Source organism: Kitasatospora sp. NPDC048365 (genome assembly GCF_043200835.1).
In the GTDB taxonomy this organism is placed as follows: Bacteria; Actinomycetota; Actinomycetes; order Streptomycetales; family Streptomycetaceae; genus Kitasatospora; species Kitasatospora terrestris.
Genome location: NZ_JBICYJ010000002.1, coordinates 1 through 54,913, shown reverse-complemented (window position 1 = coordinate 54,913; position 54,913 = coordinate 1). Strand labels below are relative to the sequence as shown.

General features: G+C 75.6%; 52 protein-coding genes, 1 pseudogene and 1 riboswitch (1 of these 54 cut by a window edge). Of the genes and pseudogenes, 23 read left to right on the top strand and 30 right to left on the bottom strand.

What is annotated here, in order from left to right; translation table 11 throughout:
- Positions 1–773, top strand: partial view of a family 16 glycosylhydrolase gene (locus ACGFX4_RS02035; RefSeq protein ID WP_393069428.1) — the 3' portion only. Its footprint begins 88 nt before the window's first position; only the last 773 of its 861 coding nucleotides appear in the window; the start codon falls outside the window, past its left edge; its stop codon occupies positions 771–773.
- Positions 774–788: 15 nt separating this feature from the next.
- Here ACGFX4_RS02035 and ACGFX4_RS02030 read toward each other — a convergent pair whose 3' ends face one another.
- Positions 789–1,613 (bottom strand): hypothetical protein, encoded by an 825-nt coding sequence (locus ACGFX4_RS02030; protein WP_393069427.1) that lies wholly within the window; start codon positions 1,611–1,613, stop codon positions 789–791.
- 66 nt (positions 1,614–1,679) lie between these two features.
- Positions 1,680–2,351 (bottom strand): GTP cyclohydrolase II, encoded by a 672-nt coding sequence (ribA, locus tag ACGFX4_RS02025; RefSeq protein ID WP_393069425.1) that lies wholly within the window; start codon positions 2,349–2,351, stop codon positions 1,680–1,682.
- 185 nt (positions 2,352–2,536) lie between these two features.
- Here ribA and ACGFX4_RS02020 point away from each other — a divergent pair, with 185 nt between their 5' ends.
- Positions 2,537–3,445, top strand: coding sequence for an NADP-dependent oxidoreductase (locus tag ACGFX4_RS02020; RefSeq protein WP_393069423.1), 909 nt, complete (start codon positions 2,537–2,539; stop codon positions 3,443–3,445).
- Positions 3,446–3,448: 3 nt separating this feature from the next.
- The gene (locus tag ACGFX4_RS02015; RefSeq protein ID WP_393069422.1) at positions 3,449–4,213 is read left to right on the top strand and encodes a VOC family protein; all 765 of its coding nucleotides are present in this window, start codon (positions 3,449–3,451) and stop codon (positions 4,211–4,213) included.
- Positions 4,214–4,261: 48 nt separating this feature from the next.
- Here ACGFX4_RS02015 and lnt read toward each other — a convergent pair whose 3' ends face one another.
- Entirely contained in the window at positions 4,262–5,818 is a 1,557-nt protein-coding gene (lnt, locus tag ACGFX4_RS02010) for an apolipoprotein N-acyltransferase (RefSeq protein WP_393069420.1), read from the bottom strand.
- A 62-nt stretch (positions 5,819–5,880) separates the two neighbouring features.
- Positions 5,881–9,489, bottom strand: a complete 3,609-nt coding sequence (gene cobN / locus ACGFX4_RS02005) for a cobaltochelatase subunit CobN (RefSeq protein ID WP_393069418.1) — start codon at positions 9,487–9,489, stop codon at positions 5,881–5,883.
- A 161-nt stretch (positions 9,490–9,650) separates the two neighbouring features.
- Positions 9,651–9,724: riboswitch (cobalamin riboswitch) on the bottom strand.
- 131 nt (positions 9,725–9,855) lie between these two features.
- On the opposite strand from cobN, the gene ACGFX4_RS02000 reads away from it, so the two are divergent.
- The 4 genes from ACGFX4_RS02000 to ACGFX4_RS01985 all read left to right on the top strand — a co-directional run bounded on the left by ACGFX4_RS02000 (position 9,856) and on the right by ACGFX4_RS01985 (position 13,903).
- Entirely contained in the window at positions 9,856–11,073 is a 1,218-nt protein-coding gene (locus ACGFX4_RS02000; protein ID WP_393069416.1) for a hypothetical protein, read from the top strand.
- Entirely contained in the window at positions 11,070–11,696 is a 627-nt protein-coding gene (locus tag ACGFX4_RS01995; protein ID WP_345699989.1) for a precorrin-8X methylmutase, read from the top strand. The genes ACGFX4_RS02000 and ACGFX4_RS01995 overlap by 4 nt, the downstream gene beginning before the upstream one ends.
- Entirely contained in the window at positions 11,693–13,222 is a 1,530-nt protein-coding gene (locus ACGFX4_RS01990; protein ID WP_393069415.1) for a precorrin-2 C(20)-methyltransferase, read from the top strand. The genes ACGFX4_RS01995 and ACGFX4_RS01990 overlap by 4 nt, the downstream gene beginning before the upstream one ends.
- An 87-nt stretch (positions 13,223–13,309) precedes the next feature.
- Positions 13,310–13,903, top strand: a complete 594-nt coding sequence (locus ACGFX4_RS01985) for a hypothetical protein (RefSeq protein WP_393069413.1) — start codon at positions 13,310–13,312, stop codon at positions 13,901–13,903.
- Between the two features lie 7 nt (positions 13,904–13,910).
- On the opposite strand, the gene thrS is transcribed toward ACGFX4_RS01985, so the two are convergent.
- The 4 genes from thrS to ACGFX4_RS01965 form a co-directional block, all read right to left on the bottom strand.
- Positions 13,911–15,101, bottom strand: a complete 1,191-nt coding sequence (gene thrS / locus ACGFX4_RS01980; RefSeq protein WP_393069411.1) for a threonine--tRNA ligase — start codon at positions 15,099–15,101, stop codon at positions 13,911–13,913.
- 208 nt (positions 15,102–15,309) lie between these two features.
- The gene (locus ACGFX4_RS01975; RefSeq protein WP_393069409.1) at positions 15,310–15,711 is read right to left on the bottom strand and encodes a PPOX class F420-dependent oxidoreductase; all 402 of its coding nucleotides are present in this window, start codon (positions 15,709–15,711) and stop codon (positions 15,310–15,312) included.
- A 25-nt stretch (positions 15,712–15,736) separates the two neighbouring features.
- Positions 15,737–16,585, bottom strand: coding sequence for an SDR family NAD(P)-dependent oxidoreductase (locus ACGFX4_RS01970; RefSeq protein ID WP_393069407.1), 849 nt, complete (start codon positions 16,583–16,585; stop codon positions 15,737–15,739).
- Positions 16,582–17,181, bottom strand: a complete 600-nt coding sequence (locus ACGFX4_RS01965) for a TetR/AcrR family transcriptional regulator (RefSeq protein ID WP_393069405.1) — start codon at positions 17,179–17,181, stop codon at positions 16,582–16,584. The genes ACGFX4_RS01970 and ACGFX4_RS01965 overlap by 4 nt, the downstream gene beginning before the upstream one ends.
- Before the next feature lie 56 nt (positions 17,182–17,237).
- Between ACGFX4_RS01965 and polX the strand changes: the two genes are divergently transcribed.
- Complete coding sequence (gene polX, locus ACGFX4_RS01960) at positions 17,238–18,977, top strand: DNA polymerase/3'-5' exonuclease PolX (RefSeq protein ID WP_393069403.1); 1,740 nt, start codon at positions 17,238–17,240, stop codon at positions 18,975–18,977.
- Positions 18,978–19,002: 25 nt separating this feature from the next.
- Here polX and ACGFX4_RS01955 read toward each other — a convergent pair whose 3' ends face one another.
- Positions 19,003–19,749 (bottom strand): cobalt-precorrin-6A reductase, encoded by a 747-nt coding sequence (locus ACGFX4_RS01955; protein WP_393069401.1) that lies wholly within the window; start codon positions 19,747–19,749, stop codon positions 19,003–19,005.
- Between the two features lie 20 nt (positions 19,750–19,769).
- Between ACGFX4_RS01955 and ACGFX4_RS01950 the strand changes: the two genes are divergently transcribed.
- The gene (locus ACGFX4_RS01950) at positions 19,770–20,945 is read left to right on the top strand and encodes a cobalt-precorrin-5B (C(1))-methyltransferase (protein ID WP_393069399.1); all 1,176 of its coding nucleotides are present in this window, start codon (positions 19,770–19,772) and stop codon (positions 20,943–20,945) included.
- Between the two features lie 13 nt (positions 20,946–20,958).
- Here ACGFX4_RS01950 and ACGFX4_RS01945 read toward each other — a convergent pair whose 3' ends face one another.
- From ACGFX4_RS01945 to ACGFX4_RS01935, 3 genes are read right to left on the bottom strand one after another with little or no spacing between them, the layout of a single operon-like run.
- The gene (locus tag ACGFX4_RS01945; protein ID WP_393069397.1) at positions 20,959–21,369 is read right to left on the bottom strand and encodes a RidA family protein; all 411 of its coding nucleotides are present in this window, start codon (positions 21,367–21,369) and stop codon (positions 20,959–20,961) included.
- 11 nt (positions 21,370–21,380) lie between these two features.
- Positions 21,381–22,139, bottom strand: coding sequence for an IclR family transcriptional regulator (locus ACGFX4_RS01940; RefSeq protein WP_393069395.1), 759 nt, complete (start codon positions 22,137–22,139; stop codon positions 21,381–21,383).
- Complete coding sequence (locus ACGFX4_RS01935) at positions 22,136–23,221, bottom strand: sugar kinase (protein ID WP_393069393.1); 1,086 nt, start codon at positions 23,219–23,221, stop codon at positions 22,136–22,138. The genes ACGFX4_RS01940 and ACGFX4_RS01935 overlap by 4 nt, the downstream gene beginning before the upstream one ends.
- Before the next feature lie 153 nt (positions 23,222–23,374).
- Between ACGFX4_RS01935 and ACGFX4_RS01930 the strand changes: the two genes are divergently transcribed.
- The 3 genes from ACGFX4_RS01930 to ACGFX4_RS01920 are packed head-to-tail and all read left to right on the top strand — an operon-like array spanning position 23,375 to position 26,888.
- On the top strand, positions 23,375–24,640 hold the full coding sequence (locus tag ACGFX4_RS01930; RefSeq protein WP_393069392.1) for an amino acid deaminase: 1,266 nt from the start codon (positions 23,375–23,377) through the stop codon (positions 24,638–24,640).
- Positions 24,640–26,238 carry an amidohydrolase family protein gene (locus tag ACGFX4_RS01925; RefSeq protein WP_393069390.1) on the top strand — a complete coding sequence of 533 codons (1,599 nt, stop codon included), beginning with the start codon at positions 24,640–24,642 and terminating at the stop codon, positions 26,236–26,238. The genes ACGFX4_RS01930 and ACGFX4_RS01925 overlap by 1 nt, the downstream gene beginning before the upstream one ends.
- Positions 26,235–26,888: a bifunctional 4-hydroxy-2-oxoglutarate aldolase/2-dehydro-3-deoxy-phosphogluconate aldolase gene (locus ACGFX4_RS01920; protein ID WP_393069388.1), complete on the top strand. Its 654-nt coding sequence runs from the start codon at positions 26,235–26,237 to the stop codon at positions 26,886–26,888. The genes ACGFX4_RS01925 and ACGFX4_RS01920 overlap by 4 nt, the downstream gene beginning before the upstream one ends.
- Here ACGFX4_RS01920 and ACGFX4_RS01915 read toward each other — a convergent pair.
- The 3 genes from ACGFX4_RS01915 to cbiE are packed head-to-tail and all read right to left on the bottom strand — an operon-like array spanning position 26,860 to position 29,158.
- Positions 26,860–27,183 (bottom strand): DUF6980 family protein, encoded by a 324-nt coding sequence (locus ACGFX4_RS01915; RefSeq protein WP_393069386.1) that lies wholly within the window; start codon positions 27,181–27,183, stop codon positions 26,860–26,862. The genes ACGFX4_RS01920 and ACGFX4_RS01915 overlap by 29 nt on opposite strands.
- Complete coding sequence (gene cobM, locus ACGFX4_RS01910) at positions 27,180–27,932, bottom strand: precorrin-4 C(11)-methyltransferase (protein WP_393069384.1); 753 nt, start codon at positions 27,930–27,932, stop codon at positions 27,180–27,182. Before cobM ends, ACGFX4_RS01915 begins: the two co-directional genes overlap by 4 nt.
- The gene (gene cbiE, locus ACGFX4_RS01905) at positions 27,929–29,158 is read right to left on the bottom strand and encodes a precorrin-6y C5,15-methyltransferase (decarboxylating) subunit CbiE (protein ID WP_393069382.1); all 1,230 of its coding nucleotides are present in this window, start codon (positions 29,156–29,158) and stop codon (positions 27,929–27,931) included. Before cbiE ends, cobM begins: the two co-directional genes overlap by 4 nt.
- Before the next feature lie 142 nt (positions 29,159–29,300).
- Here cbiE and ACGFX4_RS01900 point away from each other — a divergent pair, with 142 nt between their 5' ends.
- Positions 29,301–29,696 (top strand): hypothetical protein, encoded by a 396-nt coding sequence (locus ACGFX4_RS01900; protein WP_393069380.1) that lies wholly within the window; start codon positions 29,301–29,303, stop codon positions 29,694–29,696.
- Here the strand turns inward: ACGFX4_RS01900 and ACGFX4_RS01895 are convergent.
- Positions 29,693–31,060 (bottom strand): ABC transporter substrate-binding protein, encoded by a 1,368-nt coding sequence (locus ACGFX4_RS01895; RefSeq protein WP_393069378.1) that lies wholly within the window; start codon positions 31,058–31,060, stop codon positions 29,693–29,695. The two genes, ACGFX4_RS01900 and ACGFX4_RS01895, sit on opposite strands and share 4 nt — an antisense overlap.
- Positions 31,057–31,680 carry a hypothetical protein gene (locus ACGFX4_RS01890; RefSeq protein WP_393069376.1) on the bottom strand — a complete coding sequence of 208 codons (624 nt, stop codon included), beginning with the start codon at positions 31,678–31,680 and terminating at the stop codon, positions 31,057–31,059. Before ACGFX4_RS01890 ends, ACGFX4_RS01895 begins: the two co-directional genes overlap by 4 nt.
- Before the next feature lie 200 nt (positions 31,681–31,880).
- Here ACGFX4_RS01890 and ACGFX4_RS01885 point away from each other — a divergent pair.
- The 4 genes and pseudogenes from ACGFX4_RS01885 to ACGFX4_RS01870 all read left to right on the top strand — a co-directional run.
- Positions 31,881–32,318, top strand: a pseudogene (locus tag ACGFX4_RS01885) (hypothetical protein); the annotation flags it as partial.
- Positions 32,319–32,480: 162 nt separating this feature from the next.
- Positions 32,481–34,451, top strand: coding sequence for an ABC transporter permease (locus tag ACGFX4_RS01880; RefSeq protein ID WP_393069375.1), 1,971 nt, complete (start codon positions 32,481–32,483; stop codon positions 34,449–34,451).
- Positions 34,448–35,209 (top strand): ABC transporter ATP-binding protein, encoded by a 762-nt coding sequence (locus tag ACGFX4_RS01875; protein WP_393069374.1) that lies wholly within the window; start codon positions 34,448–34,450, stop codon positions 35,207–35,209. The genes ACGFX4_RS01880 and ACGFX4_RS01875 overlap by 4 nt, the downstream gene beginning before the upstream one ends.
- Positions 35,210–35,252: 43 nt before the next feature.
- Positions 35,253–35,909 (top strand): ABC transporter ATP-binding protein, encoded by a 657-nt coding sequence (locus tag ACGFX4_RS01870; protein ID WP_393069373.1) that lies wholly within the window; start codon positions 35,253–35,255, stop codon positions 35,907–35,909.
- Positions 35,910–35,925: 16 nt separating this feature from the next.
- Here ACGFX4_RS01870 and ACGFX4_RS01865 read toward each other — a convergent pair whose 3' ends face one another.
- Positions 35,926–37,392 carry a carboxyl transferase domain-containing protein gene (locus ACGFX4_RS01865; protein WP_393069371.1) on the bottom strand — a complete coding sequence of 489 codons (1,467 nt, stop codon included), beginning with the start codon at positions 37,390–37,392 and terminating at the stop codon, positions 35,926–35,928.
- Between the two features lie 178 nt (positions 37,393–37,570).
- Between ACGFX4_RS01865 and ACGFX4_RS01860 the strand changes: the two genes are divergently transcribed.
- Together ACGFX4_RS01860 and ACGFX4_RS01855 are read left to right on the top strand one after the other, a co-directional pair.
- Positions 37,571–38,017, top strand: a complete 447-nt coding sequence (locus tag ACGFX4_RS01860) for an RrF2 family transcriptional regulator (protein WP_393069369.1) — start codon at positions 37,571–37,573, stop codon at positions 38,015–38,017.
- Between the two features lie 73 nt (positions 38,018–38,090).
- Positions 38,091–39,275 (top strand): globin domain-containing protein, encoded by a 1,185-nt coding sequence (locus ACGFX4_RS01855; protein WP_393069367.1) that lies wholly within the window; start codon positions 38,091–38,093, stop codon positions 39,273–39,275.
- Between the two features lie 17 nt (positions 39,276–39,292).
- Here ACGFX4_RS01855 and ACGFX4_RS01850 read toward each other — a convergent pair whose 3' ends face one another.
- From ACGFX4_RS01850 to ACGFX4_RS01795, 12 genes are all read right to left on the bottom strand, one after another.
- Positions 39,293–40,078, bottom strand: coding sequence for a DUF3050 domain-containing protein (locus ACGFX4_RS01850; protein WP_393069366.1), 786 nt, complete (start codon positions 40,076–40,078; stop codon positions 39,293–39,295).
- Between the two features lie 28 nt (positions 40,079–40,106).
- The gene (locus tag ACGFX4_RS01845) at positions 40,107–41,069 is read right to left on the bottom strand and encodes an alpha-ketoacid dehydrogenase subunit beta (RefSeq protein WP_393069364.1); all 963 of its coding nucleotides are present in this window, start codon (positions 41,067–41,069) and stop codon (positions 40,107–40,109) included.
- A complete protein-coding gene (locus ACGFX4_RS01840) occupies positions 41,066–42,034 on the bottom strand; it encodes a thiamine pyrophosphate-dependent dehydrogenase E1 component subunit alpha (protein WP_393069362.1) in 969 nt (322 codons plus the stop codon). Before ACGFX4_RS01840 ends, ACGFX4_RS01845 begins: the two co-directional genes overlap by 4 nt.
- Entirely contained in the window at positions 42,031–42,951 is a 921-nt protein-coding gene (locus tag ACGFX4_RS01835; protein ID WP_393069361.1) for a phytanoyl-CoA dioxygenase family protein, read from the bottom strand. Before ACGFX4_RS01835 ends, ACGFX4_RS01840 begins: the two co-directional genes overlap by 4 nt.
- A gap of 12 nt (positions 42,952–42,963) precedes the next feature.
- Positions 42,964–43,959, bottom strand: coding sequence for a VOC family protein (locus ACGFX4_RS01830; RefSeq protein ID WP_393069359.1), 996 nt, complete (start codon positions 43,957–43,959; stop codon positions 42,964–42,966).
- Positions 43,956–45,218, bottom strand: a complete 1,263-nt coding sequence (locus tag ACGFX4_RS01825) for a beta-ketoacyl-[acyl-carrier-protein] synthase family protein (protein WP_393069358.1) — start codon at positions 45,216–45,218, stop codon at positions 43,956–43,958. Before ACGFX4_RS01825 ends, ACGFX4_RS01830 begins: the two co-directional genes overlap by 4 nt.
- Positions 45,215–46,834, bottom strand: a complete 1,620-nt coding sequence (locus ACGFX4_RS01820; protein ID WP_393069357.1) for a class I adenylate-forming enzyme family protein — start codon at positions 46,832–46,834, stop codon at positions 45,215–45,217. The genes ACGFX4_RS01825 and ACGFX4_RS01820 overlap by 4 nt, the downstream gene beginning before the upstream one ends.
- Positions 46,835–46,875: 41 nt before the next feature.
- Positions 46,876–47,409, bottom strand: a complete 534-nt coding sequence (locus ACGFX4_RS01815; protein ID WP_393069355.1) for a hypothetical protein — start codon at positions 47,407–47,409, stop codon at positions 46,876–46,878.
- Positions 47,406–48,449 (bottom strand): beta-ketoacyl synthase N-terminal-like domain-containing protein, encoded by a 1,044-nt coding sequence (locus tag ACGFX4_RS01810; protein WP_393069353.1) that lies wholly within the window; start codon positions 48,447–48,449, stop codon positions 47,406–47,408. The genes ACGFX4_RS01815 and ACGFX4_RS01810 overlap by 4 nt, the downstream gene beginning before the upstream one ends.
- Positions 48,446–48,712, bottom strand: coding sequence for an acyl carrier protein (locus tag ACGFX4_RS01805; RefSeq protein ID WP_393069351.1), 267 nt, complete (start codon positions 48,710–48,712; stop codon positions 48,446–48,448). The genes ACGFX4_RS01810 and ACGFX4_RS01805 overlap by 4 nt, the downstream gene beginning before the upstream one ends.
- The gene (locus ACGFX4_RS01800; RefSeq protein WP_393069349.1) at positions 48,709–48,978 is read right to left on the bottom strand and encodes a phosphopantetheine-binding protein; all 270 of its coding nucleotides are present in this window, start codon (positions 48,976–48,978) and stop codon (positions 48,709–48,711) included. Before ACGFX4_RS01800 ends, ACGFX4_RS01805 begins: the two co-directional genes overlap by 4 nt.
- A gap of 104 nt (positions 48,979–49,082) precedes the next feature.
- Positions 49,083–50,471, bottom strand: a complete 1,389-nt coding sequence (locus tag ACGFX4_RS01795; RefSeq protein ID WP_393069347.1) for a class I adenylate-forming enzyme family protein — start codon at positions 50,469–50,471, stop codon at positions 49,083–49,085.
- Positions 50,472–50,679: 208 nt separating this feature from the next.
- On the opposite strand from ACGFX4_RS01795, the gene ACGFX4_RS01790 reads away from it, so the two are divergent.
- From ACGFX4_RS01790 to ACGFX4_RS01775, 4 genes are read left to right on the top strand one after another with little or no spacing between them, the layout of a single operon-like run.
- The gene (locus ACGFX4_RS01790; protein WP_393069346.1) at positions 50,680–51,795 is read left to right on the top strand and encodes an alpha-hydroxy acid oxidase; all 1,116 of its coding nucleotides are present in this window, start codon (positions 50,680–50,682) and stop codon (positions 51,793–51,795) included.
- A complete protein-coding gene (locus ACGFX4_RS01785) occupies positions 51,792–52,598 on the top strand; it encodes a class I SAM-dependent methyltransferase (RefSeq protein ID WP_393069345.1) in 807 nt (268 codons plus the stop codon). The genes ACGFX4_RS01790 and ACGFX4_RS01785 overlap by 4 nt, the downstream gene beginning before the upstream one ends.
- On the top strand, positions 52,598–53,533 hold the full coding sequence (locus tag ACGFX4_RS01780; RefSeq protein WP_393069343.1) for an alpha/beta hydrolase: 936 nt from the start codon (positions 52,598–52,600) through the stop codon (positions 53,531–53,533). The genes ACGFX4_RS01785 and ACGFX4_RS01780 overlap by 1 nt, the downstream gene beginning before the upstream one ends.
- A complete protein-coding gene (locus ACGFX4_RS01775) occupies positions 53,530–54,825 on the top strand; it encodes a PLP-dependent aminotransferase family protein (protein WP_393069341.1) in 1,296 nt (431 codons plus the stop codon). The genes ACGFX4_RS01780 and ACGFX4_RS01775 overlap by 4 nt, the downstream gene beginning before the upstream one ends.
- Positions 54,826–54,913: the final 88 nt, after the last annotated feature.

Genomic DNA, 54,913 nt, shown 5'->3' with positions numbered 1-54,913 from the left:
CCTGGGCGGCCCCGGTACAGGCCTCCCCGGCGGCCCACCGGCCGCTCGGCGTGGCCGGCCGCTGGCACCAGGTGTTCGGTGACGAGTTCACCGGCTCCACGCTGGACAGCTCCAAGTGGCTGGCCGGCTGGTACGGCAACGGCGGGCACGTCCCCGCCGACTGGGACGGCGTCTCCGGTCCCGTCAACGCCGACGAGGAGCAGTGCTACTCGACCGAGAACGCCACCGTGGCCCGCGGAAGCCTGCACCTGACCGCGGTCGCCCGGCCCCGCACCTGCACGTCCAAGGGTGTGACCGCCACCAGGCCGTACACCTCGGGGATGGTCACCACCAACCCGCACGACGGCCGCGGCTCCGGCGGCTTCGAGTTCTCGTACGGCATGGTGGAGGCCCGGATCCACCTGCCCGCCGCCGGCTCGGGCATCGCCAACTGGCCCGCCTTCTGGACGGACGGCCAGAACTGGCCGGCCGACGGCGAGCTGGACGTGGTGGAGGGCCTCAGTGGCCAGGCGTGCTACCACGTCCACGGCCCGGCGGGCGCCTCCGGCGGCTGCGCCCGCGGCAACTACACCGGCTGGCACATCTTCGGTGCCGACTGGGAGCCCGGCTCGGTGACCTACTACTACGACGGGGCGAAGATCGGCCGGATCACCACCGGCGTCACCGCCTCGCCGCAGTTCCTCATCCTCAACAACGCGGTCGGCGGCCCGGGCGGTACCACCTCGATCCCCGCGGACATGCGGGTCGCCTATGTCCGGGTCTGGCAGCACTGACCCGGACGGGGCGGTTCAGCCGCAGTGCGACCAGCCGCTGGTCCAGGAGGCGCCGCCGTAGGAGCCGCCCCACTGCACGCAGGTGTCGGGGGCGCGCTTGATGATCGGGCCCGCGTAGTAGGTGAAGCTGCCCGGGTTGCCGGTCGCGGCGCCGCCCTTGACCGCCAGGGTCGCGTTCATCGACACCGGGCCGCTCGGGCTGTTGGCGATCGTGGTGACGCAGTTGTCGCCGGTGGCGCCCTTGTACAGCAGGTACACGGTGGCGGCGCCGAGGGAGTGCGAGTCGATGACGGCGAAGCCGCTGCCGCAGACCTGGACCGGGGTGTACGGCTTGCCGGGCGGCGGGGTCGAGGTCTGCGACTTCTCCGGGGTGGGCGTCGCGCTGGGCGCCGGGGCCGGCGAGGACGCACCGCCCGGCGGGGCCTTCGTCGCGGGTGCGGTCGGACGTCCCGAGCCGGCGGACGCCTGGGCGGGCCCCGGCGCGGAAGCGGTCGCGGAGGCAGACGGCGAGGCCGGGTCGCCGGTGGAGGCGGGGGACGGCTCCGCGGAGCCGGAGGGCGGTGCCTCGGGCGGGGCCGGGGCGATCGCGGAGGGGCTTCCGCTCCCGGCCGCTGCCGCCGGGCGGGCCGGACCACCGTCCGAGCCGCCGGGGATCACCAGGACCGCCAGGCCGCCGATGGCCGCGGTCGCGACGACACCCGCCGCCGCGGCGCGCAGGTGCTTGCGGCGCCGCAGCTCCTCCTGGTGCCGCTCCGCCATGGCGGTCCAGTCGGGCTCGGCGGCCCTGGTCACCAGCGGTTCGCCGCTTCCGCCCGGCCATGATCCACGTTGTCCCGTCATGGGCCGAGATCATAGAACACCCGTCAGCTCCGCCCCGGGCGCGGGCCGTTCGGCGGCGGTAGGCGGTCAGGCGGTGCGGCTGTGCGGGAGGGGGGCGGAGAGGTCCAGCGCGATCGAGTGGCCGGTGTGCTCGACCTTGGCCCGCAGGTAGCGGACGTTGCTGGGGGAGAGGTGCACGCCGGTCGGGACGCGCTCGGTCACGGTGACGCCGAGGTCGGCGAGCTGGCCGGCCTTGTCCGGGTTGTTGCTGAGCAGCCGGATCGCCGGGGCGCCGAGGGTGGCCAGCATCTGGGCGGCGGCGGTGTAGTCGCGGCCGTCCTCGGGCAGGCCCAGCGCGGTGTTGGCCTGGTAGGTGTCCAGGCCCTGGTCCTGCAGGGCGTAGGCGTCGAGCTTGTTGTAGAGGCCGATGCCGCGGCCCTCCTGGCGCAGGTAGAGCAGGTACCCGCCGGCCTCGGCGATCCGCTCGACCGACTCGCGCAGCTGCGGGCCGCAGTCGCAGCGGTCGGAGCCGAAGACGTCGCCGGTGAGGCACTCGGAGTGCAGCCGGACCAGCGGGGTGTCGCCCGGCTTCGGCTCGCCGAGGGCCAGGGCGAGGTGCTCGGCGCCGTCGGCCAGGCCGTGGAAGGTGGTGACCTCGGCCTCCACCCGGTACCCGTCCGGGAAGGTGAGCGGGATGCGGACGCGCGCGCGGACGGTGGCGGCGCCGGGAATCGCCCGGGCGGTCTCGATGTTCGTCATTCCGTCCTCCGTGGTGCGCGGGTGTGGTCCGAAGTCTGTGGTTCAAATTCGAACCGGTCGTGCCGGACCGACGCTACACCGTTGTTCCAATTTGAACAACCTCTTTCGGCCCAGCGGCCCCGCGTTACCCACCGGTACCCCCGAGGCTGGGCAGGGACGGTGCAGGCGACCCCAGGTGAGGCGGCATGTCCAAGGCGTTCGGGTTCGTGGAGTACGGCGGACCGGAGACCCAGGAGTTCCTCGACCGGCCGGTGCCCGACCCCGGCCCCGGCATGCTGCTGGTCGCGGTCCGGGCGGCCGGGGTCAACCCGGCGGACTGGAAGAAGCGGCGCGGCCTGTTCGGCACCGGCGGCGAACTCCCCGTGGTGATGGGCACCGAGGCGTCCGGCGTGGTGCTGTCGGTCGGCGCCGGGGTGACCGGCTTCACGCCCGGCGACCAGGTGTTCGGCATCGCCCCGGCCGGCGCGTTCGCCGAGCACACCCTGCTGGCCGCGCGGACCACCGCCCGCAAGCCCGTCGGGGTGGGCTTCGCGCAGGCCGCCGCCCTGCCGGTGGCCGGCGCCGCCGCGTACGGCGGGCTGGAGCAGCTCGGCCTGCGGGCCGGGCAGACCCTCCTGGTCCTCGGCATCTCCGGCGGCGTCGGCACCGCCGCCGCGCAGATCGCCCGGGCCCGCGGGCTGCGGGTGATCGGCACGGCGAGCGCGAGCAGCGCGGCGTACGTGCGCACGCTCGGTGCCACCCCCGTCGACTACAAGGGCCCGGTCGCCGACCTGGTCGCGGCCGCCGCGCCCGAGGGCGTGGACGGGCTGCTCGACCTGGTCGGCGGCGACGCCCTGCGGGCCGCCGCCCCGGCGCTCCGGGACGGCGGCCGGCTGGTCTCCACCGTCGACCGGGACGGTGCCGCCGCGCTCGGCGGCGGCTACCTGGCCTGGGACCCGAGGGGCACCGTGCTGGCCGGGCTCGCGGACCTCGTCGCGGCCGGCGAGCTCGACCCGCACATCTCGGCGACCTACCCGCTGGCCCACGCCGCCGAGGCGATGGCCGAGATCGAATCGGGCCACGCCCGCGGAAAACTGATCCTGGAGATGAGCTGAGCCGTGAAGATCACCGAGCCGACCGAGGGCGCGCCCTGCTGGGTCGAACTGTCCACCAAGGACCCCGTCGCCGCGAAGGCCTTCTACCACGAGCTCTTCGGCTGGCGGGTCGAGGTGTCACCCGACGAGAAGGCCATGGGCTACACCATGCTGTACGTCGGCGACGCCGCGGTCGCCGGGCTGTCCGGGCTGATGCAGCCGGACCAGCCGACCGCCTGGACGGTGTCCTTCGCCGCCGCCGACACCGACGCCTGCGCGGAGCGGATCACGGCGGCCGGCGGCCGGCTGCTCGTCGAGCCGATGGAGGCCCTGGACTGGGGCCGCTTCCTGATCGCCACCGACCCCTCCGGCGCGGTCCTCTCCACCTGGCAGGGCCGCTCCTTCGGCGGGGCGCAGCTGATCGACGAGCCGGGCTCGCTCGGCTGGGTCGAGCTCGCCACCCGCGACACCCACGGCGCCAAGGAGTTCTACACCCGGGTGTTCGGCTGGAGCGTCACGGTCGGCGAGATGTACACCCAGTGGGGCATCGCCGGGCGGGACTTCGGCGGGATGCTCGACATGGCCGACCAGTTCCCGCCGGACGTTCCCCCGTACTGGATGCCGTACTTCGCGGTCGCCGACGTCGACCTGACGGCCGAGCGTGCCGCACTGCTGGGCGCCACCGTCACCCTGCCGCCGACCGACGTGCCGGACGGGCCGCGGCTGTCGGTGCTGCGCGACCCGCAGGGGGCGGTGTTCGGGATCCACGTGGCCGGCACCGCGGGCTGAAACCCCCGGCGCCGGTGGCAGGGCCCGGCGGCGGGCTCAGCGGCGGGCTCAGCGGCGGGCCGGTTCGGCGGCGGGACGGGACGCGGAGTCCGGGCCCGCCGCCCGGCGCGTGCGGGACCGGGAGCGCAGGGCGACGGCGGCCGCCCCGGCGGTCACCGCGACGGCGGTGTACGGCACCCAGTCGCCGAGCCGGACGTACCAGGTCCGCGCGCCCGGCGCCGCCAGCGGCACCCGGACGGTGACCGTGCCGCTCTCGCCGGTGGTCATCCGGACCAGCCGGCGGCCCTGCGGGTCGTACGCCACCGACTCGCCGGTCAGCGCCGCCTGGACCACCGGGCGGCCGGTCTCGGCGGCCCGGATCGCGCCCAGCGAGGCGTGCTGCTCCGGCGCCCAGGTGGACTGGAAGGTCGAGGTCGCCGACTGGTACACCAGCAGCCGCGCACCGTCCGCGGCCGCCGCCCGGGACATGTCCGGGAACGCCGACTCGAAGCAGATCAGCGCGCCCACCGGCAGCGGGCGGCCGGACCGGTCCACCGCCGGGAGCAGGTGGAAGGCGGCGCCCGGCGCCCGGTTCTCACCCGCGGCGGCGCTCACCCCGGCGATCCAGCCGAGCGCCGACCGCATCGGGATGTACTCGCCGAACGGCACCAGGCGGATCTTCCGGTAACGGGACTCGATGCCCTCCGGGCCGATCAGCACCGCGTCCTTGGAGATCCGGCCGTCCGCCTTCCGGGCGTCCTCCCCGGCCAGCAGCCGCGCACCGGTCGCGGCGGACAGCGCCCGCAGCCGGTCCAGCGTCGCGCCCTCCCGGTCCAGGTCGGCGGTGGTCGAGCTCTCCCCCCACACGATCAGGTCGACCGGGCGCCCGGCCAGCGAACGGGTCAGCCGCACGTTGGCCGCCAGCCGGGCGTCCTCGTCCGGCGTCTGACCGGCCTGGACCAGCGCCACCGTCGCCTCGCCGGACACCGCCGGAGCCGCCTGCACGGCGAACAGCAGCGGCCCGGTCAGCAGGCAGAGCGCGGCCGTCGTACCCGCCAGTACCCGGACCCGCAGCGCGGGCGCCGTGCACAGCAGCACCACCGCGGTGTTGGCCGCCACCAGCGCGGCGCTCACCAGCCACACCCCGCCGACCGACGCCAGCCCCAGCACGGCCGGATGCTCCCACTGGCTCGCCCCGAACAGCGCCCACGGCCCGCCCAGCGCGTGCCAGGACCGGGCGAACTCGGCGGTCAGCCAGAGCGCCGGCAGCACGACCAGCGCCGCCGCAGCCCGCCGGAGCGTCACCGGCGGGCCGAGCAGCCGGTGCGCCGCGTACCCGAACGGGGCCTGCAGCGCCCCGAAGACGACCGCGAGCAGCGGCAGCGCCGGGCCGATCGACGGGGTCAGCCAGTACATCGCCACCAGGATGAACCCGGCACCGAACCACCAGCCGCGGACCGCCGCCTCCCGCCCGCTCGGCGAGCGCCGCAGGAGCAGCAGCGCCGGCACCAGCGCCACCCACGCGAGCGTGCCGAGCCCCGCCCCCGGGAAGGCCAGCACCGGCACCGCCCCCGCGGCGAGCGAGGCGTACCGGGCGGGCCGACCGAGAGCGGAGCGCAACGTCATGTCCGTGATTGTCCGCCTTCCGGAGGTCGACGTCACTGGGACGCGCCCCCGGGCGGGGAACCTCAGGCGTTCTCCTCCAGGTCGCCCTCGGTCTCCAGGTAGGCCTGGCGGAGGGCGTCGAGGAGGGCCGGGTCGGGCTCGGCCCACAGGCCGCGGTCGGCGGCCTCCAGGAGGCGCTCGCTGATGCCGTGCAGCGCCCAGGGGTTGGCGGAGGTGAGGAACTCGCGGTTGGTCTCGTCCAGGACGTACTCCTGGGTGAGCCGCTCGTACATCCAGTCCGCGACCACGCCGGTGGTGGCGTCGTAGCCGAAGAGGTAGTCGACGGTGGCGGCCATCTCGAAGGCGCCCTTGTAGCCGTGCCGGCGCATCGCCTCCATCCAGCGCGGATTGACCACGCGGGCGCGGAAGACCCGGGCCGCCTCCTCGGTGAGGGTGCGGGTGCGCACCGTCTCCGGGCGGGTGGAGTCGCCGATGTACGCGGCCGGGTTCTTGCCGGTGAGCGCGCGCACGGTGGCCACCATGCCGCCGTGGTACTGGAAGTAGTCGTCCGAGTCGGCGATGTCGTGCTCGCGGGTGTCGGTGTTCTTCGCCGCGACGGTGATCCGCCGGTACGCGGTCTCCATCTCCTCGCGGGCCGGGCGGCCGCCCAGGTCGCGGCCGTAGGCGTAGCCGCCCCAGACGGTGTACACCTCGGCGAGGTCGGCGTCGGTGCGCCAGTCGCGGCTGTCGATCAGCTGCAGCAGGCCGGCGCCGTAGGTGCCCGGACGGGAGCCGAACACCCGGATGGTGGCCCGGCGTTCGTCGCCGTGCTCGGCGAGGTCGGCCTGCACGTGGGCGCGGACGAAGTTCTGCTCGTCCGCCTCCTCCTGGCGGGCGGCCAGGCGCACCGCGTCGTCGAGCAGGGCGACCACGTGCGGGAAGGCGTCCCGGAAGAAGCCGGAGATGCGCAGCGTGACGTCGATCCGGGGGCGGCCCAACTCCTCCAGCGGGATGGGCTCCAGGCCGGTGACCCGGCGGGAGGCGTCGTCCCAGACCGGCCGGACGCCGAGCAGGGCGAAGGCCTCGGCGATGTCGTCGCCGGCGGTGCGCATCGCGCTGGTGCCCCACAGCGAGAGGCCGACCGAGGGCGGGAACGCCCCGTCGTTGTCGGCCCGGTAGCGCTCGACGAGCGAGGCGGCCAGCGCCTGGCCGGTCTCCCAGGCGAGCTTGCTGGGCACCGCCTTGGGGTCGACGGAGTAGAAGTTGCGGCCGGTGGGCAGCACGTTGACCAGGCCGCGCAGCGGCGAGCCGGACGGGCCGGCCTCGACGAAGCCGCCGCCGAGCGCGTGCAGCACGGCGTCCAGCTCGTCGGTGGTGGCGGCGAGCCGCGGGACGACCTGGCGGGCGGCGAAGTCGAGGACGTCGGCGACCGCGGCGGGGTGGCCGGCGGCGACCTTCTCCACCGCCTCCGGCGCCCAGTCCTCCGCCTCCATGGCCTCGACCAGGGCGCGGGCCTGCGCCTCGGCGGCGTCGGTGGCACCCAGGGTGAGCGCGGCCTCGTCCAGGCCGAGCGCCTCGCGCAGGCCGGGGAGGGCGCTGACGCCGCCCCAGATCTGCCGGGCCCGCAGGATGGCGAGCACGATGTTGACCCGGTCGGTGCCGGCCGGGGCCTGGCCGAGGACGTGCAGGCCGTCGCGGATCTGCGCGTCCTTCACCTCGCACAGCCAGCCGTCGACGTGCAGCAGGAAGTCGTCGAAGCCGTCGTCCTCGGGCCGCTCGTCCAGGCCCAGGTCGTGGTCGAGGCGGGCGGCCTGGATCAGCGTCCAGATCTGGGCGCGGATCGCGGGCAGCTTCGCCGGGTCCATCGCGGCGATGTTGGAGTGCTCGTCGAGCAGCTGCTCCAGGCGCGCGATGTCGCCGTAGGAGTCGGCGCGGGCCATCGGCGGGACCAGGTGGTCGACCAGGGTGGCGTGGGCGCGGCGCTTGGCCTGGGTGCCCTCGCCGGGGTCGTTGACCAGGAACGGGTAGATGAGGGGGAGGTCGCCGAGGACGGCGTCCGGGCCGCAGGAGGCGGAGAGCGCGGCGGTCTTGCCGGGCAGCCACTCCAGGTTGCCGTGCTTGCCGAGGTGGATCACCGCGTGCGCGCCGAAGCCGCCGTCCTCCTGGGAGGCGGCGATCCAGCGGTAGGCGGCCAGGTAGTGGTGCGAGGGCGGCAGGTCCGGGTCGTGGTAGATCGCGACCGGCTTCTCGCCGAAGCCGCGCGGCGGCTGGATCAGCACCAGCAGGTTGCCGGAGCGGATCGCGGCCAGCACGATGTCGCCGTCCGGGTTCTGCGAGCGGTCCACGTACATCTCGCCGGGCGGCGGGCCCCACTGCCGCTCGACCTGCTCGCGCAGCTCCTCGGGCAGCTCGGCGTACCAGCGGCGGTAGTCGGCGGCGGGGATCCGGACCGGGTTGCGGGAGAGCTGGTCCTCGGTCAGCCAGGCCTGGTCGTAGCCGCCGGCCTCGATCAGGGCGTGGATCAGCTCGTCGCCCTCGTGCCGGTCGCCGTCGATGTCGAGACCGGGGACGTCGGTGCCGAGGTCCATGCCCTCCTCGCGCAGGCGGGCCAGCAGGCGGACCGCGGAGGCGGGGGTGTCCAGGCCGACCGCGTTGCCGACCCGGGCGTGCTTGGTCGGGTACGCGGAGAGCACCAGCGCCAGGCGGCGCTCGGCGGCCGGGGTGTGGCGCAGCCGGGCGTGCGCGACGGCGATGCCGGCGACCCGGGCGGCCCGCTCCTCGTCGGCGCGGTAGACGGTCAGGCCGTCCTCGTCCAGCTCCTTGAAGGAGAACGGGACGGTGATCAGCCGGCCGTCGAACTCGGGGACGGCGATCTGGGTGGCGGTGTCCAGCGGGGAGAGGCCGTCGTCGCTCTCCTCCCACTGCGAGCGCGACCAGGTCAGGCACAGCGCCTGCAGGATCGGGCGGTCCAGCGCGGCGAGCGCACCCGCGTCCCAGGCCTCCTCGTCGCCGCCGGCCTGCGCGTCGGCCGGGCGGGTGCCGCCCGCGGCGAGCACGGTGGTGACGATCGCGTCGGCCCGGCCCAGCTCGGCCAGCAGCTCCGGCTCCGCGCCGCGCAGCGAGGCGCAGTAGAACGCGCGGACATTGGCGCCCTGCGCCTCGACCGCCTCGCAGAGGGTCTCGACGAAACCGGTGTTGCCGCTCATGTGGTGGGCGCGGTAGTAGAGCACCGCGACGCTCGGACCTCGGTGTACGGCCGCCTCGCGCTCCAGCGGGCCCCAGGCCGGTGCGGAGGCCGGCGGGTCGAAGCCGTGGCCGGTCAGCAGCACCGTGTCGGAGAGGAAGGCGCCGAGCTCGGCGAGGTTCGCCGGGCCGCCGTGCGCCAGGTACGCGTGGGCCTCGGCGGCGATGCCGGCCGGCACCGTGGACAGCTCCATCAGCTGGGCGTCCGGCGCCTGCTCACCCGTCAGCACGATCACCGGGCGCGGGCCCGCGAGCAGCGCGTCCAGCCCCTCCGCCCAGGCCCGGCGGCCGCCGAGCAGCCGGACCACCACCAGGTCGGTGCCCTCGACCAGGGCCGGCAGCTCCTCGGCCGCCAGCCGGGCCGGGTTGCCGAGACGGAACGGGACCGGGCCCTGCGCGGCGCGGGCGCTCAGCAGGTCGGTGTCGGACGTCGACAGCAGCAGGATCATGCGGATGCCCTCCCGGGCTGGTCGGTGAGCACGGGCAGAGCGGTGAGCACGGGCAAGGCGGGGGCCGCGGGCACGGGGGAACCCCCGGGCGCGGGCATGCGGCGGCGCATGGCGTCAGGCCTTCCTCGGGGTCCGCGCCCCGGGCTGGTGGAGGACGGCAGGAGTTCCTGACTCCCACGGCGGTGAGCCGTGGTCACAGTGGCGGGACCGCGCCGGGTTTGCACCGGACTTCCTCCCTGCGCCGTCGCTGGCGGCGGGCGGACGCGCGCGACCACCCGGGCAGCATCGTACGGGGTGCGGCTGACCTGCGGCAGTGTGACCTACAGGACGGAGGCGCGCGGTCGGACCATCTGTATGCTCGCGGCCATGCCACCCACACCCGACGCCTCCGCGCCGGGCTCCGCCGTGCCCTCCCGGGAGCGGTCGGACGCCTGTCCCGGAGCCCTCCGCCTGCACCGGGCCGACGACGGGGCGCTCGCCCGCGTCCGGCTGCCCGGCGGGCTGCTGACGGTCGATCAGGTGCTCGCGCTGGCCGATGCCGCCGAGCGGCTGGGTGACGGCGCGTTGGAGACCACCTCGCGCGGCAACGTCCAGCTGCGCGGCCTGCGTTCGGACTGCGGCGCGGAACTGGCCCTGGCCCTGCGCCGCGCCGGGCTGCTGCCCTCCGACACCCACGAGCGGGTGCGCAACATCGTCGCCTCGCCGCTCGCCGGACTGGACGGACGCGGGCACGCCGACGTCCAGGCCTGGGTGCGGGAGCTGGACGCCCGGCTGTGCGCGAGCGGGTGGGCGGCCGGGCTGTCGGGCAAGTTCCTGTTCGCCCTGGACGACGGGCGCGGGGACGTCGCGGCCCTGGACGCCGATGTGACGTTGATCGCAAGGCCGGGCGGCGGCGCGCTGCTCCGGCTCGGACGGGCCACCACCGGCGAGCCCGTCGACGCGCCGGTGGACGCCGCGCTGGAGGCGGCCCGGCGGTTCCTGGAGGCGGTCGGCGGCAGCGCCTGGCACTTCCGGGAGCGGCCCGAACTGACCGGCGGGAGCGCGCCGCTGCCTGCGCCGGCCGGCGTGGTGCCCGAGCCGGGGGCGCACGCCGGCGGGCTGTCGGTGGGCGTGCGGTTCGGGCGGGCCACGGCCGCACAGTGGCGGCTGCTCGCCGCGGTGGCCGTGCAGGGCGTCCGGCTGACGCCGTGGCGCGGCGCGGTGCTGCCCGGCGCGGACGCCGGGCGGCTCGCCGAGCTGGCGGCGGGCGGGTTCACCGTCGCCGCGGGCGGCGCCTGGGACCGGGCGACCGCCTGCACCGGGCTGCCGGGCTGCGGCAAGTCGCTGGCCGACGTGCGGGCGGACGCGGCGCGGGCGCTGGACGGCGCGGCGGGCGGCGGGGCGCAGGTGTTGGGCGGTGCGGCGGGTGCGTTGCTGCCCGTGCACTGGTCCGGCTGCGAGCGGCGGTGCGGACACCCCGCCGGGCCATGGGTGGACGTGCTCGCCACCGGGCAGGGCTACCGGGTGACCGCGGCAGGAACTTCGACGGACGTGACGGACGAGCAGATGGCCGAGGCAGTCGCCGAGGCCCGGAGGAACCGATGATCGAGTACGAGAAGGACGGCGCGTCCATCTACCGCCAGTCCTTTGCCACCATCCGGGCCGAGGCCGACCTGGTGGCCCTGCCCGCCGACGTCTCGCAGGTCGCGGTCCGGATGATCCACGCCTGCGGCATGGTCGACCTGGTCGAGGACCTGGTGTACTCGCCGGGCGTGGTCGCCTCCGCCCGCAAGGCGCTGCACGCCGGTGCCCCGATCCTCTGCGACGTCAACATGGTCGCCAGCGGCGTCACGCGCAAGCGGCTGCCCGCCGACAACGAGGTGATCTGCACCCTCACCGACCCGTCCGTGCCCGAGCTGGCGCGGGCGATGGGCAACACCCGCAGCGCCGCCGCCATGGAGCTGTGGCTGCCCCGCCTGGAGGGCGCCGTGGTGGCCGTCGGCAACGCGCCGACCTCGCTGTTCCGGCTGCTGGAGATGATCGAGGCCGGCGCGCCGCGGCCGGCCGCCGTGATCGGCGTGCCGGTGGGCTTCATCGGCGCCGCCGAGTCCAAGCAGGCCCTGGCCGAACACCCGTCCGGCCTGGAGCACTTGGTGGTGCGGGGCCGCCGGGGCGGCAGCGCGATGGCCGCTGCCGCGATCAACGCGATTGCGAGTGAGGAAGAGTGACGGAGCGTCAGACCGGTCGACTGTACGGTGTCGGGTTGGGTCCGGGGGATCCGTCGCTGGTCACCGTCCGGGCCGCCGAACTCATCGGCAAGGCGGACGTCGTCGCATACCACAGCGCGCGGCACGGGCGCTCGATCGCCCGCTCGATCGCCGAGCGGTACCTGGCCGGCGGCCAGATCGAGGAGAAGCTGGTCTACCCGGTCACCGTCGAGACCACCGACCACCCCGGCGGGTACCGCGGCGCGCTGGACGAGTTCTACGAGGAGGCCGCCGCACGGCTCGCCGCCCACCTGGACGCCGGCCGCGACGTGGTGGTCCTCGCCGAGGGCGACCCGCTGTTCTACGGCTCCTACCAGCACATGCACAAGCGCCTCGCGCACCGCTACCCGACCGAGGTGGTGCCCGGCGTGACCTCCGTCAGCGCGGCCGCCGCCCGGCTCGGCGCCCCGCTGGTCGAGGCGGAGGAAGTGCTCACGATCATCCCCGGCACCCTGCCGGAGGAGGAGCTGACGGCGCGGATCGCCGCCACCGACTCCGCGGTGATCATGAAGCTCGGCCGCACCTTCCCCGCCGTCCGACGGGCCCTGGAGCGGGCCGGACGGCTGGAGGACGCGCAGTACGTCGAGCGCGCCACCATGGCCGGCGAGCGGACCGCGCCGCTCGCCGAGGTCGACCCGGAGAGCGTGCCGTACTTCTCGGTCGCCGTGCTGCCCAGCAAGGTCGCGCAGCTCAGCTGGACCGGGCAGCCGATCACCGAACCCGCCCCGGACGCCGACACGGAGGGCGACGTCGTCGTGGTCGGCACCGGCCCCGCCGGGCCGCTGTGGCTGACCCCCGAGGCGCGCGGCGCGCTCGCCCGCGCCACCGACCTCGTCGGGTACACCACGTACCTCGACCGCGTCCCGGCGCGGCCGGGCCAGGTCCGGCACGGCTCGGACAACAAGGTCGAGGCCGAGCGGGCCGAGTTCGCACTCGACCTCGCCCGGCGCGGCCGCCGCGTCGCCGTCGTCTCCTCCGGCGACCCCGGCGTCTTCGCGATGGCCACCGCCGTCCTGGAGGCCGCCTGCGCCGACCCGTACCGGTCGGTGCCGGTCCGGGTGCTGCCCGGCATGACCGCCGCGCACGCCGCCGCCTCCCGCGCCGGCGCGCCGCTCGGCCACGACTACGCCACCATCTCGCTCTCCGACCGGCTCAAGCCCTGGGACGTCATCGCGAAGCGACTGCGCGCCGCCGCCGAGGCCGACCTGGTGCTCGCCCTCTACAACCCGGGCTCCAAGTCCCGCACCACGCAGGTCGGCGCCGCCCGCGACCTGCTGCTCGAGTACCGCGCCGGGGACACTCCGGTGGTGATGGCCCGCGACGTCGGCGGCCCCACCGAGCGGATCCGCACCGTCCGCCTCGCCGACCTCGACCCCACCCAGGTCGACATGCGGACACTGCTGCTGATCGGCTCCTCGCAGACGCAGGCCGTCGCCCGCGACAACGGCACCGAGGTGGTCTGGACGCCGCGCCGCTACCCGGAGTAGACGGCCGGCGATCGGCCCGGGGCGCTGCCCCGGGCCGGCAGGCGCTTTCGGACGGTGCTTCCGGACGGGCTACTACGAGGGGGAACGATGACGGGACGTCGGACGGTGAGCCGGGCCTTCGGTGCCGCGGTGGCGGTGCCGCTCGCGCTGCTGGCGGTGGGGTGGTGGCACAGCCGGCCCGGTGGGCGGGTGCTGGTGGCGCAGACGCTGGACCGGCCGCTCGTGCTGCTGCCGGTGGCGCTCCTGCTGGCGGCGGTCGCGTGCTGCTTCGTCGAGGACCGGGGCAACCGGGCGGTGGGCCTGTTCCTGACCTGGGCGGTCGGGGCGGTGCTGGGGCTCGGGGCGTGGGGAGCTTCCGCGTTCGGCGAGCCGACCACGGTGACCCGGGAGGCGGCGCCCGACGGGGCCGACCGGACGCTGGTGGTGGTGCACCACGGGAGCCCGGGTGCCGAGGCGGAGGCGCAGTCCTGGGAGATCCAGGTCGAGAGCGGATCGGGATGGGCCGCGCGGCGGTGGACGGTCGTCGAGCTGCCCGAAAGGTTCCCCGGGGGCGGGCTGTTGGCCACGGCGCGGTGGACCGGCCCGGAGCAGTTCACGGTCACCACGGACCGCGGCGTCCGGCTGCTCTTCGGCGTGGACCCGCGGGACGGCAGGCCCACGCCGATGGGGAGCGCACCCTAGGGCACCGCTAGGGCACGTCCGCCAGGATGCGGCGGAGGGCGGCCTCGGCCGGCTCCGGGGGGAGCTGCTCGCCGGTGCGGGGGCGGAGGGCGAGGCGGCCGGTGGCCGATTCGGCGGGGCCGAGGACGGCCCGGTACGGGACGAGCCGCCCGGCGCGGACGCGGGAGCCGAGGGTGCCCTGGTCGGGCGCGGCGAGCTCGGCACGCAGGCCGAGGGCGAGGGCTTGGGACACCAGGGCTTCGGCGTCGGGGAGTTGGGCGTCGGAGAGCGGCAGCACCAGGAGCTGGACGGGGGCGAGCCAGGTGGGAAAGGCGCCGCCGTGGGTCTCGATGAGGTGGGCGACGGCGCGTTCGACGCTGCCGATCACCGCGCGGTGGACCATGACGGGCCGGTGGCGCTGCCCGTCCGGACCGATGTAGGAGAGGTCGAACCGCGCGGGCTGGTGGAAGTCGACCTGGACGGTGGAGAGGGTGGCCTCGCGGCCGGCACTGTCGACCACCTGCACGTCGATCTTCGGGCCGTAGAACGCGGCCTCGCCGTCGGCCTGTTCGTACCGGATGCCGGACTCCTCCAACACCTCGACCAGCAAGGCGTTGGCCCGGCGCCACAGTTCGGGGTCCTTGACGTACTTGCCGCCCTCGCCGGGCAGGGAGAGCCGGTAGCGGGCGGCGTCGATGCCGAGCGCCCGGTAGGCGTCCCGGATCATCCCCAGCGCGCCGCGGACCTCGTCGGCGACCTGGTCGAGCCGGCAGAAGATGTGCGCGTCGTTGAGCTGGATGGACCGGACCCGGGTCAACCCGCCGAGCACGCCGGAGAGTTCGGCTCGGAACATCGGCCCGAGCTCGGCCATCCGCAGGGGCAGCTCGCGGTAACTGCGGCCCCGGGAGCGGAAGATGACGGCGTGGTGCGGGCAGAGGCTGGGGCGCAGCACGACCTGTTCGGCGCCGAGGTCCATCGGCGGGAACATGTCCTCGCTGTAGTGCTCCCAGTGGCCGGAGATCTCGTACAGCTCGCGTTTGCCGAGCACCGGCGAGTACACGTGCCGGTAGCCGGCGCGGCGTTCGGCCTCGCGGACGTACTCCTCCAGGGCGTGCCGGACGGCGGCGCCGTCGGGCAGCCAGTAGGGCAGGCCGGCGCCGATCAGCGGGTCGGTGTCGAAGAGCCGGAGTTCGCGGCCGAGCTTGCGGTGGTCGTTCACGGTGGTCTCCCTCGGGTCGGGCGAGGGGCGGGCGACCACGGACAGCGCGAAGCCCCGGGGCCACTCGCCCCGGGGCTTCGGACAGACAGGTGTCAGCGCGCCGGGACAGTGTCCGGCGTCGTCGTCGCTGCAGCGCGCTGAAGGTTCATGCTGCCCAGGCTAGCGCCGGGGCCGGGGGGCGGCGAGGGAGTTTCGGCCGAGGGAGTTTTCAGGCGAGGGTGATCCGGATGCCGACCGTGCCGTCGTTGCCGCGGCGGACCCGGCTGCCGAGCAGGGTGAGGACGCCGAGCAGGCCGTACTTCTGGCGCAGCAGCGTGCGGTAGGCAGCGGTCCGCTCGCGGGTGCAGATCTCGGCGGTGGCGGGGACCTGGTCGCCGGTGGGGTTGCCGCGGACGTCGCAGGGACCGACGGTGACGTCGGCGCGGTTGCGGATCCGCTTGACCTTCCAGGAGTCGGCCACCGTCCACACACCGAGCGCCTCGCCGTCGCGGACCACCCACACCGGCGTGGGCACCGGGGTGCCGTCCTTGCGGAAGGTGGTGAGCAGCAGATAGCTGCCGGCGGAGAGCTGGACCAGCTGCGCGAGCCGGTCGTCGGGAGTGGCGTCCATGACGTGCAGTTTAGGCGGGGTGCGGTCAGGCCGGCTCGGGCAAGGGGAAGCTGCGGCGCATCAGGGCGTCGAAGGCGGCGTCCGGGAGCAGGCGCTTGGCGAGCATGGTGGAGCGGGCCAGCGCGCCGATCGCGTACCGGGCGCGCGGGCGGGCGGCGGTCGCGGCACGGACGATCACCTTGGTCGCGGCCTCCGCGGGGACGGCGCCGCTGCGGCGGGTGAACGCCTGGTGGGCGTACATGTCGGCGAGCCGGGTGCGGAAGGAGCCGTACGGGTCGGCGGGGTCGGCGGCCGGGTGCATGGTGCCGACCGCGGTGGCGCCGAACTCGGTGATGGTGGGCCCGGGTTGGACCACGACGACCTCGACGCCGAACGGCGCGACCTCCAGCCGCAGCGAGTCGCTGATCGCCTCCACCGCGTGCTTGCTGGCGTGGTAGAAGGCGCCGCCGGGCGGGGAGAAACGGCCCGCCATCGAGGAGATGTTGACGATCCGGCCGCGCCCCGCGCGGCGCATGCCGGGCAGCACCAGCTGGGCCATCCGGACCAGGCCGAAGACGTTGGTGTCGAACTGGGCGCGGACCTCGTCCGGGGTGGCCGACTCCACCGGCAGGTGCAGCCCGTACGCGGCGTTGTTGATCAGGACGTCGACGCTGCCGTGCGCGGCCTCGACCGCGGCGACCGCGTCGGTCATCGAGTGCTCGTCGGTGACGTCGAGCGGCAGGGTGGCGATGCCGAGCGCGGCCAGGTCGGCGAGGGTCTCGGGGCGGCGGGCGGTGGCGTACACCCGGTGGCCGAGGCCGTGCAGGGCCAGGGCGGCCTGGCGGCCCATGCCGGAGGAGCAGCCGGTGATCAGGACGGTCCGGGGCGGGGTCATCGGTCGGCCTTTCGGTGGAGGAGGTCCCAGACGGCGGCTTCGGCGCGGTCGAGGTCCTCGGCGGGGAGGGCGTCGAGGCCGCCGGCCGGGCGGGCGAGCTTCACCAGGCCGGTGAAGGCGCCGAGGGCGAGGCCGACCAGCTGCTCGGCGTCGCCGTCCCGGATCGCGCCGGCGTGCTGGCCGCGCTCGATGAAGTCGGCGGCCACCCGGTGCAGTTCGTCCGCCAGGGCGCGGCTCTCGGGGTCGAGGAAGGTGTCGTGCTGCTGGTGCTCCAGGAACACGAAGGCGTCCGGATGGGCGCTCGCGTAGCGGGTGAAGCCGCGCCAGAAGCGGGCGAACTCCTCCCGGGCGGAGCCGGTCGGGCCGCCGTCGGCGAGCGCCTCGGCGAGGGTGTCGAGCAGGGTGCGCTTGGCGTACCGGAACGCGGCGTTGCCCAGTGCCTCCTTGCTCGGGAAGTACCGGTAGATGCTGCCCACGCCGACGCCCGCGCGCTGCGCGACGGCGGGCATCTGGGTGCCCTCGTAGGTGCGCTCGGCGAACAGCGCGAGGGCGGAGTCGATCAGCAGCCGGTCCAGGTCCGGTCGTTTCGGTGCCACGGAATGAATGTTCATTCCGATGGCGGCCCGCTGTCAAGCGGCCCTAGGCTGGAGCCATGGCCCGGCTCAACGACGAGGTTGCCGCGCTGTTCCTGGAGTACGCCGACCTGCTGCTGCTGACCGGCGGCGATGCGTTCCGGGCCCGCTCGTACGAGAAGGCGGCCCGGGCGATCGGCGGGTACCCGGAGGACTTGGCGGAGCTCGACCCGGGGGGCGTGCAGGCCATCCCCGGTGTCGGGAAGTCCACCGCCGCGAAGATCGCCGAGTACGTGGCGACCGGGCACGTCGCCAAGCTGGACGCGCTGCGCGGCAAGGTCCCGCCCGGCGTCCGGGAGATCATGGCGATCCCCGGCGTCGGCCCCAAGACCGCCGCCCAGCTGCACCGCGAGCTCGGCATCGGGACGGTCGACCAGCTGCGCGAGGCCGCGGAGAAGGACGAGCTCGCGGGGCTGCCCGGCATCGGCCCGAAGACCGCCGAGAACATCCGGCACGGCATCGACCAGCTGCGCCGGTCCGCCGGCCGGGTGCTGACCGGCACCGCGCTGGAACTCGCCGAGGAGGTCGTCGCGGTGCTCTCCGCGGTGCCCGGCTGCCGCCGCTGCGGGTACGCCGGATCGTTGCGGCGGATGCGCGAGACCATCGGCGACGTGGACGTGCTGGCCACCGCCGAGGACTCCGGCCCGCTGACGGAGGCGCTGACCGGACTCGCCGGCGTGACCGAGGTGATCGCCTCGGGGCGGACCAAGACCTCCGTCCGCGCCCGGCAGGGCCTGCAGATCGACCTGCGGGTGGTGCCCGACGAGGACTGGGGTGCGGCGCTGGTCTACTTCACCGGCTCCAAGGCGCACAACATCGCGCTGCGGGCCCGCGCGGTCAAGGCCGGGCTGAAGCTCTCCGAGTACGGCCTCTTCGAGGTGGAGGGGGGCCGCAAGCTGGCCTCCGCGAGCGAGGAGGAGGTGTACGCGGCGCTCGGCCTGGACTGGGTGCCGCCGACGCTGCGCGAGGACCGCGGCGAGATCGACGCCGCGCTCGGCGGCCGCCTGCCGGCGCTGGTCCAGGAGTCGGACCTGCGCGGCGACCTGCACCTGCACACCGACCTGACCGACGGGCTCGCGCCGCTGGAGGAGATGCTCGCCGCCGCCGCGGCGCGCGGCCTGACGTACGTCGCCGTCACCGACCACGCGCCGAACCTCTCGATGCAGCGGATGACCGACGCCAAGATGCTCGCCCAGCGCGAGCGGGTCCGGGAGCTGGACCGCCACTACGGCGGGATGCGGGTGCTGCACGGCACCGAGCTGAACATCGACCGGGACGGCGGGGTCGACTGGCCGCCGGAGTTCCTGGCCGGCTTCGACCTGTGCGTCGCCTCGATCCACTCGCACTTCACCGCCGACCGCGCCACCCAGACCCGGCGCCTGGTCCGCGCCTGCGAGAACCCGTACGTGCACGTCGTCGGCCACCCCTCCACCCGGCTGCTGGGCCGGCGGCAGCCGATCGACGCCGACTGGGAGGAGGTGTACCGGGCCTGCGCCCGGACCGGCACCGTCCTGGAGGTCAACGCCTCGCCCGAACGCCTCGACCTCGCCGACAGCCGGATCCTCGCCGCCGCGCGGCACGGCGTGCTGTTCGCGATCGACACCGACGCGCACGCCGTACCGCACCTGGCCAACCTCCGGTACGGGGTGGCCACTGCGCAGCGCGGCTGGCTGACCGCCGAGCAGGTGGTCAACACCTGGTCGCTCACCCGGCTGAAGCGGCACCTGAAGGACAGCACGCGCGGCCTGCTGGGCGGCTGACGCGGCGTCGAGCGCGACCTGCGGGTCAGCCGAGCGTGGCGAGCCAGGCGAGGGCGGCCGGGACGTCCGGGGCGGTGGGCAGACCCGCCGGGGGCTCCGGGCGCTCCACCACGATCACCGGCAGCCCCAACTCGCGGGCGGCGGCCAGCTTCGGCGCGGTCGCCGCGCCGCCGCTGTCCTTCGTGACCACCACGTCGATCCGGTGCTCCCGCAGGACCGCGCGCTCGCCGTCCAGGGTGAACGGCCCGCGATCCAGCAGCACCTCCGTGCGTGCCGGCATCGGCGGCTCCGGCGCGTCCACCGAGCGGACCAGGAACGCGTGGCCGTCGAGGTCCGCGAACGCCGCCAGGCCCATCCGGCCCGTGGTGAGGAACACCCGGCGGCCCGCCGGCTCGGCGCGCAGCACCTCGGCCGCCCCGGCGAGCGAGCCGACCCGCCGCCACCGGTCCCCCTCAACCGGCACCCAGCTGGGACGACGCAGGGCGAGCAGGGGAACATGGACCTCGGCGGCCGCGACGGCCGCGTTGCGGCTGATCGTCCCGGCGAAAGGATGGGTGGCGTCGATGAGAGCGTCCACGTGCTGCTCGCGCAGCCACCCGGCCAGGCCCTCCGGGCCGCCGAAGCCGCCGATCCGCACCTCGCCCGCCGGCAGCCGCGGCTCCGCGACCCGGCCCGCGAGGGAACTCGTGACGCGGTCCGCGGGGCGGTCGGCGGCCAGCGCGCCGGCGAGGCGGCGTGCCTCGGTCGTGCCGCCGAGGATCAGGACGTGCATCGGAACTCCAGGGAGCGAACGTGGCTGAGGCCGGCGGACGGGCGGCGCAGCTGAAGAGTAGCGGGCTGCGCCACGGCTGGACGACGGGCGCCTGCGCCACGGCGGCCACCACGGCGGCGTACACCGCCCTGCTCACCGGGGACTTCCCGGACCCGGTGACCATCACCCTGCCGAAGGGCCAGCAGCCGGCGTTCGCCCTGGCGGTGGAGGCCCTGGCGGACGGGAGCGGCCCCGCCGACAGCCATGGTTCGGCTGCCGCCGGCGGCGTCGGATGGGGCGGGCCGGTGGGGGTGTCGTGGGCGATGGCCGGGGTGGTGAAGGACGCCGGGGACGATCCGGACGTGACGCACGGGGCGCTGGTGCGGGCGACGGTCTGGCACGGGGCACCGGGGAGCGGCGTGGTGTTCCGGGCGGGCCCCGGCGTGGGGACGGTGACGAAGGCGGGGTTGCCGCTGGCGGTGGGCGAGCCGGCGATCAATCCGGTGCCGCGGCAGATGATCCGCGACGCGGTCGCGGGGGTGGCGGCGCGCTGCGGCGGCACCGGCGACGTCGTGGTGCAGGTGTCGGTGGACCACGGCGAGGAGATCGCCCGCTCCACCTGGAACCCGCGCCTGGGCATCCTGGGCGGCCTGTCGATCCTGGGCACCACCGGCATCGTGGTCCCGTACTCCTGCTCGGCGTGGATCGACTCGATCCGCCGCGGCGTGGACGTGGCGCGGGCCGCGGGCCGTACGCACGTCGCGGGCTGCACCGGTTCGACGTCCGAGAAGGTGGCGGTCGCGGTGCACGGCCTGCCGGAGGACGCGCTGCTGGACATGGGCGACTTCGCGGGCGCGGTGCTGAAGTACCTCAAGCGCCACCCGGTGGACCGGCTGACCATCGCGGGCGGCTTCGCGAAGCTGTCCAAGCTCGCCGCCGGTCACCTGGACCTGCATTCGTCCCGCTCCCAGGTGGACAAGGGCTACCTGGCGGGCCTGGCCCGCACCGGTGGCGCGTCCGAGGAGCTGGTGGCGGCGGTCGCGGCGGCCAACACGGGCCTGGAGGCGGTGCAGTTGTGCGCGGCGGCGGGAGTTCCGCTGGGCGATCTGGTGGCGGAGGCCGCCCGGGCCACCGCGCTCGGCGTGCTGGTGGGCGCGCCGGTCGCGGTGGACGTGATCTGCATCGACCGGGCCGGGAACATCGTCGGCCGGGCGTAGACCCCGGGCAGCGTCAGTCGGTGACGACGGCCTGCGCGTCGATCTCCACCAGCATGGGCTCCTGCGGGAGTTCGCAGAAGATCGTGGTCCGGCAGGGCTTCACGCCGCCGGGGGCGATGTTCTCCTCGATGAACTGGGCGTAGACCTCGTTCATCAGCGGGAAGTCGGCGCGCTTGGTGAGGTAGACGCGGAACATCACCACGTCCTCGACGGTGGCGCCGCCGGCCTCGACGATCGCCTTGACGTTCTCCAGGGTGCGCCGGGTCTGCGCCTTGACGTCGCCGTGGTGCAGGTACTCGCCGGTGGCCGGGTCCTGCGGGCCCTGGCCGGAGACCTGGAGGATCGGGCCCTTGCGCACGCCCTGGGAGAACATCCAGGCGGGGGCGGGCGCGCCGTCGGTGCGGATCTCGGTCTTCTTGCTCATCTGCGGGCCTCTCAGGGGTGGTCGGGGCGGTCGGTGTGCCCGGCGTCGGCGGAGATCGCCCGGGCGGTGGTCAGCAGGCGGGGCACGAGGTCCAGCACGCGCTCGTAGGGCAGCACGACGTCCGGGACGGAGATCGACACGGCGGCCACCACCTGCCCGGTGGCGTCCCGGACGGGCGCGGCCACGCAGTTGATGAACGACTCGTGCTCGGCGTGGTCCTGGGCCCAGCCCTGCGCGGCGACGGTGTCGAGCTCGGCGAGCAGCGCGGCGGGGCCGGTGAGCGTGTTCGGGGTGTGCACGGTGTAGTCGACGGCGCGGGCGACCCGGCGGCGTTCGGCGGTGGGCAGGTCGGCGAGCAGCACCTTGGCGACGGCGGTGTTGTGCAGTCCGGCGCGCAGGCCGATCCGGGAGTACATCCGGACGGGGTGCCGGGAGTCGTACTTGTCGATGTAGACCACCTCGCCGCCCTCGTACGCGGCGAGGTGCACGGTGTGCCCGGTGGCGGCGTTGAGTTCGGCCAGGTGGGGTGCGGCGATCCGGCGGATGCCGCGCTGCTCCAGCGCGCGGCTGGAGAGGGCGAAGAGTCCGGCGCCGAGGTGGTAGCGGTAGTCGGCGTCGCGGTGGACGAAGCGCTCCTCCTCCAGCGACTGGAGCAGCCGCAGCACGGTGGTCTTGTGCACGCCGAGCAGCTCGGCCAGCTGGTCGAGCGAGCGTTCCCCCTCGCCGAGTTCGGCGAGCAGGCGCAGGGCGCGGGTGACAGTCTGACTCATGGTGTTCCTGGTGTTCCTGGTGTTCCCGGGACGGTGGAGGGTGCGGTGAGTACCGGGGACACGATGCCATCCGGGCCGACTCTGGTGCGCGCCCAGTCCGCGGGGGAGGCGGCGAGCAGCGCGGCGACCGCGGCGGGGGCGGGCAGCCGGCCCTGGTCGCCGGGGGAGGTGAGGGCGCAGGCGGCGGCCAGGTGGCCGAGGCGCAGCCGCTGCCGCTGGTCGAGGCCGCGCAGGGTGCCGGAGAGGTAGCCGGCGGCGAAGGCGTCGCCGGCGCCGGTGGGTTCGACCACGTCGACGGCAAGGGCGGGTTCGGCGACGGCGCGGCCGTCGCGGTCGAGCGCGGTGACGGCGTGGCCGGAGTCCTTGACCACCAGGGTGGCGGGGCCGGGGAAGCGCCGGCGCAGGGCGGCCGGGTCGCCGATGCCGAAGGCGGCCTCGGCCTCGTCGGCGCCCAGCAGCAGCAGGTCGGCGGCGTCGAGCAGGTCGGTGAGCAGGTGGTGGTCGAGCCCGTGCCAGAGCGCGGGCCGCCAGTTGAGGTCGAAGGAGACCGTCCGGCCGGGCCGCCGGTCGGCGAGCAGTGCGCGGACCAGGGCGAGGCAGTCGGCGGACAGCGCGGGGGTGATGCCGGTGAGGTGGAGCAGCCGGGCGCCGTCGAGCAGCCGGGCAGCGGCCGGGTCGTCGAGCAGCGCGGGGGAGAGCGCGGAGGCGGCGGATCCGCGGCGGTAGTAGTGCAGGCGGCTGCGGCCGCCGCCGAGGTCGTGCGGGTGGGCGGAGCCGCCGGTCTCCTTGAGGTAGACGCCGGTCGGGCGGTGCGGGTCGACGGCGACGGCGGAGACGTCCACGCCGTGGGCGGCGACCTCGGCGACCAGGCGGCGGCCGAAGCCGTCGGCGCCGACCCGGCTGATCCAGGCGGTGGGTACGCCGAGGGCGGCGAGCGCGCAGGCCACGTTGGACTCGGCGCCGCCGACGGCCGGGTGGAAGGCGCCCACGGCGTCGAGCGGCCCGGGCCGGTCGGGCAGCAGGACCGCCATCGACTCGCCCAGGCAGACCACCGCGGGCGTGCTCGCTGCCTGCTCCGCCATCTGCCGCGCTCCTCGCCCGTTGGTTCGCCGGTCGCCGGTTGCCGACCGTCGTTCGTTGACCGTCGTTCGGCGTGAATGCTAGAACCGTAGCAACAGCATGCGCAACGCTGGTTGCAAATATTGCAATATTGCAGGTGGAGAGGGTGATAGCTGGTGCTGGACCGGGAGAAGGTCGCGGCGCTCGCCGACGAGCGGCTGGACTGGCGGTTCAAAGCGGTGCCCGCCGCCGCGCACGGGCTGACGGTCCGCGAGTACCTGGCCGGCGGCCCGGTCCTCGACGACCTCGGCACTCCGCTGCTGACCCTGGACGCGGGCGCGCTCGCCCACAACCTGCGCACCATGGCCGCCTGGTGCGCCGACGCGGGCGTGGAGCTCACCCCGCACGGCAAGACCACCATGGCGCCCGCCCTGTGGCAGGCCCAGCTGGACGCCGGCTGCCGCGGCATCACCCTGGCCAACCTCGCCCAGCTGCGGGTCGCCCGCGCCTTCGGCGTCGGCCGGCTGCTGCTGGCCAACACCCTGCTCGACCCCGCCGGGCTGGCCTGGCTGTCCGCCGAACTGGACGCCGACCCCGGTTTCTCCTTCCTGTGCTGGGTGGACTCGGTGGACGCCGTCCGGCAGATGGACCGCGCACTGCGTGCGGCCGGCGCCGGCCGTCCGGTCGAGGTGCTGGTCGAACTCGGCGGCCCCGGCGGCCGGACCGGCGCCCGGGGTGCGGCCGCTGCCGTCGGGATCGCCGAGGCGGTCCGCGCCGCGGGCACCCTGCGGCTGGCCGGCGTCGGCGGCTACGAGGGCGCGCTCGCCCACGACGCGGGCGAGCAGGCACTGGCCACGGTCCGCGGCTACCTGCGCGAACTGGCAGCACTGCACCGCCGCCTGGCGTACGAGACCGCCGAACCGGTGGTCTCGGCGGGCGGCAGCGCCTACTTCGACACCGTGGTCGAGGAGCTCGGGCCGCTCGCCGCCCAGCTGCCCGGCACCCGGGTCGTGCTGCGTTCCGGTGCCTACCTGGTGCACGACGACGGCTTCTACCGCTCGATCTCCCCGCTCGCCCGCGGCGCCGGGCAGACCCCGCTGCGCTCCGCGATGCACGGCTGGGCGCGGGTGCTCTCCCGCCCCGAGCCGGAGCTCTCCCTGCTGGACGGCGGCAAGCGCGACTTCCCGTACGACGAGGGCCTGCCCGAACCGCAACTGGTCCGGGGTGACGGTCCGTTGAAGGGGGAGCCGGTGGTGAGCGCGGTCAACGACCAGCACGCCTTCCTGCGCGGCGCGGGCGGGCAGGCGCCGGTCGGGGCGGTGGTCCGGCTCGGGCTGTCGCACCCGTGCACCGCCTTCGACAAGTGGAACCTGATCCCGGTGCTGGACGACGCGGACGCCGAACGGCCGCGCGTGGTCGACCTGGTGCGGACCTTCTTCTGATGGCCGACCTGCTCTTCCGCGGCGCGACCGTCGTCGACGGCAGCGGCGCCGACCGCCACCGGGCCGACGTCACCGTGACCGACGGCCGGATCGAGGAGATCGGCCGCAAGTTGACGGCACGTCAGGTCGTCGATGCCGACGGCCTGGTGCTCGCCCCCGGCTTCATCGACATGCACACCCACTCCGACCTGCGGCTGCTGGTCGAACCCGAGCACCCCTCGCGGGTCACCCAGGGCATCACCTGTGAGGTGCTCGGGCAGGACGGGCTCTCCTACGCCCCCGTCGACGACGTCACCCTGCCCGCGCTGCGCCGCCAACTGGCCGGCTGGAACGGCGATCCGGACGGCTTCGACTGGAGCTGGCGCACCGTCGGCGAGTACCTGGCGAGGCTTGACGGGGGCATCGCCGTCAACGCCTGCTACCTGGTGCCGCACGGCACCCTGCGGATGCTCGCGATGGGCTGGGACAACCGCCCGCCCACCGCCGTCGAACTGGACCGGATGCGCGAACTGCTCGGCCAGGGCCTGCGCGAGGGCGCGGTCGGCATGTCCAGCGGCCTCAGCTACACCCCCGGCATGTACGCCGACACCGCGGAGCTGGCCGCGCTGTGCGCGGTGGTCGCCGCGCACGGCGGCTTCCACGCCCCCCACCAGCGCTCCTACGGCAAGGGCGCATTGGAGGGCTACGCGGAGATGGTGGAGATCTCCCGGCGCTCCGGCTGCCCGCTGCACCTCACCCACGCCACCATGAACTTCGAGGTCAACCGGGGCCGGGCCGGCGACCTGCTCGCCCTGGTCGACGCCGCGCTCGCCGAGGGCCTGGACGTCACCCTCGACAGCTACCCCTACCTGCCCGGCTCCACCAGCCTCTCCGCGCTGCTGCCCGGCTGGTCCACCGAGGGCGGGCCGGAAGCTACCCTGGCCCGGCTGGCCGACCCCGCGGCCCGGGAAAGGATCCGGTACCACCTGGAGGTCTCCGGCAGCGACGGCTGCCACGGCGTCACCGCCGACTGGACGACCGTCCAGATCTCCGGGGTGCGGGACGACGCGCTCGCCGGCACCGTCGGCCGGACCGTCGCCGAACTCGCCGCCGAGCAGGGCAGGTCCGGCACCGAGGTCTTCCTCGACCTGCTGCTCCGCGACCGGCTCGGCACCACCGTCCTGCAGCACGTCGGGCACGAGGAGAACGTCCGCGCGATCATGCGTCACCCCGCGCACACCGCGGGCAGCGACGGACTGCTGGTCGGCACCCGGCCGCACCCCCGGGCCTGGGGCACCTTCCCGCGCTACCTCGGCCACTACGGGCGGGAGTTGGGCGTCCTCACGCTGGAGCAGGCGGTCACCCGGATGACCGGCCGCCCGGCCCGGCGGCTGCGCCTGGACCGGCGCGGGCTGATCCGCCCCGGCTACCACGCCGACCTGGTGCTGTTCGACCCCGAGACGGTCGGCGACACCGCCACCTTCGACCGGCCCCGGCTGCCCGCCGCCGGTATCCGGTCGGTCCTCGTCAACGGCGTCCCGGTGGTCCGGGACGGCCGGACCACCGGCGCGCGGCCCGGCCGCGCGCTGCGCCGCACCGAACAAGGAAGCACCGCATGACCGCCCGACCGCCCCTGGACCTGCCCGCCGCACTCGCCGCCGACCCGGTGATCGCCGTGGTCCGCGCCCCCGCGATACCCGACGCCGCCGCACTCTGCGAGGCGCTCGCCGCCGGTGGCATCGGCTGGACCGAACTCACCTTCACCACCCCGGAGGTGACCCGCCACCTGGCCCGCGCCGCGCAGGCCGGGCACCGGGTCGGTGTCGGCACCGTGCTCACCGGCGACCAGGCCGACCGGGCCGTCGCCGCGGGAGCGTCCTTCCTGGTCACCCCCGGGCTGCGGCCCGCCGTCGCGGAGGCCGCCGCCGAGGCCGGGGTGCCCGCCGTCCTCGGCGCGCTCACCCCGACCGAGGTCGCCGACGCCCTCGACCTGGGCGCCGCCGCCGTGAAGATCTTCCCGGCGAAGGCCTTCGGGCCCGGCTACTTCAAGGACCTGCACGGCCCCTACCCGGGCGTCCCGCTGGTCGCCTCCGGCGGCGTCAACGCGGGCAACGCCGCGGCGTTCCTTGCCCACGGCGCGCTCGCGGTCTGCGCCGGCACCGACGTGGTACCCCCGGCCGTCGTCGCCGCGGGCGACTGGCCGGAGATCACCCGTCGCGCCGCGGCGTTCACCGCAGGGCTCAGGATCCCGTCCCAGCAGGGGAGTTGAGCCAGCGGCCGTCCTCGAACCCGTCCGGGAGCTCGTCCTCCCACGGGTCGATGCCGAGCTTCTCCAACTCGGCGAACCACCGGTCGCGCTGCGACGGCGGCAACGCGTGCCCGCACCACGGGCAGAAGGCGATACCGACCCGCGACGTGCCGCCGTCGCGCACCGGCAGCCCGTACTCGCGGAACTTCGCGCTGTACGCCACCAGCGCGTCCGGGCAGTCGTACGGGTCGTCGTGCTCGTCGCACCAGTGCTCGACCTGCGAGGTCATCCGCTCGCAGCAGTGCTCGACGCTCATCGGACGCCCTCCCGGCAGCGCTCGGTGGAGTACAGGTGGCTGTCGCGGAACTGCTCCGCCGCCAGCGTGCGCCCGACCAGGATCACCGCGGTGCGCAGCACGCCCGCCTCCTTGACCTGGCCGGCGATGTCGGCGAGGGTGCCGCGCAGCACCAGCTCGTCCGGGCGGCTGGCCATCGCCACCACCGCGGCCGGGCAGTCGGCGCCGTAGTGCGGCAGCAACTCCTCGACCACGCTGTCCACGTACCGGGCGGCCAGGTGCAGCACCAGCAGGGCGCCGCTGCGGCCGAGGGTCGCCAGGTCCTCGCCCTCCGGCATCGGGGTGGCCTGCCGGGCGACCCGGGTGAGGATCACCGTCTGGCCGACCGTCGGGACGGTCAGCTCGCGCTTCAGCGCGGCGGCCGCGGCGGCGAACGCCGGGACACCGGGCACCACCTCGTACGGGATGCCCAGCGCGTCCAGCCGGCGCATCTGCTCGGCCACCGCGCTGAACACCGACGGGTCGCCCGAGTGCAGCCGGGCCACGTCCTGGCCCTCCTCGTGGGCGCGGGCGATCTCCGCGACGATCCGGTCCAGGTCGAGGTCGGCGGTGTCCACCAACCGCGCGCCGGGCGGGCATTCGGCCAGCAGCTCGGTCGGCACCAGGCTGCCCGCGTACAGGCACACCCCGCACGCCGCCAGGGTCCGCGCCCCCCGGACCGTGATCAGGTCCGCGGCGCCGGGCCCGGCCCCGATGAAGTAGACGGTCACTCCGATTCCTCTTCTTCCTTGATCACTGACCACTGGGTGACCGGCATCGCCTGCCGCCACCCGGTGAATCCGCCGACCGGCACCGCCTGCGCGACACCCAGCCGGACCAGCTCGCCGCCGTGCCGCCGGTACCACTCGGCCAGCAGCGCCTCCGACTCCATGGTCACCGTGTTGGCGACCAGCCGGCCGCCGACCGGCAGCGCCGCCCAGCACGCCGCCAGCAGCCCCGGCGCGGTCAACCCGCCGCCGACGAACACCGCGTCCGGGGTCTCCAGACCCGCCAGCGCCCCCGGCGCCGGACCGGTCACCACCCGCAGCCGGGGCACGCCCAGTGCCCCCGCGTTGCGGGCGATCCGCTCCGCGCGCACCGGATCGCGCTCCACGCTCACCGCCCGGCAGCTGCGGTGCGCCCGCAGCCACTCGATGCCGATCGACCCCGAGCCGCCGCCGATGTCCCACAGCAGCTCGCCCGGCGCCGGCGCCAGCGCGGCCAGCGTGGCGGCCCGCACGTAGCGCTTGGTCAACTGGCCGTCGCTCTCGTACCGGTCGTCCGGCAGGCCGGGCACCAGCTGGGCGCGCGGGGTGCCGGGGGCGGCGGCGCACTCGACGGCCAGGATGTTCAGCGGGTCGCCCGGCGCGTGCGGCCAGGCCCCGGCGGTGCCCTCGCGGACGTCCTCCGCCTCGCCGCCCAACTGCTCCAGCACGCGCAGCCGGGACGGGCCGAAGCCGCGGGCCGCGAGCAGCGCCGCGACCGCGGCCGGGCCGGCGGCGTCCGCGCTCAGCACCAGCAGCCGGCGGCCCGGGTAGAGCGCGCCGTTCAGCGTCTCCGGCGGCCGGCCGACCAGCGAGACCACCTCGGTCTCCTCCACCGGCCAGCCCAGCCGGGCGCACGCGTACGACACCGAGGACGGGTGCGGCAGGACGCGAAGGCGCTCGGCGCCGACGGTCTCCGCCAGGGTCCGGCCGATGCCGTAGAACATCGGGTCGCCACTGGCCAGCACCGCGACCTTCTGCCCGGCCCGCTCGGCCAGCAGCCCGGCGACCGCCGGACGCAGCGGCGACGGCCACGGCACCCGCTCCGCCGTCACCTCGGCGGGCAGCAGCTCCAGCTGACGCGGGCCGCCGATCACCGACCCGGCCGCGAGCAGCGCCGCCCGGGACGTCTGCGCGAGGCCCGGCCAGCCGTCCGCACCGATCCCGACGACGGTGATCGCAGACTCGGACACGGGGACTCCTCGCAGGTCGGAAGGGGGCAGCGGCAGCCTACCCGCCGTTTCGCCGCCCGCCGGGTCCGCACCTGACAAACCTGTTGCCCGAGGTGTGCGAGCTTGGCCACACTGCCGGACATGACGAACTCCCGAAAGGCCCATGGCGCGTAACGCGCCGGCCCGCGTCCGCGCGGGCCTCGGCCGCCGACCCCGTCCCCACGACCGCGGAACGCGCCGCGTGGTGCCCGGCCTGTCCGGCCCGGCGCAGCGGCTGGTCGCCGCCCGCGAGGCGGCACTCGGCGAGCCGCCCGGTGCCCTGGCCGCCGCCGTCGCAGCCTGGCGTGCCGAGGCCCACCGGCGCGGCCGGCCGGCGCTCGGGCCGCCCTGCCCCTGCTGCGAGGCCGACCACGGCCGCCCGCTGATCGAACGGATGCTGCACGCGCTGCCCCGTCACGCCGCCCGCGAACTGCGCGCGGTGGTCGCCCCGCTGGACGAGGCCTACCGGGCCTCCCGGGTGCGCCGCGGCGACGAGTTCTGGTTCCTGGACGGCCCTTAAGGCTGGTAGGGGAGTTGGGGGACGTCGAAGCAGGTGGTGGTCATGTCCGGCACCTGGGTGAGCCAGCCGCCGCGGCCGTCGAAGGCGGTGTCCTGCCAGCGGGCGGCGTTGAGGCAGGCCCGGGTCGGGCCGGTCGGGCGGGGCTCGGGGGTGAACGAGGCGGGGACGATCAGGCCGTGCGCGTCGTACGGCTGCGGCCGGTCCATGAACCGCCCCACGCAGTCGCGGGTCAGCTCGCGGCCGCACGAGTCCATCGCGTCGGTCAGCCACTGGGCCGCCGCCCATCCCTCCAACTCCCAGGCGGAGAGCAGTGGTTCGCGCTCCGGATAGTAACGGGCCATCGCCTCCCGGAACTCCTTCACGGCGGGCTGTCCGACGTCCTCGTAGTTGCGCGAGGAGGAGGTCGCCCACAGGGAGTTCCGGCAGTCGGGCGAGTCCCGGTAGGCGGTGCGCGCGGTCGCGGACCAGTTCTGCACGTTGGTCACCTTGGCGGTGAGCCGTACGTCCGCCGCGTCCAGCGCCTGGCAGAGCGCCGCGTTGCCCCGGGTGTCCATCGAGTCCAGCAGCAGCTCGGTGCCGTCGGCCTTCATCGCGGCGGCCACCGCCTGGAAGTTGGGCAGCGCCAGGTCGACGCTCTGACTGAGCACCCGGAACCCCTCCGCCTGCAGGCCCTGCTCCAACTGCTTCGCGTAGCGCGCCGAATCGGCCTGGTTGTAGGAGACGACGGCCGCGCTGCGGGCCCCCAGCCGCTCCTTGAAGAAGCGGTACACCTCGGTCGACTGGTACAGCGTGCCGTTCCAGCCGACCGAGCGGCCGTCGCGCGGCGCGCTGCTGCCGTAGATGCTGTAGAGGTGCGGCCAGCGGTCGTACGCCGTGCCGATCGGCTGCCCGCCGATGTCGGGCACGCCCTTGCCGCTGACGTACGGCGCGCCCGCGTAGTCCAGCACGCTGCCGGCCACCAGGGCGAAGACCTGCTCGCGGTCGATCAGCCGGTGCACGCAGTCCTGGTTGCCGATGCCGCTGCCGCCGTCGTCGCAGGTCACCACCTTCACGGTCCGCCCGTGCAGGCCGCCCCGGTCGTCGAGGGACCGGAGGAAGGCCTGGGCGCCGAAGCGCGGACCCGAGAAGGTCTCGCTGCCGACCGGTGAGGTGAGCGAGGTGATGATGCCGATCCGGATCTCGCCCGCCGTCACGCCGGTGTCGGTGGACCCGCCGGACTGCGGGCTGCCCGGGGGCGCGGTGAAGTCGCTCTCGGGCAGCCGGCTGCCGCAGCCCGCGAGGGCGAGCAGCACCCCGGCGAGGGCGGCCGCGCGACGGCGCCGCCGCCGTCCGACCGCCCTCGCGGGGCCGCTGCGGTAGGTCAACTGCAGCCGGGGACCGCGGTGTTGCCGCTCTGCTGGACCAGGCCGCAGAGCGTCGACCGGGAGACCTTCCAGACGCCGCTGTCCAGCACCGCCTGGCCGGTGGCGTCCGGCTGCACCACGTTGCCCTGGATCGAGAGCTGGTACGTCACGGTCGCCTCGGTCGCCGAGGTGAAGGCGACGTCGGTGACCTTCGCCTGCACCTGGCCGACCCGCGGGTCGGAGGCGAAGCCCTGCAGCACCGGGGCCAGCTGGTCGCCGCCCTGGAGCAGCGCCGCCTTGTCGTCCAGCGAGGTGTCCGGGCTGAAGAACTTCTCCCAGTTCGTGGTGATCTCCGCCTTCGCCGCCGCCGGATCGGCCGGGGCGCTGCCGCTCGGCGAGGCGGCCGCGGTGCCGGAGGCCGGGGCCGAGGCGCTGGTCGCGGCGGCGGTGGGGGTCGGGGAGGAGGAGGTGCTGCTGCCGCTGCTGCTGCACGCGGCGGCCAGCAGGACGGCCAGCACCGCACCGGTCAGCCGGACGGCGGCACCCTTCCGGGTCGGGCGGCCCGGTCGGCGGAGCCTGTCCGGGTAGGTCGGCGGGCCGGTCACGGGCCCGCGGGACTGATCACTGCGAGTGGTGGACATGCGTGGTCACCGCGTCTCTTCCCGACCGGCGGGCGTTCTGCCCCCGTGGCCCCGGTCGCTCGGTTGGTCTGGCTGATCGGTCGTGCTGCGGCGGTTCTGCGGCACCGCGCGTGGGACCATGAAGGACGATATACGGGCGAATCGCAAGATTTGCGACAAAACGGATGTGGCGGTCCCCGAGCAGGGCGGAGTGACGACCCATGAACCGCTTGCGGGAGGCACTGCGGCAGTCGCCCGGATGGTTCGTCCTGGCGGCGGGCGCGGTCCTGTGCGTCCTCGGCTGGTACGGCGTCTCCGGCGAACGGCTGGCCGCCCGTCAGCTGCCCTACCTCGCCTCCGCCACCGTCCCTGGTGCCGCGCTGCTGGTCGGCGGGGCGGTCTTGCTCGCCGCCCGGCTCCCCGGCCGCGGGGCCGCCGACCGGCGGATGGACCAGCTGTTCGCCCTGCTCGTCGGCGAGGCGCTGGCGGACGGCGAGAGCGCGGAGGCGGCCGGCGGGCCACCGGTCGCCGTGCCCGACGGCACGCTCTACCACCGCGCCGACTGCCCGCTGGTGGCGGGCAAGGCGCACGCCCGGCCGGTCGACGCGGAGACGGTGGGGGAGCGGGGGCTCGGGGCGTGCCCGGTCTGCGAGCCGGCTCCGCCGGAGGGTGGCGGCGGTGCGGGGGACGGCACGGCCGGCGGTGCGGAGGGTGGCGGGCCGATGGGTGGCGGGTCGGTGGGTGGCGGTACGGCGGGTGGCGGTGCAGCGGGGGCCGGCGGTGCGGCGGGTGGCGGGCCGGTGGGTGGGGGTGGGGGCTGAGTGGGCGGGGGGCTGGGGCTGACGTTCGATCTGGGGCTGGCCGGGCTCGCCATCGGCAGCGCGGCCGCGCTGAGCGGCGTCGGCCTGGTGGTCACCCACCGGGCGACCGGCGTGCTCAACCTCGCGCAGGGCGCGCAGGCGATGGCCACCGCGTACCTGCTGCGCGAACTGGTCGTTGTCCGGCACTGGCCGCTCGCGCTCGCCGCCGCGTTCTGCCTGCTGCTGGCCGCGCCCGCGTTCGGCGTCCTGCTCGACCTGGCGGTGTTCCGTCCGCTCCAGCGGCGGGGCGCCGGCCCCGCCGAGACGATGGTCGCGAGCATCGGCGTGTTCGTGCTGCTGATCGGCGCCGCCGTGCTGATCTGGGGCACCGCCCCGTACGGTGACGCGCCCGCGCTGGTGCCCGGCACTCCGCTCGCCCACCCGTTCGGGCACGTGCTGCGGCTGGACACCGTCCTGCAGCTCGGCGCGGTGCTGGCCTTGGCGGCGGCCGTCGGCCTGGTCGGGCGGTACACCCGTTTCGGGCTGCGGCTGCGGGCGGTCGTCGACAACCGGGGCCTCGCCCAGCTGAGCGGAGTCGACGCCGACCGGATCTCCTCCGCCGGGTGGGCGTTCGGCTCCTTCGCCGCCGGACTGGTCGGCGTCCTGCTGGCGCCGTCCCTGCTGCTCGACCCGTACGGGCTGCCGCTGCTGGTGATGGAGACGATGGCCGTCGCCGTGGCCGCCCGGCTGCGCTCGCTGCCGGTCGCCGTCGCCACCGGCCTGGCGCTCGGCGTCGCCCAGAGCGAACTCCTCCGGCTCCGCCCCGCCGGGCAGCTGCTGCCGCTCGCCCAGGCGCTGCAGGCCAACCTGTTCGTGGTCGCGCTGCTGGTCGCCGCCCTACTGCCGTGGGCCCGCGGCACCGACGACACCGGGCTCGCCCTCGGCCCGGGCCGGGCCGGCGACCGGCGCGGGGCGGCGGTGGTGCGGACCGTGTGCGCGGTGCTGGTGCTCCTGCCGCTCGGCTTCCGCGCCGACGACCTGCGGCACGCGCTGCTGGTGCCCGCACTCGCCCTGGTCCTGCTGTCGATCGTGGTCGTCACCGGCTACGGCGGGCAGATCTCGCTCGGGCAGGCCGGGTACGCGGGGCTCGGGGCGCTCGGCACCGCCCTGCTGATGTCGGGAAAGGTCCCCGGCCTCCCGCCGATGGCCGCACCCGCCGCTCTGCTGCTCGCGGTCGCCGTGACCGTGCCGCTCGGCCTGCTCACCGGCTGGCCAGCCATCCGGCGCCGGGGCCTGGCCCTCGCCCTGGTCACCTTCGCGGTCGGCACGGCCCTCAGCCGGCTGGTGTTCAACCAGCCGTACGCCACGACCGGACTCCTCGTCGCCCGGGACGGCCTGCCGCGCGGCGACCGGGGCTTCTACGCCGTCGAACTGCTGCTGCTCGCCGCCGGCCTGCTGCTCGTCCGCAACCTGCACCGGGGCTCGCTCGGACGGGCCCTCGCCGCGATGCGCGACCAGCAGGCGGGCGCCTCCGCGGCCGGCGTCGACGTGCCCCGGCTGAAGCTCCTGGTCTTCATGGCCGGCGCCGGCCTCGCCGCCCTCGGCGGCGGGCTGATGGCGCTCGGCGGGCAGGCCTTCGACCCCACCGCCTTCGACCCGGTGCAAGGTCTGCTCTGGTTCGCCACCGTGGTCGTCGCCGGCGCGGACAGCGCGGTCGGTGCGGTCCTCGCCGCCGCCCTGCTGGTCGGCCTCGACGCGGGCACGGCGGCCGGCATCTCCGCGGTGGTGGTCGGCGCGCTCGCCACCGCCATCGGACGGCTGCCGGGCGGCCTCGCCGGCGTCGCCGCCCGGTGGGGCTCCCGCACCCGGCCGGTGGCGGTCCGGCTGACACCGCTCGGCCAGCGGGTCCGCGGCCGGCTCCGGGACCGGGACGGTGCGGGCGGTCGGGGCCTGGACCGGGATCGGGACCGGGCCGTGGGGAGGGCACGATGACCGGCGCGGGCGGGTTGGAGGCACGCGGGGTGGTACGGCGGTACGGCGGCATCACCGCCGTCGACGCGGTCGACCTCGCCGCGCCGCCCGGCCGGATCACCGCGCTGATCGGGCCGAACGGTGCGGGCAAGAGCACCCTCTTCGACTGCCTGGCCGGCACCGTCCGGCCCGACGCCGGCCGGGTGCTGCTCGCCGGACGGGACGTCACCGCGCTGCCCGACCACGCCCGCGCCCGGCTCGGACTGCTGCGGACCTTCCAGCAGATCGCCGCGTTCCAGAGCCTCACCGTGGCCGAGAACGTCCGGATCGGGGCCGAACAGGTCCACGGCGGACTCGCGCGCGGCCTGCTCGGGCTGCCGCCGGGGGAAGGGCGACGGCGGACGGTACGGGAGAACACCGAGCGGGCGCTGCGCCTCCTCGACCTGCGGCCGGTCCGGGACCGGCCCGCCGACCGGCTGCCGACCGGCGCACTGCGCCTGCTCGAACTCGCCCGGGCCCTCGCCGCCGCCCCGCACGTCCTGCTCCTGGACGAGCCGGCCGCCGGCCTCGACCAGGAGCAGACGGTACGGCTCACCGGCGTCCTGCGCGCCCTGGCGGCCGAAGGCACCGCGCTGCTCGTCGTCGAGCACGACGTCGACCTGGTGGCCGAACTCGCCGACACCGTCTACGTGATGGCCGCCGGCAAGGTGGTCGCGCACGGCCCGGCCGCGCAGGTCCTGGCCGACCCGGGGGTGACCGCGGCGTGGGGCGCGGCATGACCGGCCGGTGGGCGGGCGGGACCGCGGAGCGGGGGCCGGCCCGGTGAGCGTGGAGGTGGAGCTGCGCGGGGTGCGGGTGCGGTACGGGCTGCTGGAGGCACTGCACGGGGTCGACCTGGCGTGCCCGGCCGGGGCGGTCACCGTCCTGGTCGGACGGAACGGGGCCGGGCGGACCACCGCGTTGCGGGCGATGGCGGGGCTGGTGCGGCCGACCGCCGGGCAGGTGCGGTGGCGGGGCCGGGACGTCGGCGGGCTCGACGCGTACCGGCGGGCGCGCGAGGGGATCGCGTTCGTGCCCGCGGAGCGCGCGGTCTTCGGCACGCTGACGGTGGCGGAGAACCTGCGGCTCGGCGCGGACGGCGGCCCGGCCCGGCCGGCCTTCCCCGAACTGACCGCCCTGCTCGGCCGGCGCGCCGGGGAGCTGTCCGGCGGACAGCAGCAACTGGTGGCGCTGGGACGGGCGTTGGCCTCCGGACCGGGCCTGCTCCTGCTGGACGAGCCGGGGCGCGGCCTGGCACCCGCGGTGGTGACCCGCCTGCACGGAATGCTGCGCGAGCTGGCGGAGCAGGGCCGCACGGTCGTGCTCGCCGAACAGACCGTCCCGCGGACGCTCGGCCGCGCGGGCTTCGTCCACGTGCTGCGCCGCGGCCGGGTCGCGGTCAGCGGCGAACTCGGCGAACTGCGCGACTGGGAGGGCTAGTCGGGGGCCGTTCGGGTCAGCCGCCGAGGTGGCGGTTGCGGTGGGCGCGGGCGGCGAGGAGGGCGGGGGTGGGGAGGGTGGTGAGTTCGCCGAGGGCGGTGGCGACGGCGGTGCCGAGGCGGGTGGGGAAGGTGTCGGCGGGGTCCTCGGCGACGATCCGGTCGACCAGGCCGGCCGCGGCGAGGTCGTGGGCGCGGATGCCCTGGGCGCGGGCGAGTTCGGGGGCGTGGGCGCCGTCCCGGTGGACGATCGCGGACGCGCCCTCGGGCGGCAGCGGGGCGAGCCAGGCGTGCTCCGCGGCCAGGACGCGGTCCGCGGGGAGCAGGGCGAGCGCGCCGCCGCCGGAGCCCTGGCCGAGCAGGACCGCGAGGACGGGTGTGCGCAGCGCGGTGAGCGTGTGCAGGCAGTGCGCGATCTCGACGGCGACGCCGTCCAGTTCGGCGCGGACGGAGAGTTCGGCGCCGGTGGTGTCGACGACGGTGAGCAGTGGCAGCCCGAGTTCGCCGGCGGTCTGTGCGAGGCGGCGTACCGCGCGCAGGTCGGCGGCGGTGAACGGGCGGGCCGGGCCGCCGGGGGCCTGGCGCTGCTGGCCGACGGCGAGCACCCGGTGGCCGCCGATCACGGCGAGGCCGTGCATCAGCGCGCCGGTCCCGCCGAGCGGCAGGAACTCCTCCGCGGCGTGGGCGAGGAACTCGCGGGCGCCGATCCGGTCGGTGCGGCGGGTGCGCAGGACGGACTCCCACGCGTCGCCGCCGTTCGGCTCCTCGTCGGGATCGGGATCGGGAGCGACGGGGGCGGGGGCGGCAGGGGCGGCAGGGGCGGAGGGGGTGAGGACGGTGAGCGCGCGGCGCAGCACGTCCCGCAGGTCGGCGGGGGCGACGGTGGCGTCGATCAGTTCGCGGGCGAGCAGGGTGTCGGGCCGCTGGATGTCCGGCGGCAGCGGTTCGCCGCGCAGCTGCTCGTACACCCGCGGGCCGAGGAAGCCGAGCCGGGCGCCCGGCTCGGCGAGGACCAGGTGGCCGAGGGTGCCCCAGGATGCGAACACCCCGCCCATGGTGGGGTTGCGCAGGTAGGTGAGGTACGGCAGTCCGGCCGCCCGGTGGGCGTGGACGGCGGCGGTGACCCGGAGCATGCACAGGAAGGCGGCGGCGCCCTCCTGCATCCGGGTGCCGCCGGAGACGGGGAGGGCGATCAGCGGGAGGCGTTCGGCGGTGGCCCGCTCGACGGCGCGGGTGATGCGTTCGGCGGTGGCGACGCCGATCGAGCCGCCGAGGAAGTCGAACTCGGAGACGATCAGGGCGACCGGCCGGCCGGCGAGGGTGGCGCGGCCGGTGGTGACGGCCTCGTCCAGGCCGGTGCGTTCGCAGGCGCGGGCGAGCGAGGCGCGGTAGCGCGGGTCGGCGGGCGGCGGGCCGAGGGGTTCGTCCCAGCCGGTCAGCGAACCCGGGTCGGCGATCAGGTCGATGAGCTGACGTGCCGTCACCGTCGTCCTCCGTCGGGCGCTGGGCTGTCGCGGCGGCCGCCGCGCGCGTCGAGCCTACGGGCCGGTCGTCGGGCCGGGGCGGGCCGCCGCCGAGTGTGAGCACGATCACCGGGGGCGCGGCCGCGGAAACCGCCCGCTTTATTGGTATCCAAGATGCCGATTAGCTAGGGTGTTCGGTGTGAGGCTGACCAAGAGCACCGACATCGCGCTGCGCATCGCCATGCGCCTCGCGGTGCTGGGCGACGACGAACAGCCGACCACCCGCGAGGTGGCCGACGCCGTCGCCGTGCCGTACAACCATGCGGCGAAGGTGGTCAGCCGGCTCCAACACCTGGGTGTGGTCGAGGCCCGGCGAGGTCGCGGCGGTGGGCTGGCGCTCACCCCCGCCGGCCGGACCGGTTCGATCGGGCGGCTGGTCCGCGAGCTGGAGGGGGTGGGTGACGTGGTCGGCTGCGAGGACGACCCGCCCTGCCCGCTGCGCTCCGCCTGCCGTCTGCGCGGGGTGCTGCGCCAGGCCCAGGAGGCGTTCTATGCGGCGCTGGATCCGTACACGGTGGACGACCTGGTCGGTCCGCCCACCGGTCCGGTGCTGCTCGCCCTGACCGGGAGGCCCGGGCAGGACTGAGCGTGCCCGCGCGGTGCGGGTGCGCTTTCTCACGGCGTTTAATGCGCATCTTGGATGCGAGTTTGGAGATCCGATGCTGTCCCCGAAGGCCGCCGAGACCGTCCGGGCCACCCTGCCCGCCGTGGGCGGAGCGATCGGCGAGATCACGCCGCTGTTCTACGACAAGCTCTTCGCCGCCCACCCGGAGCTGCTGCGCGACCTCTTCAACCGGGGCAACCAGGCGAACGGCACCCAGCGGCAGGCGCTCGCGGGGTCGATCGCCGCGTTCGCCACCGCGCTGGTCGAGCACCCCGACGTCCGGCCGGATGCGATGCTCGCGCGGATCGCCCACAAGCACGCCTCGCTCGGCGTCACCGCCGCGCAGTACCAGGTCGTCCACACGCACCTGTTCGCGGCGATCGTGGAGGTGCTCGGCGACGCCGTCACCCCCGAGGTCGCGGCCGCCTGGGACGAGGTCTACTGGCTGATGGCCAACGCGCTGATCGCCGTCGAGAAGCGCCTGTACGAGGAGGCCGGGGCGGCCGACGGGAACTCCTGGCGCGAGTACCGGGTCCGCTCGCGGCAGACCGAGACGGCCGAGGTCGCCGCCTTCGCGGTGCAGCCGGCGGACGGCGGCCCGGTGCCCGCCTTCCGGCCCGGCCAGTACGTCTCGGTGCAGGTCGAACTCGCCGACGGGGCCCGGCAGATACGCCAGTACAGCCTGGTCGGCGGGGACGAGAGCGCGCTGCGCTTCGCAGTCAAGCGGGTCGACGGCGAGCCGGCCGGCGAGGTCTCCCGGCACCTGCACACCGAGGTCGGCGAGGGCGACCTGCTGCGGATCAGCGCGCCCTTCGGCGACGTGCAGCTGGACTCCGCCGAGCGCCCGGTCGTCCTGGTGTCGGCCGGCATCGGGTGCACGCCGATGATCGGCATGCTCGCCGACCTCGCCGGACGCGGCTCCGGGCGCCGGGTGATCGCGGTCCACGGCGACCGCGACCCGGCCTCGCACGCCTTCCGGGCCGAACTGGAGCAGTACACCGGCAAGCTCGCCGCCGGCGAGTCGCACGTCTGGTACGAGCAGCCCGCCGACGACCGGCCCGCCGAGCGGACCGGGTTCGTCGACCTGGCGGCGCTGGACCTGCCCACCGACGCGACGGCCTACCTGTGCGGGCCGCTGCCCTTCCTGCGCGCCGCCCGGGCCCAGCTGGTCGAGGCCGGCCTGAACCCGGCCGACATCCACTACGAGGTCTTCGGCCCCGACCTCTGGCTCGGCGCGTAGGCGTCAGTCCCTCCGCCTCACAGGGCGGCGGCGATCGCGTCCCAGAGGGCGATCCGGGCCCGCAGGGCGGTGCGCACGGTGTCGGCGCACTCCTCCCAGCGGGCCCGGTCGTCGCCGCAGAGGTCGATCAGCATCTGCATCGCCATCGGGGTGTGCTGCTCGCCGTCGACCTCGATGTGCCGGGCCAGGTAGTCCTTGAAGACGCCGAGCCGGCCCGCCGCGTCGTCGATCCGGACGACCTGCTCGAACATCTCCGGGATCAGGTCCTCGCGGCCGAAGGCGAACGCGGCGGCCTGGCAGTGCACCGGGGCGTGCTCGATGATGTCGAAGGTGACCGCGGCGAAGTCGGCCGAGGCCTGCGGGATCCCGGCCTCCTTCGCGGCCCGGTCCACCGGACGCCCGGCGCGCAGCAGGTCCAGGAAGGCGGTCACCGCGGCGGTGTCGGCGCCCGCCCGGGCCATGCCGTCCAGGTAGAGCTCGAAGTGGCTGATCCAGCCCTCGCCGAGTTCGTCGCTCTCCTCGACCAGCACGATCTCGTTGATCAGCCGGCGGCTGGCGGTGGGGCCGTCGGGCAGCCAGGGCAGCGAGACGCAGGTGAGCCGCTGCTGCAGGCACTTGAGCAGGGACATGAAGTCCCAGACCGCGTAGACGTGGTGCTCCTGGAAGGTCCGCACCTGCTCCAGGCTGCCGAGCAGGTGGTAGACGGGGTGGGCGACCACCTCGCGGCGGACCGGCTCGATCGCCTCGCGCAGCGCGGTCAGTCCGGGGTGGGTGCGGTCCCAGTGGTAACGGTCGGTGGCCATCAGTACTCCAAGGGGGTTGCGGGGCAGGCTACTTCACGGCGGTGAGGACCGCGTCGCGCAGGGCGTCGCGGGAGGGCTGCAGGGCGCGGTCCAGGGCGGGGGCGAACGGGAGGACCGTGCCGTCCGGGCGGGTGACGCGCAGCGGGGGTGCCGACAGCCGGCCGGACTCGGCGGCGGTGGCCAGGAGTTCGGCGGCGAGGCCGCTGGTGCGGTTGGAGTCGTCGGCGACCACCAGGCGGCGGGTGCGGGCCAGCGAGGCGGTCAGGGCGGCCCGGTCGAGCGGGTAGAGGGTACGCGGGTCGAGCACCTCGACGGAGACCTCGGGCGCCAGCTCCTCGGCGACGGCGAGCGCGTCGTGGACGAGGTGGCCGACGGCGACCAGGGTGACGTCGGTGCCGGGCCGGTGCACGCGGGCGCGGCCGATCGGGACGGGGACGAGCGGGGCGGTCACGTCCTCGCGGACGGCGAGCGCGCCGGCCGGGGCGAAGAGGACCACCGGGTCGTCGTCGCGGATGGCGGAGGCGAGCAGTCCGTACGCGTCGCTGGGCGTGGCGGGCACCAGGGTCTTCATACCGATGTGCGCGAACAGGCTGTACGGGTGGTCGGAGTGCTGGCCGGCCCAGCCGGATCGGGAGCCGGAGCCGGGGACCACCACGGTCAGCGGGACGCGCGCCTGGCCGCCGGTCATCAGGGAGAACTTGTGCGCCTGGTTGGCGAGTTGTTCGAGAACCAGGTAGAGCAGCGAGGGGATCTGGAGCTCGATCACCGGACGCATGCCGACCAGCGCGGCGCCGATCGCGGCGGAGGTGAACGCCTGCTCGGAGAGCGGGGTGTCGACCACCCGGTCGCTGCCGAAGCGCTGTTGCAGGCCGAGGGTGAGCCCGGCGAGGCCCGCGCCGACGTCCTCACCGAGGACGCACACCGCGGGATCGTCGGCGAGCGCGTCGGCCAGCGCCCGGTTGAGCGCCTTGGGGTAGCTGAGCAGGGTCATCCGGCCGTCCCCTCCAGGGCGGTGGCGTACAGGTGGTCGGCGGCGCCGGCCGGATCGGGGTGCGGCCCGGCGAGCGCGAACTCCGCGGCGCTCTCCAGCAGTCGGGCCACCTCGGCGTCGAGGGCGGCGGCGTCCGGCAGGGCGGCCGCCGCGGCGGTGAGCGGGTCGCGGGCGCGCCAGGCGGCGACCTCCTCGGCGCTGCGGTAGGCGAGCTTGAAGCGCCGCTCCATGGTGTGGTGGGCCTCGTAGCGGTAGGTGAGGCACTCCAGGAAGGAGGGGCCGCCGCCGGTGCGGGCCCGCTCCACGGCCTCCTCGGCCGCCCGGCGGACGGCCTCGACGTCCATGCCGTCCACCGTGACGGCGGGGATGCCGAACGCCGCCGCCCGGCCGACCGCGCTGCCGCCGACCCCGGCGGAGGCCGGCAGGGTGGTGGCGTAGCCGTTGTTCTCGCAGACGAACACGGCGGGGGCCCGCCAGATCGAGGCGAGGTTCAGCGACTCCAGCAGGACGCCCTGGTTGAGCGCGCCGTCGCCGAAGAAGGAGACGGCGACCCGCGGTTCGCCGAGGCGCACCGAGGCCCAGGCGGCGCCGACGGCGATCGGCGCGCCCGCGCCGACCATGCCGTTGGCGCCGAGGATGCCGAGCGCGAGGTCGGCGGCGTGCATCGAGCCGCCCCGGCCGCGGTTCAACCCGTTGGTGCGGCCCGCGAGTTCGGCGAGCAGCCGGCCCGGGTCGGCGCCCTTGGCGAGGACGTGGCCGTGGCCGCGGTGGGTGGAGGTGATCCGGTCGGCCGGGTCGAGGGCGGCGCACACGCCGACCGCGACCGCCTCCTGCCCGATGTACGGGTGGGTGCCGCCGACGACGTGGCCGGCGCGCACCCACTCCAGGGCCAGCTCCTCGAAGCCGCGGATCAGCCGCATGGTGCGGTAGCGCCCGGCCGGGTCGGCGAGGTGGGGCAGGGTCACGGCCGGTCCTGCCACAGCACCGGGCAGAACTCCGGGTCCGCGTAGTCGGGCCGGCCGTCGTCGGTGCGGCGGACCACCGCGTCGTGGTTGTACGCGACCTCGGTGCCGTCCGGGCGCAGGTAGCGGCGGTACCGGTTGGACCCGTCCTGGAGGTGGAGCGAGACGGCCCGGCGGGGGAGGGGGGAGCGGTTGGGGCCGCTGCCGTGGTAGGTGCGGCAGTGGTGGAAGCTGACGTGCCCGCGGGGGATCTCGATCGGCACGGTGCGCACCTCGGCGCCGTTGAACTCGGCGTTCTCGCGCAGCAGTTGTTCGAGCTCGCTGCGGTCGCGGCGGGCGAAGTGCCGGGTGGAGTCGTCGCCGCCGGGGCGCTCCTCCCAGCGGTGGCTGCCGTCGACCATGGTGATGGTGCCCATCTCCTCGCCGCAGTCGTGGAACGGCAGGAAGGCGGTGAGCATCCGCTGCGAGGTGGAGGTCTGCCAGTAGTGCTTGTCGAAGTGCCAGGGCACCACGTTGCTGGGCTCGTCGGCGACCGGCGGCTTGAGGATCAGGGTGGACTGGAAGAGTCGGATCTCCTCGGCCTGGGCCAGCCGGGCGGCGACCGCGCCGAGCAGCGGCTTGCGCAGGATCCGGCCGATCCCGGCGTGCTCGTAGTGCACGTAGTCGTTGTGGCGCTGGACCGGGCCGTCGGCGGGGGTCCAGGAGGCCAGGTTCGCGGGCCGGCCGGGGAGTTCGCGGTCGCGTTCGCCGCGGTAGTAGCGCTCGGTGGCGGCCTGCAGCAGGTCCAGCTCCTCGTCGCTGAACAGCCGCTGCGAGAGGTACCAGCCGTGCTCGGCGTAGAACAGCACGTCCCGGTCGGTGGGGAGCAGCTCGCGCTCGGCGTCGGTGAGGTGGAAGGCCTCGGTGGCGGTGACGGTCATGGCGGGGTCCTCTCAGCCTTCCTGGCCGGCGCGCTCGCGCTCGACCGCCTCGTACAGTGCCTTGATGTTGGCGGAGCCGAAGGTGCCGGCTCCGCGCCGCTCGACCAGTTCGAGGAAGAGGGTGCGGCGCGGGTGGGTGGAGCGGGTGAAGATCTGGAACAGCTCGCCGCCGTGGTCGCGGTCGACCAGCACGTGGTGGGCGCGCAGCTCCTCGACCGGGATGGCGGTCGGGCCGAGCCGGGCGGCGAGCCGGTCGTAGTAGGCACCGGGGGTGGTGAGGAAGACCACGCCCCGGTCGGCGAGTTCGCGGACGGCGGCGGTGATCGAGCGGGTGCCGTACGCGAGGTGCTGGACGCCGGCGCCGCCGTGCGCCTCCAGGAAGCCGTCGATCTGGCCGGGGCTGCGGCGGACGTCCGGCTCCAGCAGGGTCAGGGTGACCGAGCCGTCGGGGCTCTGCACCACGGCGGAGTCCATCGCCTGGTCGCCGACCTCGATGTACTCGGCGTAGATCTCGGCGAGGCCGAGGCCCTCGCGGGCGAACCGGACGGCCGGGCCGAGGGTGCCGGCGGGCACGCACAGGGCCAGGTGGTCGAGCTCGAACAGCGGCCCCTCGCCGGGGAGTTCACCGTCGGGCAGCAGGTCGTCGGCGGAGGTGAAGCGCAGCGCGAGGTCGCCGAAGCCGCCCAGCACGGTGTGCTCGTCGAGCTCCACCGCGCCGGCCGCGACGGCGCGTTCGACGGATGCGGCCGGGTCGGCGGAGCGCAGCGCGAGCACGGCCACGCCGTCGCCGTGCCGGCGGACCCAGTCGGCGACCGGGTGGTCCGGGTCGACGGCGGAGGTGATCAGGTGCCGCACGGTGCCCTGGTGGGCGATCAGCTGCGCGGTGCCGGGGCGGACGGCGGCGGGTTCGGTCAGGGTGAAGCCGAGGTGGTCGTGCAGCCCGGTGGCGTACTTGTGGGCGTCCTCGACGTGGAGTTCGACATGGGCGAGGCCCTGCACGGTGGTCATGGGGTGGCTGCTCCGAGGGGCGAGGCCGGGATGCTCGGCGGGCCGAACACCAGGCTGAGGTTGTGGCCGCCGAAGGCGAAGGAGTTGGAGAGGACCGCGTCCACCGGCCGGCGGGCGGCGTCGCCGCGGACGTGCCGCAGGCCGTGGGCGGGGTCGGGTTCGTCCAGGTTGAGCGTGGCGGGCAGCACGCCGTGCGCGACGGCGAGTGCGCAGAACGCCGCTTCGACCGCGCCGGCGGCGCCGAGCAGGTGGCCGGTGGCGCCCTTGGTGGAGCTGACCGGCGGGCCGTCCGGGCCGAACACGGCGGTCAGCGCGGCGGCTTCGGCGGTGTCGCCGAGCCGGGTGCCGGTGCCGTGCGCGTTGACGTAGCCGATGTCGGCGGGGGAGAGGCCGGCGGAGCGCAGCGCGGTGCGCATCGCGGCGGCCGCGCCGGCGCCGTCGGGGCGGGGCATGGTGGCGTGGTGGGCGTCGGTGGAGGCGCCCCAGCCGGTCAGGTCGGCCCAGCCGGTGGCGCCGCGGGCCCGGGCGTGGTCGGCCCGCTCCAGCACCAGGACGCCCGCGCCCTCGCCGAGCACGAAGCCGTTGCGGCGCCGGTCGAAGGGCCGGGACGCCTGCGCCGGATCGGCCCAACCGGAGGCCAGCGCGCGGGAGTTGTCGAAGGCGGCGGCGATCGTCGGGTGCAGCGGGGATTCGCTGCCGCCGCACACCACCACGTCCGCCTCGCCGCCGCGGATGAGTCGCAGCCCTTCGGCCACGGCCTGCGCGCCGGCCGCGCAGGCGGTGATCACCGCCGAGCTGTAGCCGCGGATGCCGTGCGCGATGGCGATCCGGGCGGCCGCCATGTTGGAGAGCATCCCGGGCAGCAGGTACGGGCTGACCGCGGGGCGGCCGCGCTCCTGCCGGCACCGGGCGTGCTCCTCGAAGGTCTCCAGGCCGCCGCCGCCGGTGGCGAGCACCACGGCGACCCGCTCGGGGTCGGCGTCGGTGCCGACGACCAGCTTCGCGTCGGCCAGCGCGTCCGCGGCGGCGGCGAGCGCCAGCAGCACGAAGCGGTCCACGCAGCGGGTCTCGGTGGCGGGCAGCACCTCGGTGGCGGGTACGTCGGGGGCGATGCCCGCGGCGGTGAGCCAGCCGGCCGCCGGATGGCCGGCGGGCGGTACGGCCAGGCCGGACGCGCCGGCGGTCAGCGCGGCGAACACCTCGTGGGCGCCCCGGCCGAGCGGGCCGACCAGGCCGATCCCGGTGACGACGGCGTTCATCGGGCGCCCGCGCGGTCGAGGTGGCGGCGGCGGAGCAGCACCTTGCGGACCTTGCCGGTCGGGCCGAGCGGGATCTCCTCGTCCGGTACGGCGACCACCTGCCGGACCACGGCGGCCACGTGCGGCTCCAGCGCGGCCCGCACCTCGGCGGTGCGGTCGAGCTCCGGGTCGGCGCCCGCGGCCAGTTGCAGCAGCACGTCGGCGACCACGGCCTCGCCGTCGCGGTAGGCGACCACGGTGCAGTCCAGCACCTCGGCGCAGGCGGCGAGGACCCGCTCCTCGGAGGCGGCGGTGTGCAGCCGGCCGGCGTCGCCGAGGTCCACGGTGTCCACGGCGCGGTCCACGTGGAAGTAGTAGCCGTCCTCGTCGCGGTACATCAGGTCACCGGTGAGGAAGCGCCCGCGCAGCCGGGTGCGGTACGTGGTGACCGAGTCGTTCCAGTAGCCGAGCGCCAGCGTCGGTGAGGCGGTGGCGAGTTCGCCGACCTCGCCGGGGCCGAGCTCGGTGCCGTCGGGGGCGACCACGGCGCAGTCCACGAAGGAGTGCGGCCGGCCGACGCAGCGGCCGTAGCGCTCGGTGCCCGCCGAGTGGCTGATGAAGAAGTGCGAGTGGCCCATCTCGGTGGAGCCGAGCCCGTCCACGAACACCGAACCGGGGGTGCGCACCCGGCCCTCGCGGGTGACGGTCTCCCGGCTGCCGACCGCGATCAGCCGGCGGATGTGCGCCTCGTGCGCGCAGTCGCCGGTGTTCCACCACAGCGCGACCGACTCCAGGTCGCGGGCGGCCAGGTCGTGCCGGGCCAGGTCGGCCCAGGTGGTGGCGAAGCCGTACACGCTCTGCGGCTTCCAGCGCTCCACCGCGTCCAGCACGGTGGCGCCGGACTGGCCGGAGAGGATCAGCAGGTGGGAGTCGAGGCTGAGCGCGAGGTTGACCGCGATCAGGGTGGCGGCGTGCGGTGCGGGCAGCGCGCTGAGCATCCGGTCCACGCCCTGCGGGCGGGGCAGCGCGAGCCGGTGGCGGATCGCCGCGTACAGGCTGTCGTGCGAGTGGACCACGGCCTTGGGCAGGCCGGTGGTGCCGGAGGAGTGGGTGATCGCCACCGGGTCGCCCGACCAGTGCCGGTACGGCGGCGGGGCGGCCTCGGGGTCGCCGGAGCCGAGCGTGGCCGGGTCGGCGAGCAGCGGGGTGCCGGTGTCGCGGTCGGCCACCGCCTCGGCGTGCGGCTTGTCGGCCAGCAGGCCGGTGGCGCGCAGGCGTTGCAGGTAGGCGGTGGTGGTGTCGGCGTCCAGCAGCGGGTTGAGCAGCGCCGGGATCGCGCCGAGCCGGGCCAGGGCCAGGAAGGACAGCACCTGGTCGGCGGCGTCGAAGGACTGGACGGCGACCGGGTCGCGGCGGCGCACCCCGAGCCCGTGCAGGGCGGCGGCCCGGGCGCGGACCGCGGTGTCGAGTTGACGGACCGTCAGGGCGGTCCAGGCGGGCCGGCCGTCGACCGGGGTGTCGAAGGTGAGCGCCGGAGTGTCGAGGCCCAGGGCCCGTTCGGCGCGGGTGGTGAGGACGTTGCCGGCGCCGACCGCGGGGTCGGCGGCCAGCAGGGCGCGCAGGTTGGGTGTGCTCATGGTTCCCGTTCTCTTCGTGGTGCGGGAGCCGCCGGGGCTTGTCAGGCGGGCCCTGGGGCAAGCAGGGCAGCGGTGGCGCGGTCGGGCGGACCCTGGTGGGCGGTGACGGCCAGGACCTGTTCGGCCTCGCCGTCGTCGATCAGCAGCCGGGCCTGGTCGTGGAGGTGCCGCTCCTCCTCGAAGCCGGGCCCGAGGGCCACCACCGGGCCGTCCAGGCCCCAGCGGGCGGCCAGGTGGCCGAGCACCGCGTTGGGGTTGGACTGGTAGAACAGCAGGGGGGGCACCCGGCCGCCCGCCGCCACCGCCTCGGCGAGCGCGTCGGCGGTGGCCAGGTCGCCGCCGGGGCTGGCGAGCAGCAGCGCGGTGCGCGGTGCGCCCGCGGCCGGCGGGTGGCCGTAGCGGGCCCGCAGGCAGCGGTCGGCGGTCTCCGCGACCAGCGGGCTGAAGCTGGACGCGGCGAACCCGGCGATCCTCGGCAGGGTGTCGTCGGGGCCCTCGGGCCAGCGCGCCCGGGCCAGCACGCGCAGCCCGGCGGACACCCCGGCGCCGTCCGGGGTCCGGTCGGTGAGGCTCACGCGGCGGCCACCAGCAGTGCCGTGTTGGCGCCGCCGAACGCCGCGTTGACGCTCAGCGCGTAGCGCGCCCGGTGCGGGCGCGGCGCGTCGAGCACCAGGTCGAGCGGGCAGTCGGGGTCGGGCCCCAGCCAGCCCGCGTTCACCGGCAGCCGGCCGCGCTCCAGGACGCCGACGGTGACGGCGAGTTCGAGCAGCGCGGAGGCTTCCAGGGCGTGTCCGTGGACGGACTTGGTGGAGCTGACCGGTGGCCCGGACGGGCCGAAGACCGTGCCGAGCGCGGCGGCCTCGGCCCGGTCGCCGAGCTCGGAGCCGGCGCCGTTGGCGTTCACCCAGCCGACCTCGGACGCGGCCGCGCCGGCCCGGTCGAGCGCGGTGCGCACCGCCCGGGCCAGGCCCGCGCCGTCCGGCCGGGGCCGGCAGACGTGGTACGCGTCGCCGGACCGCCCCCACCCGGCCAGCCGGGCCAGCGGCGGCCGCGCGGAGCGGGCCTCCAGCAGGACGGCCACCACCGCGTCGCCCAGCAGCATGCCGCGCCGCCCCCGGCTGAACGGGCGCAGCGCGCCGTCGGTGGCCAGGGCCCGGCCGGCGTCGAACACCGCGAAGGTGTCCGGCTCGACCAGGTACCCGGCGGCCACCACGGCGCGGTCGATCCGGCCGCCCGCGATCAGTGCCGCGGCGTCCGCGACCGCCGTGCTGGCGGCCACGCACGCCCCGGTGTAGACCCGGGTGGCGCGTCCGGTCCGTGCGGCGACCTCGGCCGCCAGCGGTCCGGTGCGGCGGTCGGCGTGCAGGGCGAGCAGCAGTGGGGCGTCCCCCGGGGCGCCGGTCTCGGCGACCACCTCGGTGAGCCGGTCGGCCAGCCGCGGGGCGTCCGGCGCGGTGGCGGCGACCGTGGTGCGGCGGCCGGCCACCGGGAAGCGGGTCACCTCGGCGAAGGCCGGGCGTCCGGCCTCCACCGCCTCGGCGAGCGCCGTGCCGCGGGAGCCGAACGCCGAGCGGACGCCCAGGCCGGTGATCAGGACGGGTCGGCCGGGCGTCATGGCGCGGCGGCCTCGGACCCGAGCACCTCGCGGAGCACGGCGACCGCGTCGTCCACGGTCCGGATCCTGGCGAACTGCTCGTCGTCGAGGTCGAGTCGAAGGTCGTAGTGCTGCTCGGCCTCGGCGATCAGCCAGGTCAGTTCGAGCGAGCCGACCACCTCGTCGACCTGCTCGGGGGCGCGGTCGCCGTAGCGGGCCAGCATGGCCAGCACCTCGGTGCGGCCGAGCGGGGCACGGCCGGCCGGTAGTGCGTCGGTGGTCATCCGGCGCTGCCCACGGCGGACTTGGCGATCCGGCCGGCCACCTCGGCGGAGAACTCGTCGATGGTCATCAGCGCGGTGGACTCCATGTCGTCCAGTTCGAAGCGGACCCCGAACTCCTCCTCCACCTGGACGGCCAGGTCGGCCAGGGCCAGCGACTCCAGGTCGAGGCCGGCCGGGCCGAGGTCGGTCTCGCCGGTGGCCTCGGAGATGTCGTAGTTCATCGCCTCGAGGGCGGACAGCACGAAGGTGCGGATCTCTTGCTGCATCGGTGCGCTCCAGGTGCGGAGTTGGGGTGTTCGGGCAGGGCTCGGCCACGCGGGCGGGGGTCTGGACCCGTCCGCGCGGTGCGGTGCGAGCGATGGGGGTGGTGTCAGCGGGTCGCGTCGGCCTGTCGGCGCAGGGCGGCGGGGTCCCGCAGCAGCTTCCCGGTGGCGGTCCGGGGGAGCTGCGGCAGCAGGTGGATCCGGCGGGGGAGTTTCCAGCCGGCCAGTTCGGTGCCGAGCAGTTCGCGCAACTGCTCGGCGGCGCTGCCAGGTGGTGCGTCGGGGGCGGGCTCGGCCGCGGCGTACGCCTCGACGGCGCCGTCGGCGAAGACGACCACCGCCTCGGTGACGCCGGGCAGGCCCGCGAGGGTCTGCTCGACCTCGGTCAGGTCGATCTTGAGGCCGCCGATCGAGACCTGGGAGTCGCGCCGGCCGAGCAGGGTCACCGCTCCGGTCGCCGGGTCGATCAGGGCCGCGTCGCGGGTGTGCAGCAGGCCGTCCGACCAGCGGGTCGGGTCGGTGACGCCGAGGTACGGCGACTCCGGCCGGCGGATGTGCAGTTCGCCGTCGGCGACCTGCAGTTCCAGGCCGTGGACGGGGGCGAGCCGCGGATGGCCGAGGCCCGAGAGGTCGGTGGCGATCACCCCGGTCTCGGTCATCCCGTACATGGTGCCCAGCGGCACCCCGAAGCGTCGGCGGAACGCCTCCGGGAGCGCGGGGCGGACCAGCTCGCCGGCGACGATCATCCGGCGCAGCTGGGGCAGGGGGGCCGGCAGCGGGTGCGCGGCCAGCAGTTCGGCGTGGAACGGCACCCCGATCAGGGTGGTCGGGGCGTCGCCGGCGGCGACCGCGGCCAGGACGGCGGCCGGGGTCGCCCGGCCGGGCACCACCAGTTCCACGCCCGCGTGCAGGGCGTGCAGCAGGCCGCCGACCAGGCCGAGGACGTGCACCGTCGAGGACAGCAGCACGGTCCGGCCGCCGGCCTTCGGGAAGTCCTCCAGCCGGGCGTAGCAGTCGAGTTCGCGCAGCAGGTCGTCGGCCGTGCGGGCGATCACCTTGGACGGCCCGGTGGAGCCCGAGCTGAGCTGCACCAGGACGTGCCGGGTGGCGGCCGGGCGTCCGTCCGGGAGCGGGCGGGCGCCGTCGGCCGCGCACAGCACCTGCGGGCGCAGCCGTTCCAGGGCCCGGTCCACCTCGGTGGCGGTCAGCCGGTGGTCGAGCAGGACGGCCTGTCCGCCCGCCCGCCAGACGGCCAGCAGGGTGGCCACGTAGCCGAGCGAGGGCGGCAGCAGCAGCGCCGCGGTGCCGCCGGGCCGCAGCCCGGCGCCGGTCAGCAGCGCCTGCTGCTCGGCGACCAGCGACCGCAGGGCGGCCCGGTCGACCGGCCGGTCGAACCGGAGGCAGGGGTCGCCGTCCGGTCCGGCGAGCAGGTGGTGGTCGACCCAGTCCGGGCCGGCGGTCGGGCCGGTTCGGTCGGGGTTGGGGGTACGCGTCAACGCAACTCCACGCGTCGGGAAGTGGGAGCAGGTCAAGGCCGGAGCGAAAGCTCAGAGACTTGTGATGGTTCGGTGTCGATTCCCCGTTGGACCAGACCATTGCACGGGATCCCACGGAGGGTCAAGGTCTATACCAGTTGCGGGATCTTCCCTACGCTGTCCCTCGCTCAAGCGGAATGTGACTGCTCATCAGGGAGGTGCAGCGGCAGTGCTCCCGCTCACCCCGGCCGGCTACCGGGCGCTCGCCCGGGCCCGACTGCCCGCCGCCACCTGGGACTTCTTCGAGGGCGGCGCCGGCGCCGAGTGGACCCTGCGGGCCAATCGCGCGCAGTTCCGCCGCCACGTGCTGCGGCCGCGCGTCCTGGTCGACGTCTCGGCGCCGGACTGCTCCGCCGAGCTGTTCGGCGCCCGGCTCGCCGTACCGTTCGGGGTCGCACCGATGGCGTACCACCAACTCGCCTGCCCGGAGGGCGAGATCGCCACCGCCCGGGCCGCCCGCGCGGCCGGGGCGCTGCTGGTGGTCTCGATCTTCGCCGGGCGGTGCCTGGAGGAGATCGCCGAGGCCGGCGGCGACGCCCCGCGCTGGCTCCAGCTGTACTGGCTGCGCGACCGGGCGGCGCTGGCCGACCTGGTCCGGCGGGCCGAGGCCGCCGGCTTCGGCGCGCTGGTGCTGACCGTGGACGCGCCCAAGGTCGCCCGGCGGCTGCGCGACCTGCGCAACTCCTTCGCCGTCCCGGACGGCGTCCGCGCGGTGAACCTCGACGCCGCCCTGGCCGTGGGGGCGGCGCGCTCGGGTTCGTCCGCGATCGAGGCGCACTCGGTCGAGCAGTTCGACCGTAGCATCACCTGGGCAGATTTGTCGTGGCTTCGTCAAAGAACGTCGCTGCCACTGGTGCTGAAGGGCGTGCTGACCGCCGAGGACGCCCGTCGGGCGGTCGACCACGGCGTGGACGCCCTGGTCGTCTCCAACCACGGCGGACGCCAACTCGACGGCGCCCCACCCGCCCTGGCCGCCCTTCCGGAGGTCGTCGACGCCGTCCCCGCCGACTGCCCCGTGCTGGTCGACGGCGGGATCCGGCACGGCACCGACCTCGCCAAGGCCCTCGCGCTCGGCGCCCGCGCCGCGCTGATCGGCCGACCCGTGCTCTGGGGACTCGCCCACAGCGGCGAGCCGGGCGCCCGGCACGTCCTCGACCTGCTGCGCACCGAACTCCTCGACACCCTGGTGCTCTCCGGCCGCCCGACCCTGGCCGACCTGGACCGCACCCTGCTGGCCGACTGGCCGCCACCCCACCACCTTCGCCGAGAGGACCCACCCGGGTGACCACCGCCCCCGCCCACCGGACCGACCCGCGCTTCCCTGGCTGGGACTGGGAGGACCCGGCCGCCCTCGGCGCCCTCACCGACGGGTTCACCGAGAACCTCGCCCGCTGCACGAGCATCGAGACCGTCCGCGACCGGCTCCCGCGCACCCACCGGGAGCTCGCCGGACTCGGCGTCACCGGCATCGAGTTCGCGGCCTTCGCCACCCGCCACCCGGAGGCGATCGGCACCGACCTGGTCGCCGTCCGCAGCCCCGACGCCACCACCGAGCCCGGCCCGCTCTACCGGATCGACGGCAGCCACCTCTTCACCCGGCTCGACATCTCCGAGCCGCTGCCCCTCGACGACCACAGCGTCGACTGGGTCTACGCCGAGCACCTCGTCGAACACGTGCCGCTGCCCGTCGCCGTCCACTGGCTCGGCGAGGTCCGCCGGATCCTGCGCCCGGGCGGGCTGCTCCGCCTCACCACCCCCGACCTGGAGCGCTACATCCGTGGCTACCTGGACCGGGACGAGGAGTTCTTCCAGCGCCACCGGCGCCGGCTGCGCACCCTGCGGGTCGGCCCGCCGATGCCCGAACGCCGGGCCTTCATGCTCAACCAGATCTTCTACCACTTCGGGCACCGCTGGATCTTCGACGAGGACGAGCTCCGGCACGTCCTGGACCGGGCCGGCTACCAGGGCTGGACCGTCGAGCGCCGCGCCTACCAGGAGGGCCACCGCCCCGACGTCGCCGCCCTCGACACCGCCTTCCGCAAGGACGAGTCGATCTACCTCGAGGCGCGTGCCCCGGAGGCGTCCTGATGCCCCTGCACCCCGAGGCCGAGGCGCTGCGCGCCCGGCGCGCCGAGACGAACGCCCCGCCGCTCTACACCCTGACCGTGGCGCAGGCCCGGGCCGCCGACCTCGCCGACCTGCGGGCCGCCGGCGGCACCCCCGAGCCGGTCGCCGCCGTCACCGAGCACCGCGTCCCCGGCACCGGCGGGCAGCTCGCGGTGCGGTGCTACCACCCGGCCCAGCGCGACCGGCCGCACCCCGCCCTGCTCTACCTGTACGGCGGCGGCTGGGCCCTCGGCTGCCTGGACACCGGCGACGCGATCTGCCGCGCCCTCACCAACGCCACCGGCTGCCTGACCGCCACGGTCGGCTACCGGCTCGCCCCCGAACACCCCTTCCCCGCGGCCGTCGAGGACGCCTACACGGCCCTCACCTGGCTGGCCGACCACGCCGCCGGGCTCGGCGCCGACCCCGACCGGCTGGCCGTCGGCGGCGACAGCGCCGGCGGCAACCTCGCCGCCGCCACCACCCTGCTCGCCCGCGAGCGCGGCGGCCCGGCCCTGCGCCACCAGCTGCTGGTCTACCCCAACACCGACCACCGGGCCGACACGCCCTCGCTGCGCGCCGGCGACGACCCGCTGTTCTTCAACCGCCACTCGGTGGCCTGGTACTGGCGCCACTACCTCGCCGACCCGGCCGACGGCGAGAACCCGCTGGCCTCGCCGCTGCGCGCCCCCTCGCTCGCCGGGCTGCCCCCCGCCACCGTGATCACGGCGGAGTACGACCCGCTGCGCGACGAGGGCGAGGCCTACGCCGCCCGGCTCGCCGAGGCCGGGGTGGACGTCGAACTGCGCCGCTGGGACGGCATGCCGCACGGCTTCTTCGCCATGGCGGGCGTGCTCGCCGGCGGCGCGGACGCGCAGCGGTACGCGGCCGGCCGGCTGCGGGCGGCACTGCGATGACCCTCGCCCTGGACCAGCTGCACGGCTCGCTCTCCGCCCCGCTGCTGGACGCCATGACCTTCCTCAACGAGGTCACCGCGCGCTACCCCGACGCCGTCTCCTTCGCCCCCGGCCGCCCCCACGAGGAGCACTTCGACCCGGCGGCGATCCCGCGCCACCTGGAGCGGTACCTGCGCCACCTGCGGGAGGACCGCGGGATGGGCGAGGACGAGGTCCGCCGGGAGCTCTTCCAGTACGGCCGCACCAAGGGCCTGATCGGGGAGCTCATCGCCCGGACGCTGGCCGCCGACGAGGGCCTGGACGTCGACCCGGAGGCCCTGGTGGTCACCGTCGGCGCCCAGGAGGGCATGCTGCTGGTGCTGCGCGCCCTGTGCGCCGGCCCCGAGGACGTCCTGCTGGTCGCCGCGCCCTGCTACGTCGGCGTGACCGGCGCGGCCCGGCTGCTCGACCTGACGGTCCGGCCGGTCCCGGAGGCCCCCGGCGGCGGGGGGCTCGACCCCGAGGCGCTGGCCGCCGCCGCCCGGCAGGCCCGGGCCGAGGGCCTGCGGCCGCGCGCCTGCTACCTGGTGCCGGACTTCGCCAACCCCTCGGGCGCCAGCCTCCCGGTCGAGGCCAGGAAGCGGCTGCTCGCGGTCGCCGAGGAGCACGACCTGCTGCTCGTCGAGGACAACCCGTACGGCTTCTTCCGGCGCGGCGGCACGCCCGTGCGGCCGACGCTCAAGGCGCTGGACGGGGACCGGCGACGGGTGGTCCACCTCGGGTCCTTCGCCAAGACCTGCTTCCCCGGCGCCAGGGTCGGCTACGTGGTGGCCGACCAGCGGGTGGACCGCGGCGGCGGGCGCGCCGGGCTGCTCGCGGACGAGCTGGCGAAGCTGAAGAGCATGACGACGGTCAACACCCCGGCGCTCAGCCAGGCCGTGATCGGCGGCATGCTGCTGGAGGCCGACCGCGGCCTGCGCGCGGCGACGGCCGGCGCGGCGGAGTTCTACGCCCGCAACCTCGACACCCTGCTGGCCGAGCTGGAACGCCGCTTCCCGCCCGGCTCCCCGGTCGGCTGGAACGCCCCGGACGGCGGCTACTTCGCGGTGCTCACGGTGCCGTTCGACGCCGACGAGAAGGCCCTCGACCGCTGCGCGCGGGAGTACGGCGTGCTGTGGACCCCGATGGCGCCGTTCTACCCCCAGGGGGGAGGGGAGCGCTCGCTGCGGCTGTCCTGCTCCTACCTGACGGAGGCTCGGATCGTCGACGGTGTCGGCCGGCTGGCCGCCTTCGTGGACGGCGCGTCCCGGTAGCGGAACGCGGAGGAGGGCGGGCCCCCGCGCGGGGCCGCCCCCCCCGGCGGGGCGCGCCCCGCCGATCCCCGGGGGGGACACGCGGGGC

Bases quoted from the DNA above. Each gene is read 5' to 3' on its own strand.
- ACGFX4_RS02030 (WP_393069427.1), bottom strand. From the start codon at position 1,613: ATGACGGGACAACGTGGATCATGGCCGGGCGGAAGCGGCGAACCGCTG.
- ribA (WP_393069425.1), bottom strand. From the start codon at position 2,351: ATGACGAACATCGAGACCGCCCGGGCGATTCCCGGCGCCGCCACCGTC.
- ACGFX4_RS02020 (WP_393069423.1), top strand. From the start codon at position 2,537: ATGTCCAAGGCGTTCGGGTTCGTGGAGTACGGCGGACCGGAGACCCAG.
- lnt (WP_393069420.1), bottom strand. From the start codon at position 5,818: ATGACGTTGCGCTCCGCTCTCGGTCGGCCCGCCCGGTACGCCTCGCTC.
- cobN (WP_393069418.1), bottom strand. From the start codon at position 9,489: ATGATCCTGCTGCTGTCGACGTCCGACACCGACCTGCTGAGCGCCCGC.
- ACGFX4_RS02000 (WP_393069416.1), top strand. From the start codon at position 9,856: ATGCCACCCACACCCGACGCCTCCGCGCCGGGCTCCGCCGTGCCCTCC.
- ACGFX4_RS01995 (WP_345699989.1), top strand. From the start codon at position 11,070: ATGATCGAGTACGAGAAGGACGGCGCGTCCATCTACCGCCAGTCCTTT.
- ACGFX4_RS01985 (WP_393069413.1), top strand. From the start codon at position 13,310: ATGACGGGACGTCGGACGGTGAGCCGGGCCTTCGGTGCCGCGGTGGCG.
- ACGFX4_RS01975 (WP_393069409.1), bottom strand. From the start codon at position 15,711: ATGGACGCCACTCCCGACGACCGGCTCGCGCAGCTGGTCCAGCTCTCC.
- ACGFX4_RS01970 (WP_393069407.1), bottom strand. From the start codon at position 16,585: ATGACCCCGCCCCGGACCGTCCTGATCACCGGCTGCTCCTCCGGCATG.
- polX (WP_393069403.1), top strand. From the start codon at position 17,238: ATGGCCCGGCTCAACGACGAGGTTGCCGCGCTGTTCCTGGAGTACGCC.
- ACGFX4_RS01955 (WP_393069401.1), bottom strand. From the start codon at position 19,749: ATGCACGTCCTGATCCTCGGCGGCACGACCGAGGCACGCCGCCTCGCC.
- ACGFX4_RS01945 (WP_393069397.1), bottom strand. From the start codon at position 21,369: ATGAGCAAGAAGACCGAGATCCGCACCGACGGCGCGCCCGCCCCCGCC.
- ACGFX4_RS01940 (WP_393069395.1), bottom strand. From the start codon at position 22,139: ATGAGTCAGACTGTCACCCGCGCCCTGCGCCTGCTCGCCGAACTCGGC.
- ACGFX4_RS01935 (WP_393069393.1), bottom strand. From the start codon at position 23,221: ATGGCGGAGCAGGCAGCGAGCACGCCCGCGGTGGTCTGCCTGGGCGAG.
- ACGFX4_RS01925 (WP_393069390.1), top strand. From the start codon at position 24,640: ATGGCCGACCTGCTCTTCCGCGGCGCGACCGTCGTCGACGGCAGCGGC.
- ACGFX4_RS01920 (WP_393069388.1), top strand. From the start codon at position 26,235: ATGACCGCCCGACCGCCCCTGGACCTGCCCGCCGCACTCGCCGCCGAC.
- ACGFX4_RS01915 (WP_393069386.1), bottom strand. From the start codon at position 27,183: ATGAGCGTCGAGCACTGCTGCGAGCGGATGACCTCGCAGGTCGAGCAC.
- ACGFX4_RS01900 (WP_393069380.1), top strand. From the start codon at position 29,301: ATGGCGCGTAACGCGCCGGCCCGCGTCCGCGCGGGCCTCGGCCGCCGA.
- ACGFX4_RS01890 (WP_393069376.1), bottom strand. From the start codon at position 31,680: ATGTCCACCACTCGCAGTGATCAGTCCCGCGGGCCCGTGACCGGCCCG.
- ACGFX4_RS01875 (WP_393069374.1), top strand. From the start codon at position 34,448: ATGACCGGCGCGGGCGGGTTGGAGGCACGCGGGGTGGTACGGCGGTAC.
- ACGFX4_RS01855 (WP_393069367.1), top strand. From the start codon at position 38,091: ATGCTGTCCCCGAAGGCCGCCGAGACCGTCCGGGCCACCCTGCCCGCC.
- ACGFX4_RS01850 (WP_393069366.1), bottom strand. From the start codon at position 40,078: ATGGCCACCGACCGTTACCACTGGGACCGCACCCACCCCGGACTGACC.
- ACGFX4_RS01845 (WP_393069364.1), bottom strand. From the start codon at position 41,069: ATGACCCTGCTCAGCTACCCCAAGGCGCTCAACCGGGCGCTGGCCGAC.
- ACGFX4_RS01835 (WP_393069361.1), bottom strand. From the start codon at position 42,951: ATGACCGTCACCGCCACCGAGGCCTTCCACCTCACCGACGCCGAGCGC.
- ACGFX4_RS01830 (WP_393069359.1), bottom strand. From the start codon at position 43,959: ATGACCACCGTGCAGGGCCTCGCCCATGTCGAACTCCACGTCGAGGAC.
- ACGFX4_RS01825 (WP_393069358.1), bottom strand. From the start codon at position 45,218: ATGAACGCCGTCGTCACCGGGATCGGCCTGGTCGGCCCGCTCGGCCGG.
- ACGFX4_RS01820 (WP_393069357.1), bottom strand. From the start codon at position 46,834: ATGAGCACACCCAACCTGCGCGCCCTGCTGGCCGCCGACCCCGCGGTC.
- ACGFX4_RS01810 (WP_393069353.1), bottom strand. From the start codon at position 48,449: ATGACGCCCGGCCGACCCGTCCTGATCACCGGCCTGGGCGTCCGCTCG.
- ACGFX4_RS01805 (WP_393069351.1), bottom strand. From the start codon at position 48,712: ATGACCACCGACGCACTACCGGCCGGCCGTGCCCCGCTCGGCCGCACC.
- ACGFX4_RS01800 (WP_393069349.1), bottom strand. From the start codon at position 48,978: ATGCAGCAAGAGATCCGCACCTTCGTGCTGTCCGCCCTCGAGGCGATG.
- ACGFX4_RS01780 (WP_393069343.1), top strand. From the start codon at position 52,598: ATGCCCCTGCACCCCGAGGCCGAGGCGCTGCGCGCCCGGCGCGCCGAG.
- ACGFX4_RS01775 (WP_393069341.1), top strand. From the start codon at position 53,530: ATGACCCTCGCCCTGGACCAGCTGCACGGCTCGCTCTCCGCCCCGCTG.